The organism is Streptococcus sp. 27098_8_82 (genome assembly GCF_041431615.1).
Lineage (GTDB): Bacteria > Bacillota > Bacilli > Lactobacillales > Streptococcaceae > Streptococcus > Streptococcus sanguinis_K.
The window spans coordinates 1-57,671 of sequence record NZ_JAPVYB010000010.1; the positions used below are offsets into that span (position 1 = coordinate 1).

General features: G+C 43.9%; 61 protein-coding genes (1 of these 61 running past the window's edge). 53 read left to right on the top strand and 8 right to left on the bottom strand.

Going from position 1 to position 57,671, the window contains the following annotated elements:
- Positions 1–647: 647 nt before the first annotated feature.
- Complete coding sequence (locus tag O3627_RS10845) at positions 648–965, bottom strand: hypothetical protein (protein ID WP_002896811.1); 318 nt, start codon at positions 963–965, stop codon at positions 648–650.
- A gap of 157 nt (positions 966–1,122) precedes the next feature.
- Between O3627_RS10845 and O3627_RS10850 the strand changes: the two genes are divergently transcribed.
- The 10 genes from O3627_RS10850 (at position 1,123) to O3627_RS10895 (ending at position 10,323) form a co-directional block, all read left to right on the top strand.
- Entirely contained in the window at positions 1,123–1,827 is a 705-nt protein-coding gene (locus O3627_RS10850; protein ID WP_002928875.1) for a hypothetical protein, read from the top strand.
- Positions 1,828–1,832: 5 nt separating this feature from the next.
- On the top strand, positions 1,833–3,770 hold the full coding sequence (locus tag O3627_RS10855; protein WP_002896809.1) for a hypothetical protein: 1,938 nt from the start codon (positions 1,833–1,835) through the stop codon (positions 3,768–3,770).
- Between the two features lie 8 nt (positions 3,771–3,778).
- Positions 3,779–4,447: a hypothetical protein gene (locus tag O3627_RS10860; RefSeq protein ID WP_002896808.1), complete on the top strand. Its 669-nt coding sequence runs from the start codon at positions 3,779–3,781 to the stop codon at positions 4,445–4,447.
- Positions 4,448–4,514: 67 nt separating this feature from the next.
- Positions 4,515–4,850, top strand: a complete 336-nt coding sequence (locus O3627_RS10865; RefSeq protein WP_002896807.1) for a hypothetical protein — start codon at positions 4,515–4,517, stop codon at positions 4,848–4,850.
- 15 nt (positions 4,851–4,865) lie between these two features.
- Complete coding sequence (locus O3627_RS10870; RefSeq protein WP_002903554.1) at positions 4,866–6,305, top strand: CHAP domain-containing protein; 1,440 nt, start codon at positions 4,866–4,868, stop codon at positions 6,303–6,305.
- Between the two features lie 47 nt (positions 6,306–6,352).
- The gene (locus tag O3627_RS10875) at positions 6,353–6,931 is read left to right on the top strand and encodes a hypothetical protein (RefSeq protein WP_223311198.1); all 579 of its coding nucleotides are present in this window, start codon (positions 6,353–6,355) and stop codon (positions 6,929–6,931) included.
- Positions 6,932–7,028: 97 nt separating this feature from the next.
- Positions 7,029–7,454 carry a hypothetical protein gene (locus O3627_RS10880; RefSeq protein ID WP_125382183.1) on the top strand — a complete coding sequence of 142 codons (426 nt, stop codon included), beginning with the start codon at positions 7,029–7,031 and terminating at the stop codon, positions 7,452–7,454.
- Positions 7,455–7,623: 169 nt separating this feature from the next.
- Complete coding sequence (locus O3627_RS10885) at positions 7,624–8,643, top strand: LPXTG cell wall anchor domain-containing protein (protein WP_223311199.1); 1,020 nt, start codon at positions 7,624–7,626, stop codon at positions 8,641–8,643.
- A 147-nt stretch (positions 8,644–8,790) separates the two neighbouring features.
- Positions 8,791–9,825, top strand: coding sequence for a hypothetical protein (locus O3627_RS10890; RefSeq protein ID WP_033179095.1), 1,035 nt, complete (start codon positions 8,791–8,793; stop codon positions 9,823–9,825).
- A gap of 303 nt (positions 9,826–10,128) precedes the next feature.
- Positions 10,129–10,323 (top strand): hypothetical protein, encoded by a 195-nt coding sequence (locus O3627_RS10895; protein WP_011836349.1) that lies wholly within the window; start codon positions 10,129–10,131, stop codon positions 10,321–10,323.
- A gap of 144 nt (positions 10,324–10,467) precedes the next feature.
- On the opposite strand, the gene O3627_RS10900 is transcribed toward O3627_RS10895, so the two are convergent.
- Both O3627_RS10900 and O3627_RS10905 read right to left on the bottom strand, forming a co-directional pair.
- Positions 10,468–11,046: a hypothetical protein gene (locus O3627_RS10900; protein WP_002896795.1), complete on the bottom strand. Its 579-nt coding sequence runs from the start codon at positions 11,044–11,046 to the stop codon at positions 10,468–10,470.
- Between the two features lie 56 nt (positions 11,047–11,102).
- Entirely contained in the window at positions 11,103–11,294 is a 192-nt protein-coding gene (locus O3627_RS10905; RefSeq protein ID WP_002896794.1) for a helix-turn-helix domain-containing protein, read from the bottom strand.
- Positions 11,295–11,527: 233 nt separating this feature from the next.
- Between O3627_RS10905 and O3627_RS10910 the strand changes: the two genes are divergently transcribed.
- Together O3627_RS10910 and O3627_RS10915 are read left to right on the top strand one after the other, a co-directional pair.
- Positions 11,528–11,797, top strand: coding sequence for a helix-turn-helix domain-containing protein (locus O3627_RS10910; RefSeq protein WP_260468517.1), 270 nt, complete (start codon positions 11,528–11,530; stop codon positions 11,795–11,797).
- Positions 11,773–11,979 carry a hypothetical protein gene (locus O3627_RS10915; protein ID WP_260468516.1) on the top strand — a complete coding sequence of 69 codons (207 nt, stop codon included), beginning with the start codon at positions 11,773–11,775 and terminating at the stop codon, positions 11,977–11,979. Before O3627_RS10910 ends, O3627_RS10915 begins: the two co-directional genes overlap by 25 nt.
- A gap of 53 nt (positions 11,980–12,032) precedes the next feature.
- On the opposite strand, the gene O3627_RS10920 is transcribed toward O3627_RS10915, so the two are convergent.
- A complete protein-coding gene (locus O3627_RS10920) occupies positions 12,033–12,872 on the bottom strand; it encodes a putative RNA methyltransferase (RefSeq protein ID WP_125382182.1) in 840 nt (279 codons plus the stop codon).
- A 92-nt stretch (positions 12,873–12,964) separates the two neighbouring features.
- Positions 12,965–14,221, bottom strand: a complete 1,257-nt coding sequence (tyrS, locus tag O3627_RS10925; protein ID WP_125382194.1) for a tyrosine--tRNA ligase — start codon at positions 14,219–14,221, stop codon at positions 12,965–12,967.
- 154 nt (positions 14,222–14,375) lie between these two features.
- Here tyrS and pbp1b point away from each other — a divergent pair, with 154 nt between their 5' ends.
- The 33 genes from pbp1b to O3627_RS11090 all read left to right on the top strand — a co-directional run bounded on the left by pbp1b (position 14,376) and on the right by O3627_RS11090 (position 48,151).
- On the top strand, positions 14,376–16,790 hold the full coding sequence (pbp1b, locus tag O3627_RS10930; RefSeq protein ID WP_125382180.1) for a penicillin-binding protein PBP1B: 2,415 nt from the start codon (positions 14,376–14,378) through the stop codon (positions 16,788–16,790).
- Between the two features lie 394 nt (positions 16,791–17,184).
- Entirely contained in the window at positions 17,185–20,751 is a 3,567-nt protein-coding gene (rpoB, locus tag O3627_RS10935) for a DNA-directed RNA polymerase subunit beta (protein WP_002919872.1), read from the top strand.
- A 40-nt stretch (positions 20,752–20,791) separates the two neighbouring features.
- On the top strand, positions 20,792–24,439 hold the full coding sequence (gene rpoC / locus O3627_RS10940; RefSeq protein ID WP_371621429.1) for a DNA-directed RNA polymerase subunit beta': 3,648 nt from the start codon (positions 20,792–20,794) through the stop codon (positions 24,437–24,439).
- Between the two features lie 761 nt (positions 24,440–25,200).
- Positions 25,201–26,358, top strand: a complete 1,158-nt coding sequence (gene wecB / locus O3627_RS10945) for a non-hydrolyzing UDP-N-acetylglucosamine 2-epimerase (protein WP_002911057.1) — start codon at positions 25,201–25,203, stop codon at positions 26,356–26,358.
- Positions 26,351–27,139, top strand: a complete 789-nt coding sequence (locus tag O3627_RS10950; protein ID WP_002898651.1) for a hypothetical protein — start codon at positions 26,351–26,353, stop codon at positions 27,137–27,139. Before wecB ends, O3627_RS10950 begins: the two co-directional genes overlap by 8 nt.
- A gap of 11 nt (positions 27,140–27,150) precedes the next feature.
- The gene (locus tag O3627_RS10955; RefSeq protein ID WP_002896778.1) at positions 27,151–27,294 is read left to right on the top strand and encodes a hypothetical protein; all 144 of its coding nucleotides are present in this window, start codon (positions 27,151–27,153) and stop codon (positions 27,292–27,294) included.
- Positions 27,287–28,597 (top strand): glycosyltransferase, encoded by a 1,311-nt coding sequence (locus O3627_RS10960; protein ID WP_049547809.1) that lies wholly within the window; start codon positions 27,287–27,289, stop codon positions 28,595–28,597. The genes O3627_RS10955 and O3627_RS10960 overlap by 8 nt, the downstream gene beginning before the upstream one ends.
- An 8-nt stretch (positions 28,598–28,605) precedes the next feature.
- A complete protein-coding gene (locus O3627_RS10965; protein WP_049547810.1) occupies positions 28,606–29,712 on the top strand; it encodes a glycosyl hydrolase family 8 in 1,107 nt (368 codons plus the stop codon).
- A 169-nt stretch (positions 29,713–29,881) separates the two neighbouring features.
- Positions 29,882–30,943: a zinc-dependent alcohol dehydrogenase family protein gene (locus O3627_RS10970; RefSeq protein WP_002898647.1), complete on the top strand. Its 1,062-nt coding sequence runs from the start codon at positions 29,882–29,884 to the stop codon at positions 30,941–30,943.
- 138 nt (positions 30,944–31,081) lie between these two features.
- Positions 31,082–31,462, top strand: a complete 381-nt coding sequence (locus tag O3627_RS10975; protein WP_049547811.1) for a DUF1033 family protein — start codon at positions 31,082–31,084, stop codon at positions 31,460–31,462.
- Between the two features lie 129 nt (positions 31,463–31,591).
- Positions 31,592–32,533 carry a competence type IV pilus ATPase ComGA gene (gene comGA / locus O3627_RS10980; protein ID WP_049547812.1) on the top strand — a complete coding sequence of 314 codons (942 nt, stop codon included), beginning with the start codon at positions 31,592–31,594 and terminating at the stop codon, positions 32,531–32,533.
- A complete protein-coding gene (gene comGB, locus O3627_RS10985; protein WP_275043537.1) occupies positions 32,463–33,497 on the top strand; it encodes a competence type IV pilus assembly protein ComGB in 1,035 nt (344 codons plus the stop codon). The genes comGA and comGB overlap by 71 nt, the downstream gene beginning before the upstream one ends.
- Positions 33,497–33,814 carry a competence type IV pilus major pilin ComGC gene (gene comGC / locus O3627_RS10990; protein ID WP_002896769.1) on the top strand — a complete coding sequence of 106 codons (318 nt, stop codon included), beginning with the start codon at positions 33,497–33,499 and terminating at the stop codon, positions 33,812–33,814. Before comGB ends, comGC begins: the two co-directional genes overlap by 1 nt.
- Positions 33,774–34,208: a competence type IV pilus minor pilin ComGD gene (gene comGD / locus O3627_RS10995; RefSeq protein WP_049547813.1), complete on the top strand. Its 435-nt coding sequence runs from the start codon at positions 33,774–33,776 to the stop codon at positions 34,206–34,208. Before comGC ends, comGD begins: the two co-directional genes overlap by 41 nt.
- Before the next feature lie 25 nt (positions 34,209–34,233).
- Positions 34,234–34,467 (top strand): competence type IV pilus minor pilin ComGE, encoded by a 234-nt coding sequence (gene comGE / locus O3627_RS11000; RefSeq protein ID WP_049547859.1) that lies wholly within the window; start codon positions 34,234–34,236, stop codon positions 34,465–34,467.
- On the top strand, positions 34,451–34,888 hold the full coding sequence (comGF, locus tag O3627_RS11005) for a competence type IV pilus minor pilin ComGF (protein WP_002903570.1): 438 nt from the start codon (positions 34,451–34,453) through the stop codon (positions 34,886–34,888). The genes comGE and comGF overlap by 17 nt, the downstream gene beginning before the upstream one ends.
- Complete coding sequence (gene comGG, locus O3627_RS11010; RefSeq protein WP_049547814.1) at positions 34,869–35,261, top strand: competence type IV pilus minor pilin ComGG; 393 nt, start codon at positions 34,869–34,871, stop codon at positions 35,259–35,261. Before comGF ends, comGG begins: the two co-directional genes overlap by 20 nt.
- 81 nt (positions 35,262–35,342) lie before the next feature.
- The gene (locus O3627_RS11015; protein WP_371621430.1) at positions 35,343–36,308 is read left to right on the top strand and encodes a class I SAM-dependent methyltransferase; all 966 of its coding nucleotides are present in this window, start codon (positions 35,343–35,345) and stop codon (positions 36,306–36,308) included.
- A gap of 36 nt (positions 36,309–36,344) precedes the next feature.
- Positions 36,345–37,538 (top strand): acetate kinase, encoded by a 1,194-nt coding sequence (locus tag O3627_RS11020; RefSeq protein WP_049547816.1) that lies wholly within the window; start codon positions 36,345–36,347, stop codon positions 37,536–37,538.
- 143 nt (positions 37,539–37,681) lie between these two features.
- Entirely contained in the window at positions 37,682–38,431 is a 750-nt protein-coding gene (locus O3627_RS11025; protein ID WP_371621431.1) for a lysostaphin resistance A-like protein, read from the top strand.
- A 117-nt stretch (positions 38,432–38,548) separates the two neighbouring features.
- Positions 38,549–39,187 (top strand): type II CAAX prenyl endopeptidase Rce1 family protein, encoded by a 639-nt coding sequence (locus tag O3627_RS11030; protein WP_343092247.1) that lies wholly within the window; start codon positions 38,549–38,551, stop codon positions 39,185–39,187.
- A gap of 194 nt (positions 39,188–39,381) precedes the next feature.
- A complete protein-coding gene (gene folP, locus O3627_RS11035) occupies positions 39,382–40,335 on the top strand; it encodes a dihydropteroate synthase (protein ID WP_371621432.1) in 954 nt (317 codons plus the stop codon).
- A 1-nt stretch (position 40,336) separates the two neighbouring features.
- The gene (locus tag O3627_RS11040; RefSeq protein WP_371621433.1) at positions 40,337–41,731 is read left to right on the top strand and encodes a folylpolyglutamate synthase/dihydrofolate synthase family protein; all 1,395 of its coding nucleotides are present in this window, start codon (positions 40,337–40,339) and stop codon (positions 41,729–41,731) included.
- Complete coding sequence (gene folE / locus O3627_RS11045; protein ID WP_002903492.1) at positions 41,712–42,266, top strand: GTP cyclohydrolase I FolE; 555 nt, start codon at positions 41,712–41,714, stop codon at positions 42,264–42,266. Before O3627_RS11040 ends, folE begins: the two co-directional genes overlap by 20 nt.
- Positions 42,267–42,353: 87 nt before the next feature.
- The gene (folK, locus tag O3627_RS11050; protein ID WP_371621434.1) at positions 42,354–43,166 is read left to right on the top strand and encodes a 2-amino-4-hydroxy-6-hydroxymethyldihydropteridine diphosphokinase; all 813 of its coding nucleotides are present in this window, start codon (positions 42,354–42,356) and stop codon (positions 43,164–43,166) included.
- Positions 43,167–43,260: 94 nt separating this feature from the next.
- The gene (locus tag O3627_RS11055) at positions 43,261–43,968 is read left to right on the top strand and encodes an ABC transporter ATP-binding protein (RefSeq protein WP_125382165.1); all 708 of its coding nucleotides are present in this window, start codon (positions 43,261–43,263) and stop codon (positions 43,966–43,968) included.
- A 1-nt stretch (position 43,969) separates the two neighbouring features.
- Positions 43,970–44,758, top strand: coding sequence for a lantibiotic ABC transporter permease (locus O3627_RS11060; protein ID WP_125382163.1), 789 nt, complete (start codon positions 43,970–43,972; stop codon positions 44,756–44,758).
- Positions 44,758–45,480 (top strand): lantibiotic ABC transporter permease, encoded by a 723-nt coding sequence (locus O3627_RS11065; protein WP_125382162.1) that lies wholly within the window; start codon positions 44,758–44,760, stop codon positions 45,478–45,480. Before O3627_RS11060 ends, O3627_RS11065 begins: the two co-directional genes overlap by 1 nt.
- A gap of 12 nt (positions 45,481–45,492) precedes the next feature.
- Positions 45,493–46,191, top strand: coding sequence for a response regulator transcription factor (locus O3627_RS11070; protein WP_125382160.1), 699 nt, complete (start codon positions 45,493–45,495; stop codon positions 46,189–46,191).
- Positions 46,158–47,195: a HAMP domain-containing sensor histidine kinase gene (locus tag O3627_RS11075; RefSeq protein WP_125382159.1), complete on the top strand. Its 1,038-nt coding sequence runs from the start codon at positions 46,158–46,160 to the stop codon at positions 47,193–47,195. Before O3627_RS11070 ends, O3627_RS11075 begins: the two co-directional genes overlap by 34 nt.
- A 147-nt stretch (positions 47,196–47,342) precedes the next feature.
- Positions 47,343–47,546, top strand: coding sequence for a helix-turn-helix transcriptional regulator (locus O3627_RS11080; protein ID WP_002896748.1), 204 nt, complete (start codon positions 47,343–47,345; stop codon positions 47,544–47,546).
- Positions 47,543–47,707, top strand: coding sequence for a hypothetical protein (locus O3627_RS11085; RefSeq protein WP_185756102.1), 165 nt, complete (start codon positions 47,543–47,545; stop codon positions 47,705–47,707). The genes O3627_RS11080 and O3627_RS11085 overlap by 4 nt, the downstream gene beginning before the upstream one ends.
- A 9-nt stretch (positions 47,708–47,716) precedes the next feature.
- Positions 47,717–48,151: a hypothetical protein gene (locus tag O3627_RS11090; RefSeq protein WP_125382157.1), complete on the top strand. Its 435-nt coding sequence runs from the start codon at positions 47,717–47,719 to the stop codon at positions 48,149–48,151.
- A 53-nt stretch (positions 48,152–48,204) separates the two neighbouring features.
- On the opposite strand, the gene O3627_RS11095 is transcribed toward O3627_RS11090, so the two are convergent.
- The gene (locus O3627_RS11095; RefSeq protein ID WP_125382156.1) at positions 48,205–49,689 is read right to left on the bottom strand and encodes a DUF1846 domain-containing protein; all 1,485 of its coding nucleotides are present in this window, start codon (positions 49,687–49,689) and stop codon (positions 48,205–48,207) included.
- A 119-nt stretch (positions 49,690–49,808) separates the two neighbouring features.
- On the bottom strand, positions 49,809–50,873 hold the full coding sequence (gene pepA, locus O3627_RS11100) for a glutamyl aminopeptidase (RefSeq protein ID WP_111676713.1): 1,065 nt from the start codon (positions 50,871–50,873) through the stop codon (positions 49,809–49,811).
- Positions 50,874–51,043: 170 nt separating this feature from the next.
- Here pepA and O3627_RS11105 point away from each other — a divergent pair, with 170 nt between their 5' ends.
- From O3627_RS11105 to ytpR, 3 genes are read left to right on the top strand one after another with little or no spacing between them, the layout of a single operon-like run.
- Positions 51,044–51,331, top strand: coding sequence for a DUF4651 domain-containing protein (locus O3627_RS11105; protein ID WP_002903480.1), 288 nt, complete (start codon positions 51,044–51,046; stop codon positions 51,329–51,331).
- The gene (locus tag O3627_RS11110) at positions 51,328–51,663 is read left to right on the top strand and encodes a thioredoxin family protein (protein ID WP_002903478.1); all 336 of its coding nucleotides are present in this window, start codon (positions 51,328–51,330) and stop codon (positions 51,661–51,663) included. Before O3627_RS11105 ends, O3627_RS11110 begins: the two co-directional genes overlap by 4 nt.
- On the top strand, positions 51,660–52,286 hold the full coding sequence (gene ytpR / locus O3627_RS11115) for a YtpR family tRNA-binding protein (RefSeq protein ID WP_002903477.1): 627 nt from the start codon (positions 51,660–51,662) through the stop codon (positions 52,284–52,286). The genes O3627_RS11110 and ytpR overlap by 4 nt, the downstream gene beginning before the upstream one ends.
- A gap of 498 nt (positions 52,287–52,784) precedes the next feature.
- On the opposite strand, the gene O3627_RS11120 is transcribed toward ytpR, so the two are convergent.
- Positions 52,785–53,372, bottom strand: coding sequence for a hypothetical protein (locus tag O3627_RS11120; protein WP_002911087.1), 588 nt, complete (start codon positions 53,370–53,372; stop codon positions 52,785–52,787).
- 129 nt (positions 53,373–53,501) lie between these two features.
- Here O3627_RS11120 and O3627_RS11125 point away from each other — a divergent pair, with 129 nt between their 5' ends.
- The 5 genes from O3627_RS11125 to O3627_RS11145 all read left to right on the top strand — a co-directional run.
- The gene (locus O3627_RS11125; RefSeq protein WP_002896737.1) at positions 53,502–53,897 is read left to right on the top strand and encodes a single-stranded DNA-binding protein; all 396 of its coding nucleotides are present in this window, start codon (positions 53,502–53,504) and stop codon (positions 53,895–53,897) included.
- A gap of 280 nt (positions 53,898–54,177) precedes the next feature.
- Entirely contained in the window at positions 54,178–55,164 is a 987-nt protein-coding gene (locus O3627_RS11130) for a substrate-binding domain-containing protein (RefSeq protein WP_002903471.1), read from the top strand.
- Positions 55,164–56,477, top strand: coding sequence for a sensor histidine kinase (locus O3627_RS11135; protein ID WP_002907421.1), 1,314 nt, complete (start codon positions 55,164–55,166; stop codon positions 56,475–56,477). The genes O3627_RS11130 and O3627_RS11135 overlap by 1 nt, the downstream gene beginning before the upstream one ends.
- On the top strand, positions 56,470–57,153 hold the full coding sequence (locus O3627_RS11140; RefSeq protein ID WP_002896732.1) for a response regulator transcription factor: 684 nt from the start codon (positions 56,470–56,472) through the stop codon (positions 57,151–57,153). Before O3627_RS11135 ends, O3627_RS11140 begins: the two co-directional genes overlap by 8 nt.
- Positions 57,150–57,671 carry the start of an ABC transporter substrate-binding protein gene (locus O3627_RS11145; RefSeq protein ID WP_371621435.1) on the top strand. The gene runs 762 nt beyond the window's last position, so 522 of the gene's 1,284 nt are visible here — the first part of the coding sequence; the start codon lies at positions 57,150–57,152; its stop codon lies beyond the right edge, outside the window. The genes O3627_RS11140 and O3627_RS11145 overlap by 4 nt, the downstream gene beginning before the upstream one ends.

The window sequence follows — 57,671 nt, forward strand, 5'->3', positions numbered from 1 at the left end:
AACGAAAGGGGGGGAATGTAAATGATGGATCCTATTCGGGAAATCATTCTTCATGTTGTCAAGTCAGTTCTGTCATATATTTTTTATAAATGTATTGACTGCTGGTTTGATACTATCAGAAGTCGTAAGAACAGCGCGAAGAAACCGCGCCGGTTCCCGACACGCCGCAGAAAGAAATAGTTCTGCCGCCCCTGTGTTCAATATATAGAGAACGTAAAAAAGCCCTTATCTACTGCAATAGATAAGGGCTTTGGGGTAATAAGCAAATGCTTAGAACCTATTCGGAACTTAAGTATACCCTATTTTTCCAATTTTGTCAATGGGGATCAACTTAAAAAAAGCTCTTTTTCAGTGTTCTTTATCTTACTTTGAAAGTTTTTTGCTGGTTTGATACTATCAAAAGTCGTAAGAACAGCGCGAAGAAACCGCGCCGGTTCCCGACACGCCGCAGAAAGAAATAGTTCTGCCGCCCTTGTATTCAATGTATAGAGAACGTAAAAAGCCCTTATCTACTGCAGTAGATAAGGGCTTTGGGGGGTAATAAGCAAATGCTTAGACCCTAGTCAAGAGTCTTTATTATACCCTAACTTCTCTATTTTATCAACCTGTTTTTTATACCAAATACAGAAATTTTTGGGCTATTTGGATTATGTTCCCGCTAGAAAAGGCAGGAACTTTGATAACCAATTGAGCAAGATATAGCCGAACAGTAGTCCCGAGGTGATGAAACCTAGGAAAATCGCAAAGGTGTAGGAGGCTAGCTGAAAGCGAGGATTTTTTAAATCGTTCCAAGTGACTCCAAAACTTCCACCAAGACCGCCGCAGATGGATGTTAGTGTGAGAATGAGAATACGTTTAAGTTTGGAGTGAGCTAGACTAGAATAGCTGAAAGCGACAGGAATTTGCCAAAGCAGCCAGACTAGTAGGGTTAGAAAGGGATGTTGTTGGATAAAACTGGAAATCAATAAACTGCCTCTTAGGTTATATTTCTTCCTATTTTATCCCAAGAAAGGGCAAAAATCAATCTAAAACAAGGGCTTCTGCTTTATCATAAAGCCTTATGAGATTTTGATAAAGTATAATGTTTTTATAATACTTAAAATAGAGAAAAGGATAGGATTTATGGCTCTAAAAAAACCAAGTTCTTCCAAAAAAATGGGAAAAAAGAAAAAACAAGAAACAACCGGAAACGGTAATAGTCGGCTTGGGAAGATTGCGGAAAATCAATTTTCTTATGATACAAAGGAGTTTGAAAATCGCGATTTTCTTTCTACAGTCGAATTGCTGGACACTAAGGCAATCTTAAACAATGTCAAGGGACAGCCGATTGCTTTGGAAAATGGCTATTCAGGCTATCTGCAAATCATGGAAGTGAGAGGGAAAGATTTGAACTCTCTTTCGGACAATGAGCGGCAGAGAACCATTCAGAATTTCAGGAAATGGAACTCTGAAATCACCTTTGACTATATGTTTGAGTCTACAACCTTACCGACAGATACTTCCGAACAGATTATTGAGTCTAGACGGATTTTAAATGAAGTTCGGCGAGAAATGAGCAAGACTGGAATCAGCGAAAATCGAATGGAGCAGCTGAAGGATCGAGAAAGTATTCTCATGCAGAATATTCTGTCAGAAGAAGCTGTCGAGCAGGAGTTATACAATGCAGAATTTTTAATCTGGCTTTACGGAGACACTATTGAAGACTTGCATAGGCAGGTGCGTAAGGCCCAGACTAGCGGAAATGGGGATTTTGTTCCAGTTATTGTTTCGGCTAGCAAAAAAGAGCAGATTCTCAAGCAGTACAACAATCAAAATGAAAAGGTGTAGTAGAGATGTTTTTAAAGAAACGAAAAGTTAAAAAGTTGATAGCTAGAGGCTATGACTTGCCCTTTATCAGCCGGATTCAGCCTCAGGGGAATATTGACTTTAAATCCGATGACCGCTATTGGAAGTCAGGAGATGGTTATCATGCAACCTTGTTTGTAACGGGTTATCCGACTGGTGGCCTGAATGACTACTGGGGTACTGAACTGATGCAGGTTCAGGGAACCAGAGCCTTTATGCATGTCACTCACTTAGATAATAAGCTGGTGCAGGAAAAGGCCTCCAAGGCTGTCGAAGAAAAGAGTTCGCGGATTGATGAAAATCAAAAAGCAACTAAGAATCAGGCTGAACTGGATGAAGTGCAGGATTTGATGTTGCTAGAACAGGATATTCGCCACAATAACTCGGGCGTTAAGGGTATTTGGACCCGTATCTATGCTTCGGGGAATACTGAAAAAGAGCTGTTTGAAAAAATGTCTGAGATTAAAAATGGGGCGCCGAAATTTTCCATGACGTCCTTTATCGGCGAGCAGGACATTGAGTATCATTCACCTTTTGTTCCGCCTTTGCGTCAGAAGGATTTGCCCAATCACCGTCAACCCCAGCCGGTGCCGGTACGGGATTTGTCTGGTGGTTATTGGTTTAACCACACCAAGCTGGCAGATCCGCATGGGACTTACTTTGGCTACACGCCAACCAGCGGTGCAGTCAACCTAGATTTCCTACAGAATGATGATATTCGGACTCGGCCTTTTATGTTTGTAGCCGGTGCTCCTAAAATGTATCAAAAGAAGTTCGTCCTCAAACACACGGATTCCCTCTATGCCCGAGGACACAAGATTATCAATATTGACTTGGATGGAACTTTTCATGATTTGACAAAGTTTCAATATGGGAAAGTGCTTAGTATGTCTGGTGGGGCTAATAAAATCAATATCATGCAGGTTCTCCCAACCATGACCAAAGAAAATGGAGTTGAAGTCGATGAAATCGGCTCCTTCCGTCTACATGTGGCTAAGCTAAAAAGTATTGCTCAGGTGCTGAACCAGGAGATTACTTCTGACGATCTGTTGCGCTTAGAAGATTTGATTACAGATTTTTATGTATCTATTGGCTTATGGCAGCACAATGCAGAGAAAAATGCCGAAAAGATTCATATCACAACGATTGTTAATGATGAGCATCCTCGTCTGTCCCAGTTTTGTTCGTTTTTGGAACAGCGTTATCGGGCAGCAGGAAAGGCCGGAAATGATCATGATACGAGATCAGTAGGACGTATTTCCAAAACTTTCAGCTCTCTCAATAAAAACTACGGTCCAATCTTTGATGTCTACACCAACTTTGAAGACTTGTCAGAGGAGCAAGTGGTGACGATTGATCTGTCGGAGCTGACTAAGACACCTATGCTGCTTAATCTTCAGCTGACCCAGGTTTTGTCTCTGATTTCTTCTTATGTGGTTAATAACGGGAAAATTCAGCGGCAGAAGCGCAAGCAAAATCTGTCCCTGACTCATGATCAGTTGACTCACTATGTGATTAATATTTCTTCAGCACAGATGGTTTTGGATATCCGCTATTCTCAGTCAGTAACTTTCCTGGCTGATATGATTGAGGAAATGGGGACAAACTATGCAGGAGTTGTACTGGAAATGTCCTCCCTGCAGAATGTTTTAGTTGCCAGCGGAAATACAACCCTAGATATTTACGCATCATCCATCAGGCGGATTTTCTCCCTGATGCAGTATCGTGTCTTTGCTAATACAGATGAGACTACAGTCCACCTACTGGCGGACGCTCTGAGAGAGTCCATGACAGAGTCTGAGCTGGAAACTTTGCCTAACCTAGTTCAGGGACAGCTCTTTCTCAATATCGCTGGGCATGGGAATGTTGTCTTTAACCAAGAATTTTTAGGGAATGAACTAGAAAGATACGCCAGTGTAGATTAGGAGATGATATGCTTGTTTTACGGTTTAACAACTGGTTTTACTCAACCAAAACCTTAAAAACCTTCTTTTGGCTGCGTTGGATTGCAACAGTAGCTTTTGGTGCCGCTTTTTTGCTCGGCTTTGGTCTGAACTTAGCTTATTTGATGGCGCTATCTGGAGGTCGCTTGGTGACGATGACTTTTTCTGTCTCCTTAATTGTTGGAGCAGTTGTTCTTTGCTTTCTCCTTGCTCAGGGAAAGTATCAGGCCATTGTTCCAGTTTTGCTGCTGACCTTTCTTCCTTCTACGCTCTTGACAGAGTTTGGGGTGACCGCGGATTTATATTTGCTCTTGTTGCTGTTTATCTGTTATTTAGAGTCTGTTCATCGCCGGTTTGTGGTTAGTGTAATAGCTAAGCTGAGTAAGGAATTTTCTCCTATATATAGCAAACGTCTGAATAATAAGAAGCAATATCGGGCTTATCGTCATGCCTATATGGTGCTGGAACTGTTGAATCCTGATGATTTTCGGCTGACCAAGGAAGTGACTAAGACAGTATCAGACAAAGTCACAGGGTTGAATGAAAAAGAAATCACCAGAACCTTCAAAATCAAGGGTGTATGGGGCTCGACAACTATTACTGATGAGCTCTACACTAGTCCCCAAAAAGGCCGTTTTTCTGTCAGACGAAAAATTTAATGCGTAAAATCAATATAGAAAGGACTTCAGGCAGAAAGGGAACTTCCTCTGCCTGAGGAAAATGTAAATGGTAAAGTACAGACTTGTCCGGCCAGATGTAAAAAAAGCTGAAAGGCATGAGGAGAGGGAGGCAGAGTCTTCGCATTCTACAAAAAGACGTATCCGAGGCCCCATTTCTCTCTATAAGGATACCGTGGAATCCTATCGTGCCAAAAAGGAATCTGTCAGCAATTATTACCAAAACATGGTAGATGAGCAAAAAACCTACTATGATCATGGTGATGACTGGCAGATTCAGGAGCAGTACAAAAGAGACCGTGAATTTATCAAAAAGCTTTTAAAATACGGTCTGGTTGTAGCTGTCCTCGTCGTATTGTACTGGCTTTTACGAACTTTTTTTTGAAAGGTGTAGAGAAGTATGGTATCAGAAACAGCCAAGAAAGCAGCTAAGAAAGCAGTGAAGGGTGCGGTTAAAAAGGCTATCTTTTTAAAAGTCTTTCTTTGGATTGGAATTCCTGTTCTGCTTATCTTGCTGATCATGTTTCTATTGGCAGCTATCCTGATGGGAGGAGGAGCTGAAAGTAGCGGCGGATCCAGTGATTGTAATCCAAGTGGTCAAACCTCTCCCAATACAACAGAAGAGACAACATCGGCCAATAGCTCTATAGAAGAATTTGTCAAACAGCACGAGAAGGCTTATTTAGACTCCTGGAAAGTAGGTGGCTTTTTGCCGTCCGCCTCTATCGTACAGACCCAGATTGAGACCTCTTTTGACCAGAGCGTCCCATCTTTTGGTAAGGCTCATAATATGGGTGGGGTCAAATGGAATAAAAGGTCAGATTTTACTCAGACTATTTCTTTATATGGAAATAGCTCCGTAGCTGAGAGCGGACCAGGTACAAATGTTGGAGATGGGACTGGAGGAGAATATGCATTCTTCTCAACCTTTGATTCAGGTATTGTCGGCAAGGCAGAGTTTATGAAAAATCAGACTCTCTATAAGGGGGCTATTAACAATACAGACGGAATCAGTACGCTTAGTGCCATTGCAGATGGGGGTTGGGCAACAGATCCATCCTACAAGACTAAGTTGCACGATCTTTACAATAGCTTGGGCTCCAAGTTTAAGTGGCTGGATGAGAAGGCCATTTCTCAGTATGGATCCAGCCCTGTCGCGGCAACTTCTTCTGGCGGTGATTCTTCGGGCAGTGAAACGGATAGCGGTTCCCCTTCGTCCAGCAGACCCAAGAAAAAAGGTTGTAACGATGGCAGTTCGACTGGGACCAATGGTGATGCTGTTGATGGTTCAGGCAAGGTGCCAGAGGATATAACTGCCGCAATCTATACTCCAAGTACTCTTCCAGCTAGCTTAAATCCTTATCTTTTAGATCCAAGAGCTTTTGGTATGGAATATGGTGGCAGTGGAGCTAACTGGGAGCACCCTGATGAGTTCTATCTGGCTGGTCAGTGTGTTAATCTGACTATCAGCTTTGGGAATATTTTGTGGGGTCACAAGGGAGTTGTCATTGGGAACGGAATTGACCAAGCAGATGCCTGGGCAAGGATCTTTGGGAATTCTACAAAGAAAGCACCCAAAAAAGGAGCTATCTTTTCCTGTCTAAGTGACAGCGGGAATCCTGCAGGCCATACAGGGATTGTCTGTCATGTCTTTGAGGACGGCAGTATCCTGACCTGTGAGCAGAATAGTATGGTTAGTGGTACAAATGCAGGTAAACCTTTTACTTGGCACTACTGTGTGATTAGGCCGGCTGAGCAGGCAGAAAAACATTATGAGTTTGCTTATCCAGATGATAGAGAGCCTAATCTAGGCGGTAATAAAACGGGAGCGAGTAACTAGCTAGACGAAAAGAGGTAATGATGAATCCGAGAAAGAAAAGAAAATTAATGATCACCTTAATTTGCTTAGGTACGGTGCTCTTCATAGCCATGCTTGTAACGGTGTTTTTAAATAGGCAGGCTAGGAAGAAGGCAAGAGAAGCGGAGATTTCTCAGACGAGCTCTACAGATGGGTCTTCTGAAAGCTATTCATCTCAGTCGTACCGTGAACCAACACCTAACGAGAAAAATTATCAGCATGCGCGTGCAACCTTAGAGAGACCAGAGAGCGTGGTGACTGAAGAGAAAAAAAATAAAGTGGCTGAAGCTTTAAAGATAGCGATCGAGGATATCAAAAAGCATCCTGATACAGCAAATATCTCTGGGAATATGGATAATCGTTTAGCCTCTACTTCTAGCCCCATGGTTCTAACGTTTGCTATGGCAATTAATTTAGCTGGTTATAACATAGATGAAAGTAAAACGGAGGTTTTTAAGTCCTACAGTGATGATGTGCTTCAGTTCCTCTGTGTCATGACCAAGGAAGGGAAAGAAAATTCCTATTTTGTCGGTAACTACAATGACTATACCGGCCAGCTTCAGATTGCTTCCTACCATGGTGGCAATATCAGAGTTCGGGGAGACTGACTTTATTCATTACTACTGCTGTATATTCTCACTGCAACTGGTGAAATAAATCGGTTTAGGTTATACTAGAAGACAGAAAAGCAAAAGGAGAGGTTGTATGCATAGTCATTTAAATGCAATAGAATTGGACCATCTAATTGAGCAATGTCAAAGTGGCGAGCTGAATGCGGCGGATTTGGATCCTCTCCTGGTCTACGAGATGGAGCTCAGAATTAATGAACGCTTAGCAGAAGATCAGGAGCCTTTGATGTTTACTTTTCACGAAGTTGCCTATAACGGCTTTGTTCCGGAGGTCCACTCTGTTTGGGTTCGCGATCGTGATTATGTTAGGTTGTTTGGCTTTCTCTTTTTCACTGTGGCTTTGATTCTTTTATCGCTTTGGATTTTTTCTGGTGGAAGCTTATTCAGTGGTAAAAACTTTCAATCTATCCTAAACTTACTCTTCCTTTCTATTGTAACTTTTCTCATGCTTCTCTTAGTTTCCAACAAACCAGAGGATGATTTAGAAAAAGAAGACCAGTAAGTACTGCTAATTTTAGCGGTGCTTTTACAATTATTCGCATCTTATTTTATTGCTTGGTTCCAACGATCCAGAGTGAAAGTAGTTGCGAAAGGTCACAGAAAAATAGTAAAACTTTTTACGATAAACAGAAAAACGCTTACTCCTGAGCTATAATAGGAATAGCAAATAATTGAAAGGACATTCTGTTATGAAAAAGAATAAAATAATCCTTCTATCAGCCTCTGTTCTACTTGCAGCATCTATTGGTGTTAATCTTGTCTATGCTGATGATCCGAATCCAGTGACCCCACCGAGCGATGAACGCCCAGTTCAGCCGACTCCGCCTGTAGATAACAACGGCAATAATAACCAACCGACCCCACCACCTGCTGATAATAATGGCGGTAATGATAACGGTGGCAACAATGGCGGCAATAACAACGGCGGCGGTAATAATCAGCCAACCCCGCCAAGTGATGATGGGAATCCAGTTCAGCCGACTCCACCTGTAGATAACAACGGCAATAATAACCAACCAACCCCGCCACCTGCCGATAATAATGGTGGTAATGGTGGTAATAACAACGGCGGCGGTAATAATCAGCCGACCCCGCCAAGCGATGATGGGAATCCAGTTCAACCCACTCCACCGGTAGACAACAACGGCAATAATAACCAACCAACCCCGCCACCTGCTGATAATAATGGCGGTAATGATAACGGTGGCAACAATGGTGGTAATGGTGGTAATAACAACGGCAATAACAACCAACCGGCCCCACCGCCTGCTGATAACGGCGGCAACAATGGCGGCGGTAATAATCAGCCGACTCCACCGAGTGATGATGGGGGTCCTATCCAGCCGAACCGTCCTGGTCAGCCGAAACAACCAGATCCCAAGCCAGCGGTACCAGATCCATCTGACCAGCAACCTGCGCCAAAAGCTCCTTCCAAACCGAAAGCTAGCCAGAAGCCTGCTGATCAGGTAGCGAAAGGAAATGGAGCAGAGCCAAATGCTGCGGATCCAACCATTTCTGTGCAAGGTTCAGCGGAGAATTCGAACAATAAGGCGAAGGAGAACAAGCCTGTTGCTACTCCAGCTGCCCCAGTCCTTCCTGCCACTGGAACGAACCAAAGTTTTCTTGCTTTAATAGGTACTGTCATGCTATCGGTATTAGCCTTTGTTGGGTTCAAACGTAAAAAAAACTGAGTGATTTCTCAACATAACCTTCTAAGTTTAAAAGTCTGATTTGTATTCAGACTTTTTCTTTTTTCTCTCTTTATGATAAAGCTCTATAGGTAATATTTCCTGTATAATTTTAAGTAAGAAATATTATAAAAAGGAGGTGAAAAAGGATTGTCCAATATCCTAAGTAAACATAGAATCAAACAAACTGAAACCGGAAAGTATGTGGCCATTGTTCCGTCCTGTTTTAGTAAAGATTATTACCAAAGCTTTTATATGAGCCGACTCCACCCTAGCCGTTCCTTTCCTTTTCGCTTAAACGGTCTTTATGAAATTAGTTACCAGAATGAAGCGGATTTTCTTCTGGTAGGACGAGAACTGTCCCAACTGGAGAAAGACATTCTAGTCTTTATTGCTCGTTTTCGCAATGTCCAGAAACTTCATATCCAAAAAGAGATGGGAAGCAATGTCTCGGGGAAGCGTATTGAAAAGGCAGTTCAAAAACTATGCCAATATTTTTTGATTGAGACTTGGGAATTTCCGCGACAGGACAAGCCTGAAGTTAGTGCAGCTGCTTATTCTATCAGCCAAAATGGCTATCGCTTGCTGCGCTATTTTCAATTAATCGAGCAGCAGGAGTATTATAAGCAGGAAAATTTATTTGAAGATGATCTTTATCAGCCTCTTCGCTTTTGGAAAATCGTAGATACCTATCAGATTTTCAAATTATCAGCTCATTACAAAGGTTTCTTGCCTCAGAAAATGTTGGCTCCCCAGCCCTATACCATTAAACAGACCAAAAAGAAAACAAATTCGTTGGGAGAAGAGAAGAAGACCCAGACTGAAAGACAGATTTTTTTGCGTCAGGCTCTTTTGCAAGGAGAGTTGCTCTTTGAAAATCCTAGATTGCAATATGTCTTTGACCTCTACCCTCTCGTGACGGAAGCAGACTTGGAGGAACTTCTGCTGATTTTACAACATTGGTCTGTTTTAGAGGATCCCTATCGCTATTTGGTTCTGATTGTGGATTCTTGGGATCGTGTAGAGGAAGTTAGTCACAAATATGACTTATCTGCTTATGAAGCTAATATCCTATTTTTTGATTTGGACAGCGCGCAGCATGAGGATTTACAGAGCTCCCTCTATCAGTTTGATGCAGATAGCAGAAGTTATTCTCTTCTGCCCTTTAAATTACGCATCCAGTAAAGTGCTGGACAGCATTAGGCAATGACTTTTTAGAGCTATGTTGTAAGACTGGACTGAATAAATTTAACAAAAAAGTTTTTGGTTAAATTTATAGAATTTTTTAAGAATTGTGGTATACTCTTAAAGTAGAAAATTCCACCTTTTTTGACGACAATTCTTGCTCCTTAAAACTCTTACCGAGGTATGATTTGAGACTCAATAAGCGGTTTCGAATAAATGGACGCAAGAGGATAAATTGGTGTTCTGACAGGCAGAGTACAAGACCTAGACGAGATGATAGAAATAAAAGAGGAGTCAAAATGAATGAAGCAAAAACCCGATGATAAGAAATATTTAGTCATCCATGGAGAAAAACTAATACAGGAAATAGCTCAAGACTTCCCAGTTGTAATCCAAGAGTATGACGGGACCAAGGTTGGTTTGGTGAAAATTGATAATCCAGAACAGCTTCCAGAAAAACTAAAGGTATTATTTGAAGATGGTATTGAAATATTATAAAATCAGGCACTGAAATGAATCAGTGCCTGATTTTATATATCTAAAACGAAAGGAAATCGCGGGTAAGATAAGGCAATCAAGTCAGCTAAACTACAAAAAGGTCAGTCGAGCATAAAGCAGGACTGACACAGTCTTGTCAAAATCTTACTCGTAGACAAAAGTTAGGGGCTCTTGAGTTTTCATATCAATGTATTGCCCTTTGTAGTACATGACATTGGCTTTTCTCAGCCAAGAGGTAATCTTGTCACGGACATTGAACTCAATGCCCAACTCAGCTTCAACTTTTTTAATTTGCTTCTGTTGCATCTCTCTTGAGAAGAATCGGGCCAAGATATCTGTATCGATGAGATGCTCAGCAATGATGATAGCAGGATCCTTCAAGTAATTAATAAAATTTTGATAAGTCAAACTTTTTAAGAAGTCATTACATTTATCAATAAAGCGCTTGGTCATTAGGCCCTCTTCGAATTGAAGCAGAGGGAAGTAAAGAAGGCGATAGTAGGTTTCAAAGATTTCGTCAACTTCTTCTTCACTGAATTCTTTGGATAGGGACTTACTAATGGGACGCTGTCCACCATAGACATTGATGCCGATTTCTAGGCACATGTTATAGGGGCTATAGCCCAGCAACATGCAGTTGATAATTTCTTGATTTTGCTCATCTTTGCTCTGTTTCCTAAAGTATTTCAACTTATCTTCCAAAAATATAATCTTAATTTCCATGAAACGTTGCTCCTCTGTAAATCAGTTAACGGTCCTAAAATAAAGTTGATTTAAAATCAATCAATTTTCAAGAGCTCGTCTGTGTTTACGTTAAAAATTTTCGCAAGTTTGATTAGTTTATCGCCTCTGATGTTCAGTTGATTGCGCTCCATATGAGAAACGGTCATTTGAGAAACACCTAGTAATTTTGCTAGTTGAGCTTGTGTCATTTTATTATTGCGCGCCCGCAATTCTGCTATCGTTACCATAGAAGACTCCTCAAATTTTATGACTAAAATTATATACTCTTTTTTTTATTTTATCAATAGAATTGTTGATTTAAAATCAATTCTTTTAAAATATAGCTTTTTTAAATAAGCTATAAAGGCGGTTTCATGGGCTTTGTAGATATTATTACATTTTCTTTACATTTTCGCTGATTTATTCTCTCCTTGCTGGTATAATCTATTTGGAAAAGATAGGTTTTTTAGGAGACTAATCAATGGCAACGGTAGGGGAAAGAATAAAAAAGCTGCGGATTGCTCAAGGATTTACTCAAGCGCGCCTAGCAGAGATTTTACATGTTAGTAAGGCTGCAGTCTGCAAGTGGGAAAGCAATACTAATCTTCCTAAGGTTATGGAGCTCAAGAATATGAATAGTCTTTTTCATGTTTCAGCGGATTATCTTTTAGGACTTGCTAATCGTTCGGCGATAGAGCAGCTAAGCAGCGAAAAAAGCTTGAAGCTATGGCGGGCTATTTTCACCAATTAGAATCTCCAGAAAGGCAACAGGCCTGCATAGATTTTGTTATCAGTCAGTTCAATGAACAGGAAGCTGTAAAAATAGAGGCTGAAAAAATTCAGCGGGCCTTGGATGAGCCTGCTGAAGCGGTTCTTGATATGAATATTATTGTGGATTCCAGCTTAGATTTTCAGGGTATGGACAAAAGTTGACAGTAAATTATAGCGTTTGGGTCTAAAAATAGAGAATTCGGTAGAGATAGGAATTACACTCTTCTTTTAGCGAGGAGAATTTTGGCGGCGATAGTAACTTGATTGAGATTCGACCAGTCTATTTTGTTCTGATAGACATGAAAGAGTAAAGGAGTCATTTTGAGAATGGCTTCTTTTGTTTTAGGGGTTAAGGAGACGAGAGCTTGTGTATCCTTTTCATGGATAATCTGGAAGTTCTCCTCCAGATGTTGGATGACCTGCTGATTAGAATAATCTTTTTGACGGAGCTGGTCAGCTACTTTAGCTCGAATTTCTTTCAGATGGTTTTCTGTTGGGATGACTTTAATGATAAGCCCCTCTTTTTTCAATACTCGCTGAAATTCATGATAGTTAGCTGGTGAGAAGATGTCCAGTAAGACATCCATGCTTTGATCCTGAACGGGTAAGTGTGCCAAATCCCCGACGAACCATTTTACAGCCAGACTCTGATCACTTTTTGCAGCTAACTGGATGGAATCTTTGGATAAATCAAAAGCGTAAATTTCTTTGTTGGGGAATTTTTCCTGAATTTTTCGAGCATAGTAGCCCTCTCCGCAAGCGACGTCTAGAATGGTCTGTTCTTCAGGCAGGGTCTGCAGCAGATCCTGCAACTCATCTAGGATATGCTGATAAAAGCCGGATTCCAAGATGACTTGCCTATTTTGAAAGCTTGTTTTGTCATAGTCTTTAGCTTGTTTAGCTTGAGGAGCTAGATTGACATAACCGAATTTGGAGATGTCGTAGGAATGGCGATTAGGACACTTGAGGCTGTTTTCTTCCATAGCTAAGCTTTGCTGGCAGAGTGGGCAGGTCAGAGCCGGAGCTTGGGCAAATCGGGCAAGTTTTGGTTTCATAGGCGCTCTCTTTCTACTGTTTTTATAAAGTTCAAAGTCCTTTCCTTGGTAAGACATAGAAAAATCCGATTCAGGTAATCGGATTTTTATCTTTAGTAGGTCAGGACAAAGTATTTCTTCTTACCGCGGCGGATAACTGTCAGCTCGTCTTCCAGTTTATCTGAGTCGCTAAGGGCATAGTCTAAATCTTGGATGCGCTCACCATTGAGGTAGATAGCACCGTTTTGGACGTCCTCGCGAGCTTGACGTTTGGAGTTTACCACACCGGCTATCACAAGCAGTTCTACAATATTGAGGTTGTCTTCTGCTTGGACCTGATAGTTAGGCACACCGCGCAAACCTTGTTTGAGTTCCTTGATGGACAAATTTTTGATATTTCCAGCAAAGAGCTGCTCAGTGATATTGAGAGCTTCCTGATATGCTTCTTGACCGTGAACCAGACTGACCACTTCGCGAGCTAGGACTTTCTGCGCCAAGCGTTCGTGTGGTGCCGCTTCAAACTGCTGACGAATTTCTTCAATCTCATCCAAGGACAGGAAGGTGAAGATTTTCAGGAAGCGGATAGCGTCTGCGTCCATGACATTCATCCAGAATTGGTACATTTCGTAAGGAGAAGTCTTGTCGGGATTGAGCCAGACAGCATTGCCTTCCGACTTGCCGAATTTTTTGCCAGTAGCGTCGGTAATGAGCGGAACGGTCATCACATGACCAATCTTGTCGGCCTTGCGGCGCAGGAGCTCTGTACCAGCTGTCATATTGCCCCACTGGTCGGAACCACCGATTTGCAGGGTCACGCCGTGGTTTTGATTGAGGACGTAGAAGTCATATCCTTGCATGATCTGGTAGGCGAATTCTGTATAGGAAATCCCTGTCTCAATCCGGCTCTTTACGGAATCTTTACTCATCATGTAGTTGACAGTGAAGTATTTGCCGACATCACGCAGGAAGTCGATAAAGCTGATGCTGCTGAACCAGTCATAGTTATTGACCATCTCGGCCTTATTATCGCCCTTTTCAAAGTCCAGAAAACGAGAAAGCTGATCTTGGATAGATTTTACCCAGCCTTCTACGGTTTCCTTGGTTTGGAGGCTGCGTTCTGCATCCCTAAAGGATGGATCGCCAATCAATCCAGTTGCTCCTCCGACCAGAGCGTAGGGTTTGTGTCCGGCTAGTTGCAAGCGACGGCTGGTCAGAATGGCTACCAAGTGGCCAAGGTGCAGGCTGTCAGCGGTCGGATCGTATCCACTATAATAAGAGACTTGTCCTTCTTCTAAGGCCTTGCGTAAAGCTGCTTCATCAGTGGTTTGGAATACCAAGCCACGTTCTTTTAGCTCATCAAAAATGTGCATCATGTCTCTCCTATTCTAAAAGCCAAGAAATTGGCTTATCTATATTTTAAATTTATGTTACTCTATTGTATCATAAAGCTTTTAAATAGCAATGATTCCTTGAAATAAATCATAGATATTTGGTATAATGGGAAGATAACAAGGAGAATCGAACTTGGAACAATTAATAGAAAAATTAAAAGAGTTCTGGGGAAAAGCCCAGCAGTTTATCAAAAAAATACATCTTCCAGAATGGAGCAAGAAAATCGGCAGTGGCAACAATGGCTGGTCTATCAGTGATGTTTTTGCTGTTTTCTTACGGACTTTTAAACTTCTGATGAATATGGCTTTTGTGTTTATCTTCTTTGGTGCCGTCATCGGTGCTGGGATTGGGATAGGCTATGCAGCTAGTCTTTTCAGTAAGGTGGAAGTGCCCAAGCAGGAAGAGTTGGTCAAGCAGGTGAATAATATCTCTGGTATTTCTAAGCTTACCTATGCTGATGGTAGCTTGATTGCAGAAGTGGATAATGATTTGCTCCGCATCCCAGTTAAGAGTGACGCCATCTCTGAAAATGTAAAAAAAGCCGTTATCGCTACAGAGGATGAGAACTTTGAAACGCATAACGGAGTGGTGCCCAAGGCTGTGCTTCGGGCTACGCTCGGATCTGTTGTCGGAGTTGGATCTTCTAGCGGGGGTTCAACCATTACCCAGCAATTGATCAAACAGCAGGTGGTGGGCGATGCGCCGACCTTCAAGCGGAAAGCAGCGGAGATTGTTGATGCGCTGGCTTTGGAGCGCTACATGTCCAAGGATGATATTTTGACCACCTACTTGAACGTTTCGCCGTTCGGGCGCAACAATAAGGGGCAGAATATCGCTGGTGTGGAAGAAGCTGCTCAAGGAATTTTTGGTGTTTCTGCTAAGGATTTGACTGTGCCCCAGTCTGCTTTTATTGCCGGCTTGCCACAGAGTCCGATTGTTTATTCGCCTTATGCAGCGGATGGTAGTCTCAAGAGTGCAGGAGATATGGCTCTGGGCTTGGAACGTGCCAAGGATGTGCTCTATAATATGTATCGGACGGGCCGTCTAAGCGAGAAAGAGTACCAAGAGTACAAGGACTACGACTTGACCAAGGATTTCAAGCCTTCTGAAAGCTCGGAAAAATCTTCGCATGGCTACCTTTATTACACAGCTGTCGAAGAAGCCCAGCAGACCATGTACGAGTACTTGATTCAGCGGGACAATGTTTCCCAGCAAGAGCTGAAAAACAATGACACTGTCAAGGCCTACAAGGAATTGGCTGCTAAAGAACTGAGCGATGGCGGCTATACTGTCACCACCACGATTAACAAGAACATCCACACTGCTATGCAAAATGCAGTAGCCAATTATGGCGGCATCTTGGATGACGGAACTGGTGCAGTTGAAGTGGGAAATGTCCTCTTGGATAATAAAACCGGTGCTGTGATTGGCTTTGTAGGAGGCAGAGACTATGCTTCCAATCAGAACAATCACGCCTTTGATACGGAACGCTCACCGGGTTCGACCATTAAGCCGATTCTTGCTTATGGGATTGCTATTGACCAAGGTCTGATGGGCAGCGCCAGCGTTCTTTCTAACTATCCGACTAATTTTTCAAGCGGCGATCCAATCATGCACGTGGACAGCCGTGGTACAGCCATGATGGACCTGCAAGAAGCTCTCAATACTTCTTGGAATATCCCGGCTTATTGGACTTACCGCGGATTACGCGAAAAAGGTGTCAATGTCCGTGGCTATATGGAAAAAATGGGCTATTACATCGATGACTACAGCATTGAGAGTCTCCCAATGGGCGGGGGAATTGAAGTATCTGTAGCTCAGCACACCAATGGTTTCCAAACCTTGGCCAATAACGGAACCTACCAGAAAAAATACATGGTTGAAAAAATCACAGACCGAGATGGCAAGGTGATATACCAGCATAAGGCTAATCCTGTTCAGATTTACAGTCCAGCAGCTGCTACGATTATGCAGGAGCTCATGCGGGGAGTTATCAATTCTGGGGCTACTACGACCTATAAATCCAGAATCAGTCAGGTCAATGGAACCTTGGCTGGAGCCGATTGGATTGGTAAGACTGGAACGACCAACACCAACGGTGATATGTGGCTGATGCTTTCTACTCCAAAGATGACTTTGGGAGGCTGGATTGGTCATGATGATAATAGTTCTATGGCGGCGTTGACTGGTTATAACAATAACGCTTCCTACATGGCTTATATGGCAGATGCCATCTATCAGGCAGATCCAAATGCCTGGGGTGTTGGTGATAAGTTCACTCTTGATCCAAGTGTGATTAAGTCTGATGTACTCAAGTCCACAGGGGAAAAGCCAGGTACAGTAACGGTAAACGGCCGCTCTGTTAATCTCAGCGGTCCGACAGTGCCTAGCTATTGGGCTAAAAACGGTGCTCCGACCACGACCTATCGCTTTGGTATTGGGGCATCAGATGCGGATTATCAGAAGGCTTGGTCAGCTATACTGGGCGGTTCTACCTCTAATTCTAATTCCAGCTCCAATTCCAACAATAACCGGCAGGGAAACTAGCGCATCAAGAATAGTTTTAACTTTTCAGAAAGCGGATGAAATCCTTGCAATTTCTAGCTAAATAAGGTATAATGATAACAATAATTTGTCGTGTGCTTTATTTGAAATATTGTCCAAATAGAAGCTTACAGCAGTTAAATCAAACTTGAATAAGTCAGATTTAGCTGCTCTTTTTGTGCCTATTTTTAGGAAAAACGGATTATGTAATCATAATTTAATTTTTCTGAAAAATTAAACAAAAGGGGCTGATTGTGGCTGTTTTGCAGCATTGTAAATGACAGAGGATTTTCCTCTGAAAACATTTCACAGAACTCGCCCTCAAAGCGTTGAGAAAAAGATACGTCTTTTCTCGCTTTATCAAGGGCTTAGTATCTTATCATAAAGGAGTAAAAACTTGGCAGGACATGAAGTTCGATACGGTAAACACCGTACCCGTCGTAGTTTTTCAAGAATTAAGGAAGTTCTTGATTTACCAAATTTGATTGAAATCCAAACGGATTCGTTCCAAGATTTCTTGGATCATGGTCTGAAGGAAGTCTTTGAGGATGTGCTTCCTATTTCAAACTTTACCGACACCATGGAATTGGAATTTGTTGGCTATGAAATCCGTGAGCCTAAATATACGCTGGAAGAAGCACGTATCCACGATGCCAGCTACTCAGCGCCAATCTTTGTAACCTTCCGTCTGATTAACAAGGAAACTGGTGAAATCAAGACTCAGGAAGTCTTCTTTGGCGATTTCCCAATCATGACTGAAATGGGAACCTTCATCATCAATGGTGGTGAGCGGATTATCGTATCCCAGTTGGTGCGTTCTCCAGGGGTTTACTTTAACGATAAAGTTGACAAAAACGGAAAAGTTGGCTACGGTTCAACGGTTATTCCTAACCGCGGAGCTTGGTTAGAGTTGGAAACAGACTCAAAAGACATTGCCTACACTCGTATTGACCGGACACGGAAGATTCCTTTTACCACTCTGGTGCGTGCGCTTGGTTTCTCAGGAGATGATGAGATCTTGGACATCTTTGGTGACAGCGACTTGGTACGCAATACCATCGAAAAAGATATCCACAAGAACCCAATGGACTCCCGTACAGATGAAGCTCTGAAAGAAATCTATGAGCGTCTTCGTCCAGGAGAGCCTAAGACGGCTGAAAGTTCTCGTTCCCTTCTTGAAGCGCGTTTCTTTGATCCGCATCGTTATGACTTGGCAGCAGTTGGTCGTTACAAGATTAATAAGAAACTCAGCGTCAAGACACGCTTGCTGAACCAAACCATTGCAGAGCCATTGGTAGATGCTGAAACAGGAGAAATCTTGGTTGAAGCTGGTACAGTTATGACCCGTAGTGTGATTGACAGCATTGCAGAGCAGCTGGACAATGGTTTGAACAAAATCACTTATATTCCAAACGACTCAGCTGTCTTGACAGATCCTGTAGAATTGCAAAAGTTCAAGGTTGTGGCACCAACTGATCCAGACCGCGTTGTGACCATCATTGGTAATGCAAATCCGTCTGATAAGGTTCGGATTGTGACACCAGCTGACATTTTGGCTGAGATGAGCTACTTCCTCAACTTGGCTGAAGGCATTGGTCGCGTGGACGATATTGACCACTTGGGGAACCGTCGTATTCGTGCAGTTGGTGAGCTTTTGGCTAACCAAGTTCGTCTCGGACTTTCTCGGATGGAGCGTAATGTTCGTGAACGGATGTCTGTTCAGGATAATGAAGTTCTCACACCGCAACAAATCATTAACATCCGTCCAGTAACTGCAGCTATTAAAGAATTCTTTGGTTCTTCACAATTGTCACAGTTCATGGACCAACACAATCCACTGTCTGAGCTCTCTCACAAGCGCCGTCTTTCTGCCTTGGGACCTGGTGGTTTGACACGTGACCGTGCTGGTTATGAAGTGCGGGACGTGCACTATACTCACTACGGTCGTATGTGTCCGATTGAAACGCCTGAAGGACCAAACATTGGTTTGATCAATAACTTGTCTTCTTATGGACACCTTAACAAATACGGATTTATTCAAACACCTTACCGTAAGGTAGACCGTGAAGCTGGCGTAGTAACCAACGAAATCGTTTGGCTGACAGCTGATGAGGAAGATGAATTTATCGTAGCGCAGGCCAACTCTAAGCTTAATGAAAAAGGCGGCTTTGCAGAGCCTATCGTTATGGGACGCCACCAAGGTAATAACCAAGAATTCCCATCAGACCAAGTAGACTACATGGATGTATCGCCTAAGCAGGTAGTTGCCGTAGCGACAGCATGTATTCCTTTCTTGGAAAATGACGACTCCAACCGTGCCCTCATGGGTGCCAACATGCAACGTCAGGCTGTGCCTTTGATTGATCCAAAAGCACCTTACGTCGGTACTGGTATGGAATACCAAGCTGCCCACGACTCTGGTGCAGCGGTTATTGCTCAGCATGATGGTAAGGTTACCTATGCGGATGCAGACAAGGTTGAAGTCCGCCGTGAAGATGGTTCTCTTGATGTTTACCAAATTCAAAAATTCCGCCGTTCGAACTCAGGAACTGCTTACAACCAACGTACCTTGGTAAAAGTTGGCGATGTCGTTGAAAAAGGCGACTTTATCGCTGACGGACCTTCTATGGAAAATGGAGAAATGGCCCTGGGACAAAACCCAATCGTTGCCTACATGACATGGGAAGGTTACAACTTCGAGGATGCGGTTATCATGAGTGAGCGTCTGGTGAAAGACGATGTCTACACCTCAGTTCACTTGGAAGAATACGAATCAGAAACTCGCGACACCAAGCTTGGCCCTGAAGAAATTACCCGCGAAATTCCAAACGTAGGGGAAGATGCCCTGCGCAACTTGGACGAAATGGGTATTATCCGCATCGGGGCGGAAGTCAAAGAAGGCGATATTCTTGTAGGTAAAGTGACCCCTAAGGGTGAAAAAGACCTTTCTGCTGAGGAACGTCTCTTGCACGCTATCTTCGGAGACAAGTCTCGTGAAGTTCGTGATACCTCTCTGCGTGTGCCACACGGTGCCGATGGAGTGGTTCGTGACGTGAAGATCTTTACCCGTGCTAATGGTGATGAGTTGCAATCTGGTGTTAATATGCTGGTTCGCGTCTACATCGCTCAAAAACGTAAGATCAAAGTCGGAGATAAGATGGCTGGTCGTCACGGAAACAAGGGGGTTGTATCCCGTATCGTTCCTGTGGAAGACATGCCTTACTTGCCAGATGGAACACCAGTTGATATTATGTTGAACCCACTCGGGGTACCATCTCGTATGAATATTGGTCAGGTTATGGAGCTTCACCTTGGTATGGCAGCGCGTAACTTGGGTATCCATATTGCGACACCAGTCTTTGATGGAGCAAGCTCAGAAGACCTCTGGGATACAGTGCGCGAAGCTGGTATGGATAGTGATGCTAAAACCATTCTCTACGATGGACGTACCGGTGAGCCATTTGACAACCGTGTATCTGTCGGTGTCATGTACATGATCAAGCTCCACCACATGGTAGATGACAAACTCCATGCCCGCTCAGTGGGTCCTTACTCAATGGTTACCCAACAGCCGCTCGGAGGTAAAGCTCAGTTTGGTGGACAACGTTTTGGTGAGATGGAAGTTTGGGCCTTGGAAGCTTACGGTGCTTCTAACGTTCTGCAAGAAATCCTGACTTACAAGTCAGATGATGTCAACGGACGTTTGAAGGCTTATGAAGCTATTACTAAAGGGAAACCAATTCCAAAACCAGGTGTGCCAGAATCCTTCCGCGTTCTTGTCAAAGAATTGCAATCTCTTGGTCTGGATATGCGTGTTCTTGATGAAGATGACAATGAAGTAGAACTCCGTGACCTAGACGAAGGTGAAGATGATGATGTGATTCACGTTGACGATCTTGAAAAAGCGCGTGAAAAAGCAGCTCAAGAAGCGAAAGCAGCTTTTGAGGCTGAAGGAAAAGAATAAGAATACACACTGATTAGAAAATGAAGAAAGGTAAGAAATAGTGGTTGATGTAAATCGTTTTAAAAGTATGCAAATCACCCTAGCTTCTCCGAATAAGGTCCGTTCATGGTCTTATGGGGAAGTGAAGAAACCTGAAACAATCAATTACCGAACCCTGAAACCAGAACGCGAAGGCCTTTTTGACGAAGTGATCTTTGGTCCAACAAAGGACTGGGAATGCGCCTGTGGTAAGTACAAACGGATTCGTTACAAAGGAATCGTCTGTGACCGTTGTGGTGTTGAAGTAACCCGCGCTAAGGTTCGTCGTGAGCGTATGGGCCACATTGAATTGAAGGCTCCTGTTTCACATATTTGGTATTTTAAAGGAATTCCAAGCCGCATGGGGCTCACTTTGGATATGAGTCCACGTGCCCTGGAAGAAGTCATTTATTTTGCGGCTTATGTGGTGATTGATCCTAAGGACACACCGCTAGAGCACAAGTCCATCATGACGGAGCGTGAGTATCGTGAACGTTTACGTGAGTACGGTGCAGGCTCATTTGTAGCCAAAATGGGAGCAGAAGCTATTCAAGACCTCTTGAAACAAGTGGACTTGGAAGCTGAGATTGCTGTCCTCAAAGAAGAGTTGAAAACTGCTTCAGGTCAAAAACGAATCAAGGCTGTCCGTCGCTTGGATGTTTTGGACGCCTTCTACAAGTCTGGCAATAAGCCAGAATGGATGGTTCTTAATATCCTGCCGGTTATTCCGCCAGATTTGCGCCCGATGGTTCAGCTGGATGGTGGTCGTTTTGCGGCTTCTGACCTCAATGATCTCTATCGCCGTGTTATCAACCGGAACAACCGTTTGGCTCGTTTGCTTGAGTTGAATGCACCTGGTATCATCGTTCAAAATGAGAAGCGGATGCTTCAGGAAGCGGTTGATGCTTTGATTGATAACGGTCGTCGTGGCCGTCCAATCACTGGGCCAGGCAGCCGTCCGCTCAAGTCACTGAGCCACATGCTCAAAGGGAAACAAGGTCGTTTCCGTCAAAACTTGCTGGGTAAACGGGTTGACTTCTCAGGTCGTTCCGTTATCGCTGTTGGTCCTACGTTGAAAATGTATCAATGTGGTGTGCCGCGTGAAATGGCGATTGAGCTCTTTAAACCATTTGTGATGCGTGAGATTGTTGCGCGTGATATCGTGCAAAACGTAAAAGCTGCCAAACGCTTGGTAGAGCGTGGAGATGAGCGTATCTGGGATATTCTAGAAGAAGTCATTAAAGAACACCCAGTGCTTCTTAACCGTGCACCGACTCTTCACCGTTTGGGAATTCAGGCTTTTGAGCCAGTTCTGATTGATGGTAAAGCTCTTCGTTTGCATCCGCTGGTCTGTGAAGCCTACAATGCTGACTTTGACGGTGACCAAATGGCCATCCACGTACCATTGTCAGAGGAAGCCCAAGCTGAAGCTCGTATCCTCATGCTGGCTGCTGAGCACATCTTGAATCCGAAAGATGGTAAACCAGTTGTAACACCATCTCAGGATATGGTCTTGGGGAACTACTACCTAACCATGGAAGAGGCTGGCCGCGAAGGCGAAGGCATGATTTTCAAAGATATGGATGAAGCGGTCATGGCTCTCCGCAACGGCTATGTTCACTTGCATACTCGTGTTGGTATTGCAACGGACAGTCTTAATAAGCCTTGGACAGAAGACCAGAAGCATAAGATTTTGATTACAACTGTTGGTAAAATCCTCTTTAACGCGATTATGCCAGAGGAATTGCCTTACTTGCAAGAGCCGACTAATGCTAACTTGACAGAAGGTGTGCCAGCTAAGTACTTCTTGGAGTCAGGACAAGACATCAAGGAAGTCATTGAACAGCTTGAGATTAATGTTCCGTTTAAGAAGAAAAATCTGGGGAATATCATCGCAGAAATCTTCAAACGATTCCGTACGACAGAAACATCTGCTCTTCTTGACCGCTTGAAGAATCTGGGGTATCACCATTCTACCTTGGCTGGTCTGACAGTGGGTATCGCTGATATCCCAGTTGTCGAAGACAAGGCTGAGATTATTGAAGAATCCCACAAGCGTGTTGAACAAATTACTAAACAATTCCGTCGCGGTATGATTACTGATGACGAACGCTACAATGCAGTTACTGCTGAGTGGCGGGCAGCTCGTGAGAAATTGGAAAAACGTCTGGTTGCCAACCAGGATCCGAAGAACCCTATCGTTATGATGATGGACTCTGGAGCCCGGGGTAACATCTCTAACTTCTCTCAGTTGGCTGGTATGCGTGGTTTGATGGCTGCGCCAAATGGACGTATCATGGAATTGCCAATCTTGTCTAACTTCCGTGAAGGGTTGTCTGTTCTGGAAATGTTCTTCTCAACCCACGGTGCTCGTAAGGGTATGACCGATACGGCCCTTAAGACAGCCGACTCGGGTTACCTGACTCGTCGTCTGGTTGACGTTGCCCAAGATGTGATTATCCGTGAAGATGACTGTGGTACAGACCGAGGCTTGCTCATCACTTCTATCACAGAAGGCAAGGAAATGATCGAGTCTCTGGAAGAGCGTCTCAATGGTCGTTACACTAAGAAAACAGTAAAACATCCAGAAACTGGTGCTGTCATTATTGGTCCAAATGAATTGATCACCGAAGACAAGGCGCGTGAAATCGTTAATGCTGGTGTTGAAGAAGTGACAATCCGCTCCGTCTTCACATGTAACACCCGCCACGGTGTCTGCCGTCATTGTTACGGTATCAACTTGGCAACTGGTGATGCGGTTGAAGTCGGTGAAGCAGTCGGAACCATCGCTGCTCAATCTATCGGGGAACCTGGTACACAGCTGACCATGCGTACCTTCCACACGGGTGGTGTTGCCTCTAATACCGATATCACGCAAGGTCTCCCTCGTGTCCAAGAAATCTTTGAAGCCCGCAATCCGAAAGGGGAAGCGGTCATCACTGAAGTCAAGGGTGAAGTTACTGCTATGGAAGAAGATGCATCTACTCGTACCAAGAAGGTCTTTGTTAAAGGCCAAACTGGCGAAGGTGAATATGTGGTACCATTTACAGCTCGCATGAAGGTAGAAGTGGGTGACCAAGTTTCTCGTGGTGCTGCCTTGACTGAAGGTTCTATCCAGCCTAAGCACTTGCTGGCTGTCCGCGATGTCTTGTCTGTTGAAACTTACCTGCTTGCCGAAGTACAAAAAGTTTACCGCAGCCAAGGGGTAGAAATCGGCGACAAACACATTGAGGTAATGGTTCGCCAGATGATTCGCAAGGTGCGCGTCATGGATCCAGGTGACACAGATCTTCTTATGGGAACTCTTATGGATATCACCGACTTTACAGATGCTAACCGTGATGTGGTTATCTCAGGCGGTGTACCTGCGACAGCTCGTCCAGTCCTCATGGGAATCACCAAGGCTTCCCTTGAGACAAACAGCTTCTTGTCTGCAGCTTCCTTCCAGGAAACAACTCGTGTCCTGACAGATGCTGCTATCCGTGGTAAGAAAGACCATCTGCTCGGACTTAAGGAAAATGTTATCATCGGTAAGATTATCCCAGCTGGTACTGGTATGGCCCGCTACCGCAATCTGGAGCCTCAGGCTGTCAATGAAGTTGAAATTATCGACGAAGTGACAGAACTGCCAGGTGGATTTGAAACTGAAGAAAATATTGTTCTTGAATAAAGAACTTTCCCTCCCGATTTTCGGGAGGGATTTTTTGTTGCAGCCGATAATTTCTTGCTCCCTATTAAATATTATCCTATAATATACTTAGAAAGTTGTTGTTAAGTTCTCCTTTATGGATAAACAACTATAGAAGAAACAGTCAAGATTTCCTATTTCAGTTTTTCTATGATGCGAGACGCCATATTCATTTTTAATCAGGGAGGTAGCTGGTTTTTTGTAGTATGATAGCGCTAGGTTATACTATTTTAAAAATCCTAAAATAGTAGGAGGAGAGGTTTGAAATTTAAAAAAAGAGGAGGTTGGTTTTAATGGTGGTGGTCGAAGTTTGTAGAGAACGATAGCTGACATTTATCTAGCTAGCTCATTCATGAAGGGAGAATTTTGAAATATAAAGAATAGAAAACAATTAGATTACAAATAGAATAATATTTTATTACAATGAATAAAGATTAAAAAATATAGGTAAAAAACACAAAATTCTGCATAAAACAGGGCTTTGAGCCTATAAGTTCTTTCCTTTTTATTTATTTTTTTGAGAAAACCGAAAAATTTCAGTAATTTTAAGTTACAGTTAAGTTAAGAAAATTAAAATAATCTTAAATAAGTTACCAACATGTAAATCACTATTAAGAAAGTATAAAATAATAGTTCATGCTTTGATTATTGAAACGCTTGATGGTAAAATAACTAAGGTTACTTAAAACAAACATTTTTTAGTAAAAAGTTAATATAACAATGTTGATTTTTGGTGAGGAAAAATGAAGAAAATTAAGGTAATGGTTGTTTTTGGAACTCGTCCAGAAGCAATTAAGATGGCTCCACTGGTTATTGAACTGAAGAAGCAGGCAGACTTGTTTGAGACAACAACAGTTGTGACTGCTCAGCATCGTCAGATGCTGGATCAGGTACTTGAAACTTTTAAGATTAAGCCTGATTATGATTTGGATATTATGGGGAAGAATCAAACCCTGACAGATATTACTGTCAAGATCCTGCATAAGCTAGATGATATCTTAAAGGAAAACAAGCCAGATATTATGCTGGTGCACGGTGATACGACAACGACTTTTGCGGCTAGTCTTGCAGCGTTTTATAATCAAGTTCGTATCGGCCACGTAGAAGCTGGCTTGCGGACTTGGAATAAATACTCTCCTTTCCCAGAAGAGATGAATCGTCAGATGACCGACTCTTTGACCGACTTGTATTTTGCGCCAACGGATCAGAGTAAGGCTAACTTGCTCAAGGAAAACCATCCGGCAGAAACAGTTTTTGTGACAGGAAATACAGCTATTGACGCTCTCAAGCTGACCGTCCAGGCTGATTATCAGCACGAGGTGCTTGACCGTATTGATCCAGCTCGCAAGATGATTTTGGTGACCATGCATCGCCGGGAAAATCAAGGTGAGCCGATGAGAAGGGTCTTTCGAACTCTACGGCAGATTGTAGATGCCCATGATGATGTGGAAATTGTCTATCCCGTTCACTTGAGTCCAGCGGTTCAGGAAGCGGCTAGAGAAATTCTGAGTGACAATGAGAAAATTCATCTGATTGAGCCTTTGGATGTGTTGGATTTCCATAATATCGCAGCTAAAAGCTACTTTATCATGTCAGACTCAGGCGGAGTACAAGAGGAAGCACCTTCCTTAGGTAAGCCTGTACTGGTACTTCGTGATACAACAGAGAGACCAGAAGGAGTTGAAGCCGGCACCTTGAAGCTGGTCGGTACAGAAACTCAAGCAGTAGCAGAGGCAATGGAAGCCCTGCTGACAGATGAGTCACTCTATCAGGAAATGGCCCAAGCCAGCAATCCGTATGGTGACGGTAAGGCTTCTGAGCGGATTGCTCAAGCTATTGCCCACTATTTTAAGCAAACGGCTAGACCAGAAGAATTTAAGACAGGAGTAAAAAATGTTTAGGAAAAAAGGACTAGAAAAATCATTAGCAGTCTTTGTACTGGCAATTGGACTAATTCTTTTCTACAGTTGGAATTTTGCAGCTAACATATTTTATATCGGAATCGCGCTGATTTTATTAGGTATTTTTAGTGTCTTTGTCCTATCTGATCTCTTGGTGACATGGGCTATGATTCTGGGTGTGGTTATCGCAACTCTGATCTTGCTCTTTGATGTAACCTACCTACCGGACAATCAAGTTCTCTTCTTGCTTTATGTCTTCCCTGTCAGTGCTTGGCTGACCAGCCGAGTGAATTTCTATCTCCATCAGCGCTTGGGATTAGTGCAGGATGACAGTGAAGATGCTGCTGAGGCCTATGAAGAAATGGTTCAGAAAGTAAATCAGAAACAAGCTCCAGCCTTTCAGGCCTTGTTGGTCCATTGGGCGCACAATCATCATTTTTATCAAATTCACTCTCGGGAGTACAAGCGGATGCTCAAGAGAATTTTACGACTGCTTAACTGGGACTTCCAGAATGTAGAAACAGTTTACTATGTATCCAATGGTAACTTTCTCGTTCTGGTAGAAGATCTGGATCAAGAAGTCAAGGAATATTTCCAAGAGAAAGTGCGTGAAGATTTAACGATGATGCACTTTGAGAATAAGAAAACTGACCAAAAAATTCAGTTTCAGTCCGGCAGTTTAAAATTGAACGCTCAAAACATTGACAAATTCCATAATTTTGATGACGCTTTGAGCAATCTGGAGCGTCAGCTTGAAACCGACATTATCGTAGAATACTAGGAGGTAAACACATGTCTTTAACAGAAGTATTTTTTATCATCTCTATGGTGCTAAGTATCTTTTTTGCTATTAGCTTTTTGGTCCTCTTCATTTATTATCTGGTTATTTACAATCGGGTCAATAAAAATTTTAGGGCGGTGACTCGTCATGATTAGTCAACTTATTATGATTGTCACTCTGTTCTCCATCTGGATGTCTCTGGCTTGGGCTTTGGTTATTCTATGCTCTTCCGTGCATTTCTGGATGAAACGCAGTGACTTCAACGTGGATACCAGCCCATTGGAACATTATCCTATGGTTACAGTCGTTGTCCCAGCCCACAATGAAGATGTGGTTATCGCTCAGACGACCAAGGCCATTCTGGATTTGGATTATCCTCATGACCGAGTGGAAGTTCTGCTCTTTGCGGACAACTGCTCAGATGACACTTATCAAGAAATGCTGAAAGTTCAGGCTATGCCTGAGTACGCTGGACGCAATATTACAATTACAGACCGTACTGGTACGGGAGGTAAGGCAGGGGTGCTGAATGACGCCCTGAAGATGGCCAAGGGTGAATATATCTGTGTCTATGATGCGGATGCTATGCCAGAAAAGAATGCTCTTTACTTCCTAGTCAAGAAAGTTTTGGAAGATCCAGAACGCCACGTTGCTTCCTTTGGACGCAATAAGACCCGTAATGCCAACCAGAACTTCCTGACTCGCTGTATCAACCAAGAAATCGTTGTGACTCAGCGTGTTTACCACGTAGGTATGTGGCATCTCTTCAAGATTGGACGGATTCCAGGTACGAACTTCTTGATTAACACGGAGTTTGTTAAGAGTATTGGTGGTTGGAAAAACGGTGCCTTGACAGAGGACACGGAAATTTCCTTTAAGATTATGCAGAGCGGCAAGCTGATTGCCTTGGCTTATAACTCAGAGGCTTTCCAGCAAGAACCTGAGACCCTCAAGTCCTACTACTTGCAGCGTAAGCGCTGGGCTAAGGGAAATTACGAGGTGGTTATTGACAACTTCAAGCATCTCTTCAGCGGCGGTAACTGGCGCGTGAAACTGGAAGTGTTTAATTATTCTTGTATCTTCTTCTGGTTCAATCTGGCGATTGTCTTATCTGACTTGGTTTTCTTTGCCAATGTAGCGGCAATGATTACCCAGCTCTTTATCCCGGATGTGCGGATTCCTTTCGCTTTTGATGCTCAGAATATCTATATCGTCCAGCTGATGCTCTTTAACTGGCTTCTGATGATTTTGCTTTATCTTTTGCAGATCAATATCGCCCTGGCTTCTCAGTTTGGACAGGCGACTACCAAACAGATTTGGTTGGCTCTTGTGTCCTATTTGACTTACTCTCAGCTCTTTATCGTTGTTTCTTTAGATGCAGTAGGATCTGTTATCTTGGACAAGATTTTGAAGCGGAAAGAAACCAAGTGGGTTAAAACAAAACGATTTGCAGGTTAGGAGAAAGTGTGAAAAGAACAAGATTAAGATTTATTTGGTTTGTGACAATTCTGGCTGTCTTGGCTGGTATCCTATTGTACACCCGCATGGGCAGTACTCCTAATATCAAAAAGAAAATATACAGCCAATGGTCTAAAGAATATGTCGTAACCAAGGACAAATTGTCTTATATCAGGACGACAAACAGTAAGACTGAAGATGTTGTGCTGTCTGAGGCACAGGGTTATGGCATGGTGATTGCTGTGGATGCAGCTAAGCAAGGCGATGCCAGTTCGGCTGATTTTGAAAAGCTCTACCAATATTATCTAGCTCATCGTCTGAAAGATACCCAACTCATGTCTTGGAAACAGACGATTAAGGATGGTAAGAGCAACCATGAAGACGAAAACAATGCTACAGACGGCGATCTCTACATTGCCTATGCTTTGATTCAGGCTGCTAAGCAGTGGCCGGACAAGGCTAAAGAATACCAAGCTCAGGCTCAGGCTATTCTGAAAGATGTCTTGGCATATAACTATAATGAAAGCAACGGCGTTTTGACGGTTGGGAACTGGGCAAATGCAGAATCGAAATTTTATAATCTCATGCGGACTTCTGATACATTGCCGCAGCAGTTCCAAGCTTTCTATGAGTTGACAAAGGATAAGCAGTGGCTGACAATCCGAGATAACATGCTTAGCAAACTTGAAGCAATCAGCGCTGATAATAAGACTGGTTTGATACCAGACTTTATCTGGGTTGAAGGCGACAAAGTTCGGGCAGCTGATGCTGATACGGTTGAGTCTGCAAATGATGGCTATTATTCTTATAATGCTTGCCGACTTCCTTACAACTTGGCTCAAAGCAAGGATGAAAAAAGTCAAAAAATGCTGAAGAAGATGTTAAACTTCTTCCTCAGTCAAGAAAAGATCTATGCGGGCTACACTCTGAAAGGGAAGGCTCTCAATAGTAATCAGGCTGGCAGCTTTACTGCTCCAGTATTCTATGCGGCTAATAACAATATGGAATTCCGCAAATTGGTGCAGCAGAATAAATATCTCTTCATGCAAGGTTTGCCGTCAGATAATTACTATGACGCAGCTGTGACAACGATGATTGCTTTAGAAACTTTATAATGCAGAAACGAGCAAGATGCAAATTTTGCTTAAGATCATGCAGACAATAGGGTGGGACAAAACGGTTTTTGTCCCACTTTTTTGGAGAAAAACCTTGAGATATTTTTCACAAACTGTTAAAATAAAATGGAAAACATTCATCATAACATAACAATAGAAAGGATATCCTATGAAAGCCTATACTTATGTTAAACCGGGATTTGCCCAGTTTATAGATGTTGATAAACCTGTCGTACGTAAGCCAACAGACGCTATTGTCCGTATGGTAAAGACCACTATCTGCGGGACTGATCTTCATATTATTAAAGGAGACGTACCTGCCTGCAAGAGCGGTACTATTCTGGGACATGAAGGCATCGGTATTGTTGAAGAAGTTGGTGACAGTGTAACCAATTTCAAGAAGGGTGATAAGGTTCTGATTTCCTGTGTTTGTGCCTGTGGCAAGTGCTACTATTGCAAGAAAGGTATCTACGCCCATTGTGAAGATGAAGGCGGATGGATTTTCGGGCATTTGATTGACGGAACTCAAGCTGAGTATCTGCGTGTGCCCCATGCGGATAATACTCTCTATCACACACCATCTGATTTATCAGATGAAGCCTTAGTCATGCTGTCAGACATCCTGCCAACAGCTTATGAAATAGGAGTTTTAAAAGGTAAAGTAGAGCCTGGATGTACAGTAGCTATCGTTGGCTCTGGACCAATCGGTCTCGCATCTCTGCTGACAGCTCAGTTTTATTCTCCGTCAAAGATTATCATGGTTGACATCGATGAGAATCGTTTAGATACGGCCATGGCCTTTGGGGCAACAGATAAGGTAAATTCAGCGAATGCTGAAAAAGCTGTGCAGGCTATCTTTGACTTGACAGATGGACGTGGAGTTGATGTAGCCATTGAAGCAGTAGGGATTCCAGACAGTTTTGATCTTTGTCAGAAAGTCATTGCCGTTGATGGAACCATTGCTAACTGTGGAGTTCATGGCAAACCTGTAGAGTTTGAGTTAGATCGGCTCTGGATTCGAAATATCAATGTGACGACCGGGCTGGTATCTACCAATACTACTCCACAGCTGCTAAAGGCTCTGGAAAGTCATAAGATTGAGCCAGAAAAGCTAGTGACTCATTACTTTAAGTTGAGTGAAATTGAAGAAGCTTTCAAGGTTTTCGGCCAAGCTGCGAACCATCATGCCATTAAGGTTATTATAGAAAATGACCTCTCTCCAGTCCAATAAAATTCTTAAGTTGTCTTTTACCTATCCCTTTTAATCTTTGGTTAAAAGGGGTTTTTATATTGTTTTCTGATTTTGAGCAAAATAGTTTTGTTCGTCAAAGAATTCATATATAATATACGGTACAAAGAGAGGACGAGTATGTATTGTGTAATTGAGATGTACGGGGACTATGAACCGTGGTGGTTCCTGGATGGCTGGGAAGAGGATATCGTTGCAAAAAAGCAGTTCGATGATTATTATGAAGCCCTTAAGTATTATAAAAACCGCTGGCTGCAAATGGCAGACCAGTCACCTTTGTATAAGAGCCGCAGTGATTTAATGACAATTTTTTGGGATCCGGAGGATCAGCGCTGGTGCGAGGAGTGCGATGAGAATGTTCAGCAGTATCACTCGCTGTTTTTGCTGGAGAATGACTGCCAGATTCCTCAGAGCAAGTACCGTCCAGGCTATACTAAGCAGAACGGCCTTGAAAAGCACCGAGCTTGCTCAGTCAAACTAAAATCCGCTAAGCCTCTTTAAATCGACAGAATATATTTTGCAAATCAGATAATAGAGCAGCAGAAGAGACCTAACTTGTTAGAAGTTAAGTTTCTTCCGCTGTTTTTTCTTTTTCTGGATTTTTTGCGAATAGTAAGGTGAGGAGGATGTATGGTTCAAGAAATTGCAAAAGAAATGATTAGGCAGGCTCGGCAAGAGGGGGCGCAGGATATTTACCTCATTCCTAAGACTACTTGCTATGAGCTTTATATGAGAATCGGTGATGAACGCCGCTTTATAAAGACTTATGATTTTGAGATTTTGTCAGCTGTTATTAGCCACTTTAAGTTTGTCGCAGGTATGAATGTTGGAGAGAAGCGCCGCAGTCAGCTGGGGTCTTGCGATTATGACTTTGAGGAAGCCAAGGTTTCAATCCGGCTGTCGTCAGTGGGGGATTACCGTGGTTTTGAAAGTCTGGTCATCCGACTCCTGCATGATGAAGACAGGGAGCTGCGCTTCTGGTTTGAGCAATTGCCGGAGCTGCGAAAGAAAATTCAGGCTCGCGGCCTCTATCTATTCTCAGGACCAGTCGGCAGCGGCAAGACGACTTTAATGTACCATTTGGCTCAGCTCAAATTTTCTGGTCAGCAGGTTATGTCGATTGAAGATCCGGTTGAGATTAAGCAAGAGGCTATGCTGCAGCTGCAGCTGAACGAAACCATTGGCATGACTTATGACAGTCTAATTAAGCTGTCTCTGCGACATCGGCCGGATCTCTTGATTATCGGGGAAATCCGTGATCGAGAGACAGCTAGAGCAGTGGTTCGGGCAAGTTTGACCGGAGCTACGGTCTTTTCAACAATTCATGCCAAGAGTGTTCGCGGTGTCTATGAGCGGCTTTTGGAATTAGGCGTTAGTGAGGACGAGCTAAGAATGGTGCTTCAAGGTGTTTGTTACCAGCGTTTAATTGGGGGAGGAGGTGTCGTTGATTTTGTCAGTCAAAACTATCAAGAGCACGAAGCCGCAGTCTGGAATCAGCAGATTGATCAGCTTTTTGCAGAAGGACATATCAGTGCTGAGCAAAGGCAGACAGAAAAAATTGTCTACGCCTAAGCAGAAAAAGATTATTGAGCTCTTTCATAATCTCTTTAGCAGCGGTTTTCACTTAGCAGAGATTGTAGACTTTCTGAGACGAAGTGCCTTGCTGGAGGAAGTGTATGTCGCAGAAATGCGGGCAGGCTTGTCAGCTGGTCAGTCCTTTTCAGAGATTGTCAGTCGACTGGGATTTTCCGACAGCGTTGTAACCCAGCTTTCCTTATCTGAGCTGCATGGCAATCTGACACTTAGTTTGGGCAAAATTGAGGCCTATCTGGAAAATCTGTCCAAGGTTAAGAAAAAATTGATAGAGGTAGGGACCTATCCTCTCATGCTGCTGGGCTTTTTGGTCCTTATCATGCTGGGATTGCGCAACTATCTTCTGCCTCAATTAGACAGCCAGAATCTAGCTACTCAGCTGATTAATCACCTGCCTCAGATTTTTTTGTGGAGCAGCCTTGCTTGGGCCGCCTTGGTTTCAGTGGCTCTCTTTTATTATCGAAAGTCATCCAAGATTCGTTTTTTCAGCAAACTAGCAGCTCTGCCCTTTTTTGGACATTTGGTACAGGCTTACTTGACCGCTTATTATGCTCGTGAATGGGGAAATATGATTGGTCAGGGCTTGGAACTGAGTCAGATTTTTGCGATTATGCAGGATCAGCCTTCCCAGCTCTTTAAAGAAATTGGAGAAGATATGGCTGCTGCTTTGCAAGGCGGTCAAGGCTATGCGGACAAGGTGGCAAGCTATCCTTTCTTTAAGAAAGAATTGTCCTTGATGATTGAGTATGGTGAGGTCAAGTCAAAGTTGGGGAGTGAACTGGAAGTCTATGCTGAAAAGACTTGGGAGGAATTTTTCCTACGTATCAATCGAGCCATGAATTTCATTCAGCCCCTAGTATTTATTTTTGTTGCCTTAGTGATTGTTTTACTTTATGCGGCAATGCTCTTGCCCATTTATCAGAATATGGAGGTTCATTTGTAATGAAAAAACTTAATACCTTAAAAGTTCAAGCATTCACCCTTGTGGAAATGCTGATTGTCTTGCTGGTTATCAGCGTTCTCTTGCTGCTCTTTGTGCCTAATCTGACCAAGCAAAAAGATGCTGTTTCAGATACAGGAACTGCAGCGGTGGTCAAGGTAGTAGAAAGCCAGGCAGAGCTGTATGAACTGAAGAATACCAATGAAAAGGCTAGCCTGAGCAAGCTAGTCAGCGCAGGAAATATCAGCCAGAAACAGGCAGATTCTTATAAGGCTTACTATGGAAAACACAGTGGCGAAACTCAAGCGGTTGCCAATTAAGGCTTTTACGCTGCTGGAAAGTCTCCTCGTTCTTTTTGTTGTGAGTTTTCTCTTACTGGGCTTGTCTGGCTCGGTCAGGGCTGGTTTCAATCAGGTTCAAGAGCAACTCTTTTTTTTAGAGTTTGAGAGGCTCTACCAGGAGACGCAGAGGTTGAGCTTAGCCGGTCATGAGAAGCTTTCTCTCAAGATTTCAGGACGTCAGATTTCCAATGGCTATCAAGAGCTGGACTTTCCACAAACTTTGCAGGAACATGAGCAGCAGGTCATTCAGTTTGACCGATCCGGTGGGAATTCATCACTCAGCAAAATTACTTTTCAGACGGAGGACAGGACAGTTGTTTACCAGCTTTATATGGGCAACGGAAAGTTTAAAAAGACGACATCTTCAGGCTAGCATTCTGCTGGAAGCTCTGGTGGCCATGGCAGTTTTTGCGGCTATTGCCAGTCTGCTTTTGGGACAGCTTAGCCGGTCTCGTAAGGAGCAGCAGATCCTTCTGCAGCAGGAAGAGGTGCTTCGGGTAGCTCGTATGGCCCTTCAAACAGGACAAGAAGAGCTTCAGATCAACGGAGTTACTGTACGTCAGTTTAAGACAGATAAGCAGCTGCTAGTCTATCACGAAGGGGAGGTAGTCATCCGTGTCCAAAAACCTTAAAGTCAAGGCCTTTACTCTCTTGGAGGCCTTAGTAGCCTTGCTGGTTCTCAGTGGTGGAATACTGGTTTTTCAGGCCATGACCCAGCTCTTATCTTCAGAACTGCATCAGCAGGAGAATAATCAGCAGCAAGAGTGGCTTTTGTTTGCCGACCAACTGGAGACGGAGCTTTCGCGAAGTCAATTTGACAAGGTTGAAGACAATAAAATTTACATCAGACAGGATGGCAGGGACTTGGCCTTGGGTAAATCCAAGGGAGATGATTTCCGTAAAACAGATAAGAGCGGTCGCGGCTACCAGCCGATGATTTATGGTTTAGAAGCAGCTGACGTCCGTCAGGACGGTAAGCTTGTCCATCTTCATTTTCGCTTTGAAAAAGGCTTAGAGAGGGAGTTTGTCTATCGTGTGGAAGAAGAAAGTTGAGGCTGGTATTTTACTGTATGCGCTATTGATGGCTGCTGTCTTTAGCCTGCTCCTGCAGTTTTATCTCAACCGTCAAGTCAGCAGTCAGCGTTTGCAGCTTTTCAACAGGGAAAGGACGGAAGCCTATGCAATGGCAGTTCTGACAAAAGCTACAGCCAAGGATGATAGCGATGAGATGGAGTTTGAGCAGGGCAAGGCGGTCTACCGTAAGAAAGGGAAGGAACTGGAAATCAGCAGTCAGCTCAGCAGCGGGCATTCCTATTCCTTTACTTTTACCATTTCTAAGAAGGAGGAAGAGAAAGCTAAGGAAGACAAGAAAGCAACTGAGAAAATTGAGAAAGCGGTTTCGGACGAAGCTGGTAAGTCGGACTAATATAACTGTAAAATCTTTGTAATTTTATATATCTTGGAAAGGTTCCTTATTTTTGGTATGATAGGATGAACGGAGGATTCCATGAATTTTGAAAAGATAGAACAAGCTTATACTCTGATTCTCGAAAACGTCCAGAATATCCAAAACGCTCTGGCGACCAATTTTTATGATGCTCTGATTGAGCAGAACGGCATTTACCTAGATGGAGATACGGACTTACAAGAAGTTCTGACCAACGATGAAAAAATCCGCGCTCTGCATTTGAACAAGGAAGAGTGGCGGAGAGCTTATCAGTTTATCTTGATGAAGGCAGCCCAGACGGAGCCCATGCAGGTCAATCATCAATTCACACCTGACACAATTGGTTTTCTGTTTACTTTCCTGCTGGACCAGCTAGCTCACAGAGAGGAAGCTGATGTATTAGAAATCGGCAGTGGGACTGGGAATTTGGCTGAGACTATTCTCAACCATACTCAAAAGAAGATAGACTATCTGGGTCTGGAACTAGATGATTTATTAATCGACCTTTCTGCCAGCATTGCAGAGGTTATGAACTCTAAGGCTCACTTTGCTCAGGGGGATGCAGTTCGGCCTCAGGTTCTGAAAGAGAGTGATATCATTATCAGTGATTTACCGGTCGGTTATTATCCAGACGACAGTATTGCCTCTCGCTATGAAGTGGCTAGTCCGGATGAGCACACTTATGCCCACCATCTTCTAATGGAGCAGTCACTCAAATATCTGAAACCGGGAGGTTATGCCATATTTCTGGCACCCAATGACCTCTTGACCAGCGCTCAAGCTCCTCTGCTGAAAAAATGGCTCCTAGCCAAGGCTCAGTTTATCGCGATGATAACTTTGCCAGAGTCTATTTTCTCAAGCAGCAAGCATGCCAAAACCCTTTTTGTCTTGAGGAAGCAAGAAGCGAATAACATTCAGCCTTTTATCTATCCTCTGCGGGATTTGCAGGATCATGAAGAAATGTTTAAATTCCGTCAAAGTTTTCAAAACTGGTACAAAGATAGTGAAATTCAAACAAAATTTTGATATAATGATTTTGAAAACGCTTAAAGAGGTGAAGAAATGTCGAAAACAATTTCTATTAATGCAGGAAGTTCAAGCCTAAAATGGCAACTCTACTTGATGCCGGAAGAAAAGGTCTTGGCTAAGGGCTTGCTGGAACGGATTGGTCTCAAGGATTCTATTTCAACAGTGAAATTTGACGGTCGTTCAGAGAAGCAGGTTCTTGATATTGCAGATCATACGCAGGCCGTAAAAATTTTGCTGGATGATTTGAAACGTTTCAATATCATTGAATCTTATGATGAAATTACCGGTGTGGGCCATCGTGTTGTGGCTGGCGGTGAATACTTTAAGGATTCAGCCCTCGTTGATGAAGAAGTGATTCAAAAGGTAGAGGAGCTGTCTCTTCTAGCTCCATTGCATAATCCAGCCAACGCTGCAGGCATCCGTGCTTTTAGAGAAATTCTGCCAGACATCACCAGTGTGGTGGTCTTTGACACCTCTTTCCATACAACTATGCCGGAAAAAGCATATCGCTATCCGATTCCGACTAAATATTACACTGAAAACAAGGTTCGCAAGTACGGAGCTCACGGTACCAGCCATGAGTATGTAGCCAAGGAAGCTGCTAAAATTTTGGGACGTCCAATTGAAGAACTCAAACTTATTACTTGCCATATCGGTAACGGAGCTTCTATCACAGCAGTTGACAAGGGCGTTTCTGTAGATACCTCTATGGGATTCACACCACTTGGCGGTGTCATGATGGGAACGCGGACTGGGGATATCGACCCAGCCATCATTCCTTACCTGATGCAATACACAGATGACTTTAATACTCCGGAAGATATTAGCCGCGTTTTGAATCGTGAATCTGGCTTGCTTGGAGTTTCTGAGAAGTCAAGTGATATGCGTGATATTCATGAAGCAATGCGGGCAGGTGATGCCAAGGCTCAATTAGCTAATGACATTTTTGTGGACCGGATTCAAAAATACATTGGTCAGTATCTTGCTGTCTTGAATGGAGCTGATGCTATCATCTTTACCGCAGGAATTGGTGAAAATTCTGTGACCATTCGTGAACTGGTTATTAATGGTATTTCTTGGTTTGGCTGTAACGTAGATCTAGAAAAGAATGTGCGTGGTGCAGAAGGCGTGATTTCCAGTTCTGATGCCAAGGTCAAAGTCTTGGTTATCCCGACTGATGAAGAATTGGTCATTGCGCGTGACGTCGAACGTTTCAAAAATCAATAAATTAAGAAAATTCAAAAGCTCAGTTTGACTGGGCTTTTTGTATGTTTTAAGAACGGATTTTCTTGGTTGCTGACCTTGGAAAAACTGAGCGATTCGTTCTCATAATCACTATCAGTATTAGTTCCCAACCCGTGATATACAAGATGCTTGCAGCTAAGAATTGTCTATACAAAATAAGAAAATTGAGCTATACTAGGAAGGAAAAGGAGGAAGATATGAAAGCAATTCTAAAAAAATTAGAGTACATTCTACTGACTTTGTTTGTCTTATTTCTCAGCCAGATACCATTTATATTTATCCGACAGATGACTGCTTCTGAAAAGAATTTTTCAGCTGGACAGACTATCTTTGTGCTGGTTGTATATCTTTTGATTATCTTTTTTGTTCTGAGAATGGCTAAGCAAGAAGAACTACTGAGCCTTGACTTTAGCTTTTTTAAATGGTCTTCGTTTGGCTGGTTAGCTGTTTCTAATGTTGTCATGATTGGCGTCAACGTGCTGGGAGCAATTATCATGCTGCTGGAAGGTCAGGCCATTTCTACTGCTAATCAGGATGCCTTGAATGCTTTATTTCAGCATGTACCCAAGATTTTATTAGTGGTAGGTGCCGTGATTCAGGCTCCTATTTTGGAAGAGGTGGTCTTTCGTGGCTTGATTCCTCAGAAGATTTTTACCAAGCATTATGTTTTGGGATTGGTTGTAGGAGTCATTCTTTTCGGTCTTTTTCATGGTCCGACCAATATCGGCAGTTTTGTTATCTATGCAGGTATGGGTGCTGTTTTAGCTGCTGTTGCTTACATATTTAAGCGTTTGGAAATGTCTATTTTGGCACACATGCTGAGAAATGGAGTTGCAGTTCTCATTATGATACTGACAGGTTTGGTGAACAAGTAAGAAAGCAGAGAATATCTGCTTTTTTTGTCATTTGAGGCACAAATTAGGACATTTGAGGGGATTTCTCCCAGCTTGCTCTTACTTCTTCTATAATGATAAGAGAAGAATGGAGAGAATATGCTGAAATTAGAGAAAATTATTCAATTGTTATTACTGGCTATGTTGACTCAGACGGGATTGCTGCTCATGCTTCATCCAATGCCTCATCGCTTGGTCTTTAGTCATGCTAATCTGCTGTTTATGGTGGGCTTGCTGGGATTGCTTTTTTGTTGTGCCTTTTATTTTTCCAGAGAGCTGCAGGAAATCAAAGGTTCTCTGCGTCAGTCAAGCAACTATCGACACTTGCTTTTCTTGTATTTTTTGATGATTTTGGTCAATGCTGCGGGGGTTCTTCTGCTGTGTGGCAAGGAGGCGCAGTCAGGACAGGCGGTGGAGCAGATGCTGACGGAGAGTTTTCTGTCATCTTCTCTTTTGCTTCTGGGGATTGACATCGCTGTTTTATCCCCTGCAGCACCGAAATTTATTGACAGTGACGTCTCTCTTCGCTATCGGAAGAGCTGGGGGATTGCACTAGGTTTGCTCTGCTTTTCCCTTGCGAAAAATCCTCAGGAAACTCTGTGTTTTCTTTCCTATCTGCTTTTGGGACTAGTCTTTGCCCATCTCCTCAGGTCTTATTTTCAGCGTTTGGAGCTGTCTATGCTGGCCCATATTCTCCGAAATATGATTATTCTCAGCCTTTTACCCTTTTGCTTTTAGAAAGTGTTTTGTCAAATAGAAGAATTATGGTAAAATGGTAAATGAAACAAGGGACTAGATAAGGTTTTCTTGTGAAGTCGAGTGCAGTTCATAGGACTGGATGCTGCATCTGCTGAGAGCTTTGCGGTACACTAGATGAGTGTGCCTTTTTTGTTGAAGAGCAGGGCAGTCGATAGAAATGAGATGAAAGTCAAATGGTGAATCTAAAAGAAATTGCTCCAGATGGCCGAACGGGCCTCTGTGGCATTATCAATGCGACGCCGGATTCCTTTTCAGATGGTGGGCGCTACAACACGGTTGAGACGGCATTGGCTCAGGCTAGAAAGCTGATTGCTGAGGGAGCTCACATGCTGGATATTGGTGGTGAGTCTACTCGGCCAGGCAGTCATTTTGTGGCTATTCAAGAAGAGATAGAGCGAGTCGTGCCAGTCATTGAAGCTATTCGTCGGGAGAGTGATATTCTGATTTCTGTGGACACTTGGAAGTCGGAAGTGGCTGCAGCGGCTTTGGCTGCGGGTGCAGATATCATCAATGATATTACTGGTCTTTTGGGTGATGAAAAGATGGCAGAGACAGCTGCGAAATATGGTGCGCCGGTTATTGTCATGTTTAATCCAGTGATGGCTCGTCCTCAACATGCCAGCTCAAGGATTTTCCCAGAATTTGGCTTTGCCCCTGCTTTTAGCAAGGAAGAATTGTCTCTTTTTGCAGACTTGCCGATTGCAGAACTGATGTGGAAGTGTTTTGAGAAATCTTTGAAAGTGGCCGAAAACGCTGGCCTTTCGCGTGATAATATCATGCTGGATCCAGGGATTGGTTTCGGTTTGACCAAGCGGGAGAATCTTCTCATTTTGCAGGAGCTGGGTAGTCTCCATCAGGCTGGTTTCCCTATTTTTCTTGGGGTTTCTCGTAAGCGGTTTCTCGTTAGTATCTTAGAAGAAAACGACTTTGAGGTCAATCCTGAGACTCAGGAAGGCTTTGAAAACCGAGATACAGCTTCAGCCCATCTGACTAGCCTTGCGGCCAGCAGAGGTGTTGAAGTTGTCAGAGTGCACGAAGTGGCTAAGCACCGGATGGCTGCTGCCGTTGGCGATGCGATTCGTCTAGCACAGCAGACAGAAGATCTCAATCTAGGTCAGTATAAGTAAGATGAAAAAACAAGAATTACCTGATTTAAGCTGGCTGGAAGCCTATCGGACAGCCAGTCCCAATTTTGGCTTGGAGCGGATGGAGCGTTTGCTGGAGCTGCGGGGGAATCCGCATTTGCGGCTGCCAGTCATTCATATTGCGGGGACTAATGGCAAGGGTTCAACCATTGCCCATCTGCGCCAACTTTTGGAGGTGCGAGACCTGCGGGTTGGCACCTTCACCTCTCCCTACCTAGTCAGCTACAATGAGCAGATTGCCATTAATGGCAATGCGATTTCCGACCAAGACCTTCAGCGATTGTTGTCTCTTTACCAAGAGCTTTTGGCCCAGCATGCGACAGACTCTAGTTTGCAGGGTGTGACTGAGTTTGAGATTGTAACTGCTCTGGCTTATGATTATTTTGCCCAGCAGCAGGTGGATGTGGCTATTATCGAGGTCGGCATGGGTGGGCTTTTGGACAGTACCAATGTCTGTCAGCCCTTGCTGACTGCAATCACAACAGTCGATCTGGATCATGTGGCCTTGCTGGGCGACAGTCTAGAGGCTATTGCCCAGCAGAAAGCTGGCATTATCAAGCATGGAGTTCCCATTGTGACCGGTAGGTTGGAGCCAGAGGCTCAGGCAGTAGTCGAGCAAAAGGCTGCTGAAAAAGATGCTCCGCTCTTTTCTTGGTCTCAAGCTTATCAAGTGGAACCTCAAGAGTCAGAGGAGGGGGAGTGCTTTTCCTTTTCGAATGCCTATCGGGCCAAAGACTCGTATCAAACAGCTCTGTTGGGACTGCATCAGGCGGACAATGCTGGACTAGCTCTGCACTTGTGTGACCTATACTGCCAGCTGCAGTCGCTGCCCTTATTGACAAAAGAAGAGGTTGAGAGGGCTTTGCTTGCTGCCGAGTGGCCTGGGCGTTTGGAAAGGATATCGGATCAGCCGCTTATCTTTCTGGATGGAGCCCATAATCCCCATGCCCTGCGGTTGCTAGCTGCGACACTGGACCAGCATTATCCGACTTATAAGAAGCACATTTTATTTGCTTGTATCCAAACCAAGGCCTTGGATGATATGGTGGAGCTGCTGCAAAAGATTCCCAAAGCAGCTATAAGCTTGACAGCCTTTGCTGATCCGCGGAGTTTTTCTAAAGAGAGCATGCAAGCCTTGGCTGAGCAGCAAGGCCTGTCTTACAAAGAATGGCCGGATTATTTAGCAGATTATTTAGCAGTAGAGCATGAGTCAGATGAGCTTTTGCTGATTACGGGTTCTCTTTATTTTCTGGCTCAGGTTAGAAAATCAATCCTTGAGAATCGCGAGTTAGACTTTGCTGAGCGTCCTTCTCAGTCAAGTCAATTATCAAAAAATAAAAATGAACATAGGAGCATATATGGACACGAAGAAAATTGAAGCAGCTGTTGCCCAGATTATTGAGGCGGTTGGAGAAGACGGAAGCCGCGAAGGCTTGCAGGAGACGCCACAGCGCATTGCTAAAATGTACCAGGAAATCTTTGCTGGGCTGGGTGAGACTGCTGAGGAGCATCTGGCCAAGTCTTTTGAAATCATTGACAATAATATGGTAGTGGAGAAGGATATTTTCTTTCATTCCATGTGTGAGCACCACTTCCTGCCATTTTACGGAAAAGTTCACATCGCCTATGTGCCTAATGGTCGGGTAGCAGGCCTGTCCAAGCTGGCCCGGACGGTAGAGGTCTATGCCAAGAAACCGCAGATTCAAGAGCGATTGACCGTAGAGATTGCTGAGGCCTTGATGGACTATCTGGGTGCTCAAGGGGCCTTAGTCTGGGTGGAAGCTGAGCATATGTGTATGAATATGCGCGGAGTCAGAAAGCCTGGCACTGCAACGGTTACTACAGCGGCGCGTGGCATTTTAGCGACGGACAAGGACCTAAAAAATGAAGCTTACAAACTGATGGGACACTGATCATATCAGTGGTGAAGCATGTCAGGAAAGGCTAGATAGTTTTATCAAGAATGAAATGCAGAAACTTGAATCAGAAAGGATAAGAAAATGGATCAGCTACGCATTAAGGATTTGGAAGTGTATGCCTATCACGGTCTGTTTGGAGCGGAGAAGGAATTGGGCCAGCGTTTTGTGCTGGATCTTATTTTGGACTATGATATGACTTGGGCTGCCAAAACAGGTGACCTGACAGCTTCTATCCACTATGGAGAATTGGCTCAGGATTTGACCCACTGGTGTCAGGAAAGCAAGGAAGACTTGATTGAGACGCTGGCTTATAAGCTGATTAATCGGATTTTTCTGACTCATCCTTTGGTGCAAAAGGTCAGCTTTGAGGTCAAGAAGCCTTGGGCACCGGTTCCGCTGCCTTTAGAGACCTGCTCAGTCAAGCTAGTGCGTCAAAAGCGGAAAGCATTTATCGCTCTGGGGAGCAATCAAGGCAGCCCAGCTGCCAATCTGGATGCAGCTCTGGAAAAGATGGCAGAGCAAAATATAAGAATTTTGCAGGCATCAAGCCGTATCCAGACGGAGCCTTGGGGTGGGGTTGAGCAGGATCCGTTTCTCAATCAAGTTGTTGAAATTGAGACTTGGCTCAATCCTGAGGAATTAATGCAGACGCTCTTGGCTATCGAAGCGGATTTAGGGCGCGTGCGAGAGATCAAATGGGGACCGCGCGTGATTGATCTGGATATCCTTTACATAGGACAAGAAGAGATATACAGTCCAGATTTGATTGTTCCTCATCCTTATGTGGCTGAGAGGGCTTTTGTCTTGCAATCTCTGGTGGAAATCGCCCCACACTTTGTCGATCCCGTGCAGAAAAAAAGCACCCGCCAGCTCTGGGATGCGGTTGAAAAATGAGAAAAGAAACTTGTCGTAAGGCAAGTTTTTTCATTGTCTGAACTTTCTCTGAACTTGCCCCTATATACTGAAGAAAAATCAAAAGGAGTTCAGTATGGAACATATAGTGAAAATAGAAGGAGTCTGCAAAAAGCATGGCAGCAAGCAGATTTTAGAAGATATTTCTTTTACAGCTAGAAGCGGTCGGATTACAGCTTTTCTAGGCCCGAATGGTGCTGGTAAAAGTTCGACCTTGAGGATTCTCTTGGGATTGGATCGGGCGACGTCTGGGACTGCGACTTTTGATGGGCAAACCTATCAGTCAATGACCTATCCGCTCAGAACGGTAGGTGCAGCCTTTGACGGCATTGGCGGTCTGCCAAATCGAAAGGTCTATGACCACTTGAGAATTATTGCGGCGAGTAATGCTATTCCCAAGTCTCGGATCGATGAGGTTTTGGAGATGACTGGAATCGCTCATAAGAGAAAGGATCTCTTGTCAAGCCTGTCTCTGGGGGAAGGTCAGCGCTTGGGTTTGGCAGCAGCTTTGCTGGGTGATCCTCAGTTTCTTATATTAGATGAGCCGACCAATGGACTGGATCCAAGTGGGATCAAGTGGTTTAGAAAGTTCATCCGTCAGCAGGCTGATTTAGGGAAAACGGTACTTCTATCTTCTCATATCCTATCAGAGGTGCAAATGGTGACAGATGATGTAGTCTTGATTCATCATGGGCGAATTATTGAGCAGGGACAATTGGAAGAGGTGCTGCAAGATTCAGACAGTCTAGAAGAACTCTTCTTTGATTTGACAGAGGAGGTTTAAGATGAAAGAAATGATGTCCTTACTGCATTCAGAATGGTTGAAAATTAGCTCAACCAAGGCTTTCAAAGTGAGTATGGCCTTCATGCTGCTATTGGTGCCTGCCGTATCTTGGCTGGAGGGTCGACAGTATTTATCTGTCGGCTTGGATGCCACGCCTGAGACGGTTCCCGGTCTGGCAGAAGCCATTGACCCGCTGGAATATCTAGGCCTCAATGGGGCTTCTATGGCAGGCATGGTTTTGGTCATCTTAGCTGGAATTTTGGGAGCTATGGAATTTCAGTCTCATAGCTTGAGAACCAGTCTCTTGACCTGTAATAACCGCCTGAAGTTGCTTGTGGGGAAACTCATGACCTTTGCTTGCTTTTCTCTTGCCACTAGCTTTTTATCAATCTACTGTAGTTATATGGTCATGCACCTAGCTTTAGGAAAGGAAGGGCTTGATCCGATTCTGCTCAATCAGGCAGCTTGGAGTCTGATTTTGTGGAAAACCTTATCTCTAACCTTATTAGGAATCCTTTCATTTTTGTTAGGTTTATTGGCTCGGACCATGCTGGTTCCTCTTCTTTTTCTCGTGCCCCAAATCTATAATTTAGGAAACTACCTAGCTGCTCACACGAGTTGGGGGGCTTATTTGCCACAGCCAGCAGGAGAGTTGTTTGCTGCAACGCCAACTTCCCAATATGCCAACAATCCCTTGCAAGGACTGTTGATACTTGGTGCATGGTTACTAGTCATTGGCGGTATGACCTCTCTGCGCTTTTTGAAGACGGATTTAGGAGGGCGATACTGATGATAAAAGCTCTGCTTAAAAGTGAATGGATTAAGTTTCGTTCTTACTATCTCGCTCTTGGTGCAGCCTTGGTGGCTCTGGTAATCGTTCCATTTTTTCTGATGAATCTTGACTACAGTCAGACAGCAGTTGGCCAGACGAAGGCTCTGAGCGAGGCTTTGCATGCCCTCTATCTGGCGCAGCCTGTCATCGTCATCTTTACTTCGCTCTATTTTGCCCAAGAGTTTGTCAAGTCTGGGATGCGAACGAATTTTCTAACTGTATCAAATAGAAAGGCTTGGTTGGCTGGGAAATTCCTTTTTCTGTTCTTGCTGCTCTTGGTTCTCTATAGTGTCATTATAAGTAGCTGTTTCTTTGTTATGCTGGCTCGTTTTGACCTAGACTTTAGCTGGTCCTTACTGGGGAAATTCCTTTATTACAGCTTTTTTGGTCTTCTCAGCAATCTTTTTCTGGCTTTTTTAACTGCCGGCCTCGCTTTGCTCTTTCAATCTTGGGTTGTGCCGGTGTCGGTGCTCTTTCCTCTCTTGATTGGTCTCAGCCGTTTATTGGCAACGTTCATCAAGGAAGCAAAATACCTGCCCGACCTGGCTACGCTAAATCTTTTTGAGTATGAAGGGCTTCAGCATTCAATAGATTTATCAGGTCTGGGGATACAGCTGTTCTGGCTAGCTTTGGTTTGGAGCTCTGCTATATTCTTAACCTTGAAACGAGATGTTCGCTAGAGGTATGCTATAATGGAAATTATGAGACAGTATCGTATTTTGGTGGTTGATGACGACCGGAGCATTTTGAAGCTAGTGAAAAATGTCCTAGAGCTCGACGCTTATGATGTGACGACGCTTGATCGGATAGAAGAGCTAGAGCTGACGAATTTTGTCGGATATGACTTGATTCTACTGGATGTGATGATGGAGCCTGTTAATGGTTTTGAGCTGTGTTCCTATATTCGTCCTCATCTTTCGTGTCCAATCATCTTTCTGACGGCCAAGGAGTTGGAGGCGGACAAAGTGGAAGGGCTCTTTCGTGGAGCAGATGACTATATTGTCAAGCCTTTTGGGACCAAAGAATTGCTGGCGCGTGTCAGGGCTCATTTTCGGCGGGAGGAAAGACGGGAGGAGCGATATTCTGAAATTGCTTCTTGTCAATTTTATCCAGAGCGCTATGAAGTTGCCTGTTTTGGTAAAGTCTTGAAATTTTCAGAGCGAGAGTTTAAGTTGCTGCATTTACTAGCTAGCAATCCCAAGCAGACCTTTTCAGCTGAACGCCTGCATACCTTGCTTTACCCAGAAAGCTCAGAAACACAGCTTCGCTCCATCTCAGAATACGTATATCAGATTCGCCAAAAATGCAAACAAGAAGGGCTGCAAGCAATCGCAACAGTGAGAGGAGTAGGCTATAGATGGCAATTAGAACCCGAAATTTCAAAGGCCTAGTCTGGACAACCAGTTTAAAAATCGTCTTTTTCCATGTTTTGATTTTTGTGCTTATAGGCTATGAATTTACGCAAGGAAGTAATCACGTTCTTTTCACCTTGTTCTTTTGGGCAGGGAGCTTGCTGCTGATTACTTTTTATCATATTTTGAAATTGCTCCGAAAAATCGACAGGGAAATAAAAATGCTAAAGAGCGAGAAGCTTTTAGAAGAAAATCAAAGTCAGCTTTTTCGGATTGAGGAAATGCTAGAAGTCTACAGCGATTTACGGAGCAGCCACCAAGAAAATGCTCGTCTTCTAGAAAGAGAGCAGCAGCATAATCAGGAGTTGATTTTACAGCTATCAGCGACATCGCACGATTTGAAGACGCCCCTAACTGTGATTAAGGGGAATGCTGAGCTCTTGGAGTTGGCGCAGTTGGGCCAGCCACAGGCAGACTATGCTACTGAGATTTTGCAGGCTAGTCACAAGATGGAAGAGTATTGTGGCTCTTTGATTGATTACGCTAAGACCTTTCAGATTGATTCTAATCAGTTCAGTCAGCTTTCCTTAGGGGACTTTTTGGCTTATCTCCAGGACGATTGGGCACTGTTCAGCAAACAGGAAAGCTATCGTTTCTACCTCCAAGAAGATTGTGAGCTTAGTCTGATTTTGTCAATTCATTTGGACTATCTCAAGCGAGCTTTGCTCAATATTTTACTGAATGCGCTTGAACATGCTAATCAGGACCAAAAGGAAGTGAAGCTGACGGTATCAGTGCAGCAGGACCAGTTGGTTTTTGCTATCTGGAACAACGGCCCTGCATTTTCAGAGGAGATGCTGCTGGGAGCGGAACAGCTCTTTTATCAGAGTGACCAAAGCCGCAATTCAGCTAATCCCCATCATGGTATCGGCTTAGCCTTTTCTAAGCAGGTAGCTCTCTTGCACGGTGGTCATCTGACCCTGCTCAATCCAGACCAAGGAGGAGCCTGTGTCGAGTTGACTGTAGCTTTGGAAAGCAAATAACAAAGGAAGTTAATAAAGATACTAAAAGGACTGAAATATTTAAAGTTTCAGTCCTTTTTTGCCGCTTTATTCTTGACAAAATATGTAAAGGAAACTATACTATGTTTGAAAAATAAAGTTTGTTTTACATAGCAAAAGGAGGCAGCCTTGGAAAATCGAATTCAAGAATTACGAAAAAGAAAAAAGCTCAGCCAGGAAGAACTGGCTGAGAAGCTAGAGGTCACGAGACAAACAATTATTTCTTTGGAAAAGGGCCGCTACAATGCTTCGCTCCTTTTGGCTCATAAAATTGCATCCTTTTTCAATTTAAGGATTGAAGAAGTGTTTCTCTTTGAGGAGGATGAATCATGAAATGGACTTATATGCTCAAATGGGGACTAGGTTTCTTAATAGTCCTTGTCTTGATCTTTCTTCATTTGCAGTTCGATTTTATCCCTAAGGAAATCCTGCCTGTTGTGGGAATGATCTTGATTGTGCTGATCTTGAAAATTTTTCAAGCGTATGAAAAATAGGAGGCCGACATGGAAACATTAACTAAACAAGAATTTCGAAAAAAACTTCAAAAGAAAGTTATCGTGGGACGTATCTTAACCTTTATCATCTTGGTAGGATTGGCCTGGAGCCACTTTCATTCTCTGAATGATCAGCAGGAAGGAGTCATGGTCGGCATACTGCTGGGGCTTTCTTTGATGACTATTCGCTATAATCTTGCCCTAAGACGGGAGGAAAATTTTGAGAAGTTCTACATTCAGGTGACTGATGAGCGTAATCGCATGATTGACGAAAAGACTCGTACTTTGCTTTTTAATATCCTTTTGCTGCTGGCAGCGTGCTTGAGTGTTCTGTCCATGATTTTCCCAATCATCTTAAGTCTCAATCAGTTTCTGACCGTGACCATTATTCTGGTTTTGGGACTTTACTATCTCTTGCGTTTTCTCCTATCTAAGCGTTATTAACAAAAAAGCTGGCAGAGCCAGCTTCCTCAACAAGCTTTTAACAGAGCTTGTTTTTATTTTCTGTAAAGTCGATCATACTGGTAAACGGGGTCCATTGTAACATGGATGCCTAGTTTGCGCAGGACGTTTTTGTCTTCATCAGTCAGAGTGACGGTGGAGTGGGCCTCGCTGCCCTTGAGATTGCCGAGTTGTTGCATAGCATTTGCCGCATCTTGATTTTCCATGGCTGTGATTGCCAGAGCCATCAAGATTTCGTTTGAGTGGAGGCGAGGATTGCGGCTGCCCAGATGATTGATTTTCAGGCCTTGGATTGGCTTGACATACTCAGGTTCAATCAGCTTGGTCTCTTTGGCAATATCGGCTAATTTCTTAATAGCATTAATCAATACAGCTGCTGTAGGACCAAAGAGTTCAGAGGTTTTACCAGTTACGATTTCACCGTTTGGTAATTCCAAGGCCAGAGCAGGCTCGCCAGTGCTTTCAGCCTTATCGCGCGCAACAACTGTTACTTTACGGTCCAGTGGTGTGATGCCTAGGTCATTCATCAAGAGTTCGATTTTCTTGACAGCAGATTCAGAAACGCGCTCCGCCTTGAAGTCCAGAATCGTCTGGTAGTAGCGACGGATGATTTCCTGCTGAGATGCCTCGATAGCTGCATCATTATCTACAATGGCAAAGCCGACCATGTTGACACCCATATCCGTTGGAGAAGCATAGGGTGATTTTCCAAGGATGCGCTCTAGCATACGTTTGAGGACTGGGAAAATTTCAATATCACGGTTATAGTTGACTGTAGTCTTGCCATAGGTTTGCAGGTGGAATGGATCAATCATGTTGACATCGTCGAGGTCTGCCGTCGCTGCCTCATATGCTAAATTGACCGGATGGTGCAGGGGCAGATTCCAAACGGGGAAGGTTTCAAACTTGGCGTAGCCTGATTTGATGCCATTGATTTGGTCATGATACATGTTGGACAAGCAAGTGGCCAATTTACCAGAACCAGGACCAGGTGCGGTCACTACGACTAGATTACGGCTAGTTTGGATGTAGTCGTTTTTCCCCATACCTTCAGGTGAGATGATATGGTCCATATCGGTCGGATAGCCCTTGATTGGGTAGTGGATGTAGGAGGCGATGCCATTCTTTTCCAGCTGGCTGCGGAAGAGGTCCGCCGCCGGCTGACCGGAATACTGGGTGATGACCACTGAGCCTACATAAATATCCAGCTCGTTAAAGGTATCAATTAGTCGCAGCACTTCCTGGTCATAGGAAATACCCAAATCCCCACGCGCCTTAGAGTGCTCAATGTTGTTGGCATTGATAGCAATGACAATCTCTACTTGGTCTTTGAGCTCTTTGAGCAGTCTGATTTTATTGTCTGGCTCATAGCCTGGCAGGACGCGGGCAGCATGGAAGTCTTCCAGCATTTTACCGCCGAATTCCATGTAAAGTTTGCCCTCAAATTGATTAATGCGCTCCAAGATATGGTCGCGCTGCAGGTTTAAGTATTTGTCAGAATCAAAAGCAATTTTTTTCATGTATATTTTCACCTCTGCTAAGCATTATAACAAAATTTTCTTCAAATTGGAAAGTTGAAAGGGAAAGTATCAGACAAAAGAGATAGCAGCCCGAATGAAGAACGGGCTGCTTTTTGAAATTAATAGTTGGTAATCGTGTCCACCGTTGAGCGATCCAGCTTTTTGACCAGAGCTTGCAGGAAGGCTTGGGCTTGCAGGAAATCGTCCATGGCATAAAGAGTTTGGTGGGAATGGATGTAGCGGGCGCAGACACCAATGGTAGTAGATGGTACGCCGCCGCTTTGGAGATGGGCAGCACCAGCATCCGTTCCGCCCTTACCGCAGTAGTATTGATACTTGATACCTGCTTCCTCAGCAGTTGTCAAGAGGAAGTCCTTCATAGCTGGCAGCATGAGATGACCAGGGTCAAAGAAGCGAATTAGCGTTCCGTCGCCGATGGCCCCTTGACCACCGTAGATGTCACCCGCTGGGGAGCAATCCACAGCCAGAAAGACTTCAGGGGCAAATTTTGTCGTTGAAGCATGGGCTCCACGCAGGCCAACCTCTTCTTGAACATTGGCGCCGACATAGAGTTGGCTGCCTAGTGGTTGACCAGACAAGGCTTGAGCCAATTCGCTGACCATTAGGACGCCGTAGCGATTGTCCCAGGCTTTGGAGATGATATTTTTACCGTTAGCTGTTAGAATAGCAGAGCTGTCTGGCACGATCGTGTCTCCTGGACGGATGCCGTAGCTTTCAGCTTCCGCCTTATCCACAAAGCCACCGTCAAAGACAATATCTGCAATCTGTGGCATAACTGGTCCGCCAGATCCGCGCGTCAGATGAGGAGGGACAGAGCCTGAGATAAGAGGGATTTCCCGACCTTCACGGGTAAAGAGTTTGAAGCGTTGGCTGCTAACGACCAGTGGGTTCCAGCCGCCGATTTCCACTACGCGGAAGGTTCCGTCAGCTTTGATCTCGCTGACCATGAAGCCAACCTCGTCCATGTGGGCCGCTACCAATACACGGGGAGCATTTTCAGCTTCTGCATGGCGAACCCCAAAGATACCGCCCAGACCGTCGGTGACGACCTCATCGACATGCGGAGTGATTTTTTCCCGCAGGTAGCTGCGAACAGGTGCCTCGTGACCTGAAATAGCAGAAAGCTCTGTTACTTCCTTGATTTTTGAAAATAATGTTGTCATAAACTTACCTTCTTTCTGCTCCCTATTTTATCACTTTTTGCGGTAAATGAGTAGGAAAATCTTATAGCTTGCCTGAATCAAGAGGACTGCCCGCTTAGGAATCCAGCTTCTCCCAGGAAAATCTGGAATATTGTTTGTCGCCTCTGCTCTTTTGTGTTAAAATATTCTACATGAAAGCTAAAAAAATCATTTTAACCACAACCGCCCTTTTGGGGGCTGGAGCGCTGGCTTTTGGGGCAGCCAAAGTCGTACAGGAGCAGAAACGACTGCGTAATCGTGAGGAAATCGTCGAGCTTGTGCGAGATTTCTTTTCCAGTCAGGGTACTATTTCCTGCCTTTATGTCAAGCTATACGAGTCCACAGATGACCGCTTGGTTGGTGGTCTGGTCCTAGAGGATGACCGTCATTTTGCCTTTGTCTATGAAAATGGTCAGCTAAGCTACGAGGAAGAAGCATGATTATCCCTACAAATTTAGAGGGATTGGCTTCTTATGTCAATGATGGGGAGAAGACTGTCTTCTTTTTCACGGCTGAATGGTGCGGAGATTGCCGATTTATCCAACCTTTTTTGCCAGAGATAGAAGGGGAAAATCCTGACTATCGCTTTATCCAAGTGGACCGTGATGCCTATTTGGATCTGGCCAAAGAGTGGGACATTTACGGGATTCCCAGCTTAGTAGTGTTGGAAAAGGGACAGGAGATTGGCCGTCTGGTCAATCGTGACCGCAAGACCAAGAGCCAAATCAATGAATTTTTAGCTAGTATAAGAGAAAAAGGGAGCGTAAAATGATTTTTACCTATAATAAAGAATATGTCGGCGACGTGTTGATGATTATTGCTGCGGACAATCAAGGAGCTAAACTGGCAGCTGAGCGCAAGGGACGGGTAGCGCGTGTTTACCGCGAAGACAATGGCCAGACTGTTGCTTGGAATATTTTTGAGCAGTCAGACCTTTTTGAAATTGCAGAGCGCGGACAGGTCTTTTTGACAGATGAGCAAGTGGTCATTCTCAATCAGGAGCTAAGCAAGGAAGGATTCCCAGCGGACTTGGTCAATGACAGCCAGCCGAAGTTTGTGGTTGGAGAAATCGTTGATATGGTAGCTCATCCAGATAGTGATCACCTGAATATTTGCCAAGTGCAGGTAGCTGCTGATAAGACCGTTCAAATCGTGGCCGGTGCTCCTAATGCCAAAGTCGGCCTCAAAACGATTGTGGCTCTGCCGGGTGCTATGATGCCGAAAGGGAATTTGATTTTCCCGGGAGAACTTCGAGGCGAAAAGAGTTTTGGGATGATGTGCAGCCCACGGGAACTTCAGTTACCTAATGCGCCTCAAAAACGCGGCATCATTGAATTAGCCGATAGTGAACTAGTTGGAACCGCCTTTGATCCAGCCAAACATTGGCAGGGATAAGGGAGAGGATTCAACATCATAAAAAGCTCAGAAATGGGCGGGGTATCCTAATAACATCCGAAATATAAAATAGGGCGAAACGATTTGTGTAGTCGTTTCGCTCTTTTTTTATAGTAATAAATTTAGCGTTATAAATCTATCTCATGCTAATGCTAGAGAAAATAAATGATTAACAGATGAAAAATCAATCTAACACAATGATGAGTATAATGAATTTGCTTCTTACTCATTTTTCTGTCATAGAAAAAACTTACTGAGATCAAAATTAAAAGTATGGATATTAAAGTTTTCAGTAAAAAATTGAAGAAAAATAAATTCAGAAGGGTTAGGAAAAATAAAAATAAACTTACGATTAATGAGATTTTGGAGCTGCCAATCTTCTTTTTATAAGCAAAATAGGTTGAAAATAATAAGAGAATGGAGTAAACAAAAGCTATATAGTTCATTAGATATCCTCCGTAATCTAAAGTGATTTGTCTTAACAATCACAACACTGTCTCAAAAGAAGACACAGTCGCTATTACTTTGCGAGTCGGTTGATGATTGAGGAGTGGCTGTGGGAATCTGGCTCGGAGTGCTGTATTTGTATTGGTAGATAAGGCTGTTTAGGCTGTGGTCTTCCAATGCTTTGAGGCGCTTTCTCTTGAAAACAATGCCGATGAGCTGGCTGTCAGGATAGGCATAAATTTTGTGGTGGGGATGGTTAAAGGCTGCAAAGTCATGGAAACCGTCCTCCATCCAAAGACTAATCTCGGATTCTTCACTGTCTCGGCTGTAGCGAGCATGACTAATCTGCTGCATAGGAATGCAGTAGGTGGCAGCTGATAAGAGTCCGCTATAATAGTAGGTTACATTTTCGTGGTCAAAGGAGAGGATAGTCGCATGAATGGTTAGCCTGCGAATAGCAAAGATAAGGAGCAGTAAGAAGAAAGCAGCAACCAGCAGACTAAGGACAAAGAAACTAGTGTCTTTGTAGGGGTTGGAGCTAGTTAGGTAGTCTACGGCAGCCCAGGCAGAAAAACCTCCGAACCACAGAGAAATCAGGATAAAAATAAGATTTTTCACAGGGGAATGTTTAATGGCCATCGGAGCCTCCATTATACAAATCTAATAGGAAGGGGACAAAAAGCTGCAACTTTCCTTTTTATCTATACTATACCACATTTTTTTCACTTTTTGCCTCCTTTTACGAATGATAAGTTAGGAGGATATAAAATGTATAATAAAGTAATTGTAATCGGCCGGCTGACGGCTACGCCTGAACTGCACAAGACTGCGAATGAAAAATCTGTGGCCCGCGCAACGGTCGCGGTTAATCGTCGTTATAAATCTCAGAGTGGTGAGCGTGAAGCGGATTTTGTAAATGTCGTTGTCTGGGGTCGTCTAGCTGAGACTTTAGCCAGCTATGCAAGTAAGGGCAGCTTGATTTCTCTGGATGGTGAGCTACGGACTCGTCGCTATGAAAAGGAGGGGGCGACACATTATGTGACAGAGGTGCTCTGTCATAGCTTCCAGCTGCTGGAAAGTCGGGCCCAGCGCGCTCTGCGTGAAAATAATAGCGGAGCTGATTTAGCAGATTTGGTGTTGGAAGAAGAGGAACTTCCCTTTTAAGCAAGAAGCAAAGACTGGGAAATGACCTTGCTCTAAAAAATCAACATTCAGTTTTGCAGGATACAAGATCTGTTTGACTGAAAGTCTATTTCTATCAAGCTTTTAAAAGTTTAATTATGATTGTCGAGGTGGGACCAAGAATCAAAAATCATGGATTTTTTAGATTCTGTCTCGCCTCTTTTATTATAGCCATTTCTGGAAAGATTTTGCTTTTTGGTAGCTTTGTAATATAATAATCCTATATGTTTCATAAAGGCGCTTACGGCATAGGGGGTGAAAAATGGTATCAACTAAGGTCAAAAAACGGATACAGCATTATCAGAAGAAGGCTCTCTGGCCGCTTTTCATTCTGCTTATCTTGGTTTTGCTTTTTGTTTATTTCAAGGGCGTTCTGCCAGATGAGAAGCAGGTCAAGATTGGGGTGACCTACATGACCATGAACAATGACTTTTACAAGACCTTAAATGCGGAGCTGGAGAAGAAAACCAACCAGCAGGGCAGCAGGCTCTACGTTCGGGATCCTGAGCTGGATGAGGGCAAGCAGAGCCAGCAGATTGACTTTTTTGTCCGAGAAAAGGTTGATGTCATTGTCATCAATCCGGTGAAAAGCAATAGTCCAAGTATCATTTCCTCTCTTCAAAAGGCCAAGAAAGCTGGTATTAAAATCATCGTAGTAGATGCGCCTATCAGTCAGGATGTAAAAGTGGATACGACTATTGTGTCTGATAACTACCAAGCAGGCGTCCTGATTGCCCAGGACATGATGAAGCGTCTGCCTTCTGCCAATATTCTCCTTCTAGAGCACCGCAATGCCGTCTCTGCCATGGACCGGATTCAGGGATTTATTGATACGATTGAAAAACAGCCTAGCTACAAGATTATTTCCCAGAAAGAAACACTAGGCCAGACTGAGGAAACCATGCCGCAGGTCAAAGGGGCTCTGGATGAAGGTTTAGACTTTAATGTAGTTATGGCGCTCAATGATCGAGCAGCCATCGGGGCCTTGGCTGCTATTAAAAATCAAGGTCTTGATAAGAAAATCTCAATCTATGGCGTGGATGGTTCACCAGATATCAAAAACTTTCTGGCTACGACTAGCGACATAGAGGGGACCGTGGCCCAATCGCCCATTCAGATGGGACGCAAGGTGGCGCAGGTAATTGAGCTGATGCAAGAGGGGAAATCCTACGACAGCCAATACCTGATTCCAGTTCATCTGGTTAATAGGGATAATATCAGTCAATACACAGTTACAGGGTGGCAATAATGAGACCTCAAAAAAGTATATTTTACAGCAAAATAGCCTTGATGGTCATCAATCTGGTTGCCATTGTCTATAATGCGTCCATCTATCTCTTTGCGACCAACTATGTAGCAGCTAAGGGCTTCAGTCACTCGCTTTTGGAGCGTTTGGATGCCATTCCGGGCTCTCCCAGCTTGATTTTCTGGGTATCAATTAGTCTGTATGCCTGTCTGCTTTTGGTCATGTACTATCGCGAGCGCCACCCCAATCAGCTGTCCGTCTATGACAAGGCGACCATTATTGAAATCCTGCTCATGCTGGTCATCTTTTCCGTATTACACTCGTCCTACAATGGCTTGATTCTCTTGGTGTTTGCGGATATTTTCTATGGCTCTAAGGAGTTCAATTCTTCCAAGGACAAGAAGTACTGGTTTTCTTTCATTATTTTGAGCTTTGGCATGCTGCTCTTGTCCAACTATGACCTCATGTCGCTCTTTATCAAGCTGCCTTCTCTAGATACCTATATTCGTTTTTACCCAGAGTCCGTCCGGTTGTTACTGCTTTTTGGCAAGAACTTTCTCTACTCCCTCAATATAGTTGTCTTTATGATTTCCTTGCTCTTCTATATCTTGTCGGCTATTACAGAGCGTCATCGGATTGAGGAAGAGCTGCGCATGGCTTCTCAGGCCAATCGCGAGTTGAACTCTTATCTGGCCTTGTCCGAAAAAATAGCAGAAGATCGAGAGCGGAAGCGGATTGCAAGAGAGATTCACGATACATTGGGCCATGCCCTAACGGGAATTTCGGCGGGTATTGATGCGGTCAAGGTCTTGGTTGATATTGATACCAATCGGGCTAAGGAGCAGCTCAATAATGTTTCAGTCGTCGTTCGAGACGGTATCCGTGATGTCCGAGGCTCGCTCAATAAGATGCGACCAGGAGCTCTGGAAAATAACACTTTGAAGGAAGCTCTGATTAAGATTATACGTGAGTATGAAGCCATCTCCAATTTGGAGATTCATCTCCGCTACGAATGGGATAATATTGACTTGGATATTGCCAAGGAAGACATTGTCTTCCGGGTGATTCAGGAGTCTATTACCAACTCTGTCCGCCATGGGCATGCCAAGACTATCTGGATTGAGCTACTGGAGGAAGAGTCCTATGTAATGACCATTCAGGATGATGGTGTTGGCTTTGATGAACTCCACTATGGCTATGGCCTCAAGCAGATGCAGGAGCGTCTAATGATTATTGGCGGAAGCGTCCGATTTGAAAATCGGGACGGTTTCTACACGCATATCGAAATCCCAAAAATAGGAGGAAGACATGATTAAGGTTTTAATAGCAGACGATCAGGCCTTGATTCGCGAGTCTCTGCAAATCATCCTGTCAGCCCACGCAGATATTGAGGTGGTCGGGACGGTCGGAGACGGCAAGGAAGTGCTGGAAAAGCTTCATCGGGTACGCCCAGATGTGATTCTGATGGATATTCGCATGCCAGTCATGGACGGTGTTCTCTGTACTAAGGCTGTCAAAGAGCAGTATCCGGATGTTAAGATTATCATTCTGACGACCTTTGATGACGATGAATTTATCTTCTCCGCTCTCAAATACGGTGCGTCTGGTTACATTCTCAAAGGGGTTTCGACAGAAGAACTTCACGAAGCCATTCAGACAGTCTATCGGGGCGGAGCTATGATCAATCCTAATATTGCCACCAAGGTCTTCAAAATCTTTTCACAGATGGCCCAGTCCAATTTTGCTATTACAGTGACGGAGGAAAATATAGAGGACATGAGCCGGACGGAGTGGAAGATTATTCAGCAGATTGGCTTCGGGATTTCGAATAAAGAAATTGCTGCCAAGCTCTTTCTATCAGAAGGGACAGTCCGAAATTACCTGTCAGGTATCTTAGCCAAGCTCAACTTGCGCGACCGAACCCAGCTGGCTATCTGGGCTGTGCAGACTGGAGTCACCCAGAGAGATTTTAGTAAGGAAAGCGACAAATGAAGTGGAGACTGAGACATTTGGCCCTGCTGGTTGTCCTGATTATATCTGTTGCTTTGGCTTTTGTCTTTTGGGCCTCAGCTCAGGAAAAAGTCCTGCGTATCGGCGTCTATGCTGGCTCCAGCTGGGATGTACCTAACAGCCGCGAAAACAGGGCCTTGGACAGCCTGATTAAAAAATTTGAAAAGACGCATCCTCATGTCAAGGTCGTCTATGAAAGCGGGATTCCCAAGGATGATTATGCTGACTGGCTGGCAGAGCAAGTCTTGAAAGGCGAGCAGCCGGATCTCTTTATGGTACCGGAAAACGACTTTAGCATGTTGGCTTCGACTGGCGCGCTTAAATCCTTGGATACCCTCCTAACAGATGATGAACGAAGGGCCTTTTATCCGGTGGCTTATGAAGCCGGGCAATATCAGGGAGTCAGCTATGCTCTTCCAGTTGAGAGCAATCCCATCATGATGTGTGTCAATAAAGACCTGCTTGAAAAAGAAGGGATTAGCATTCCTGAGTCAGGTTGG

Bases quoted from the DNA above. Each gene is read 5' to 3' on its own strand.
- O3627_RS10850 (WP_002928875.1), top strand. From the start codon at position 1,123: ATGGCTCTAAAAAAACCAAGTTCTTCCAAAAAAATGGGAAAAAAGAAA.
- O3627_RS10855 (WP_002896809.1), top strand. From the start codon at position 1,833: ATGTTTTTAAAGAAACGAAAAGTTAAAAAGTTGATAGCTAGAGGCTAT.
- O3627_RS10860 (WP_002896808.1), top strand. From the start codon at position 3,779: ATGCTTGTTTTACGGTTTAACAACTGGTTTTACTCAACCAAAACCTTA.
- O3627_RS10865 (WP_002896807.1), top strand. From the start codon at position 4,515: ATGGTAAAGTACAGACTTGTCCGGCCAGATGTAAAAAAAGCTGAAAGG.
- O3627_RS10870 (WP_002903554.1), top strand. From the start codon at position 4,866: ATGGTATCAGAAACAGCCAAGAAAGCAGCTAAGAAAGCAGTGAAGGGT.
- O3627_RS10875 (WP_223311198.1), top strand. From the start codon at position 6,353: ATGATCACCTTAATTTGCTTAGGTACGGTGCTCTTCATAGCCATGCTT.
- O3627_RS10880 (WP_125382183.1), top strand. From the start codon at position 7,029: ATGCATAGTCATTTAAATGCAATAGAATTGGACCATCTAATTGAGCAA.
- O3627_RS10895 (WP_011836349.1), top strand. From the start codon at position 10,129: ATGAAGCAAAAACCCGATGATAAGAAATATTTAGTCATCCATGGAGAA.
- O3627_RS10900 (WP_002896795.1), bottom strand. From the start codon at position 11,046: ATGGAAATTAAGATTATATTTTTGGAAGATAAGTTGAAATACTTTAGG.
- O3627_RS10905 (WP_002896794.1), bottom strand. From the start codon at position 11,294: ATGGTAACGATAGCAGAATTGCGGGCGCGCAATAATAAAATGACACAA.
- O3627_RS10910 (WP_260468517.1), top strand. From the start codon at position 11,528: ATGGCAACGGTAGGGGAAAGAATAAAAAAGCTGCGGATTGCTCAAGGA.
- O3627_RS10915 (WP_260468516.1), top strand. From the start codon at position 11,773: ATGGCGGGCTATTTTCACCAATTAGAATCTCCAGAAAGGCAACAGGCC.
- O3627_RS10920 (WP_125382182.1), bottom strand. From the start codon at position 12,872: ATGAAACCAAAACTTGCCCGATTTGCCCAAGCTCCGGCTCTGACCTGC.
- tyrS (WP_125382194.1), bottom strand. From the start codon at position 14,221: ATGCACATTTTTGATGAGCTAAAAGAACGTGGCTTGGTATTCCAAACC.
- wecB (WP_002911057.1), top strand. From the start codon at position 25,201: ATGAAGAAAATTAAGGTAATGGTTGTTTTTGGAACTCGTCCAGAAGCA.
- O3627_RS10950 (WP_002898651.1), top strand. From the start codon at position 26,351: ATGTTTAGGAAAAAAGGACTAGAAAAATCATTAGCAGTCTTTGTACTG.
- O3627_RS10955 (WP_002896778.1), top strand. From the start codon at position 27,151: ATGTCTTTAACAGAAGTATTTTTTATCATCTCTATGGTGCTAAGTATC.
- O3627_RS10960 (WP_049547809.1), top strand. From the start codon at position 27,287: ATGATTAGTCAACTTATTATGATTGTCACTCTGTTCTCCATCTGGATG.
- O3627_RS10970 (WP_002898647.1), top strand. From the start codon at position 29,882: ATGAAAGCCTATACTTATGTTAAACCGGGATTTGCCCAGTTTATAGAT.
- O3627_RS10975 (WP_049547811.1), top strand. From the start codon at position 31,082: ATGTATTGTGTAATTGAGATGTACGGGGACTATGAACCGTGGTGGTTC.
- comGA (WP_049547812.1), top strand. From the start codon at position 31,592: ATGGTTCAAGAAATTGCAAAAGAAATGATTAGGCAGGCTCGGCAAGAG.
- comGC (WP_002896769.1), top strand. From the start codon at position 33,497: ATGAAAAAACTTAATACCTTAAAAGTTCAAGCATTCACCCTTGTGGAA.
- comGD (WP_049547813.1), top strand. From the start codon at position 33,774: ATGGAAAACACAGTGGCGAAACTCAAGCGGTTGCCAATTAAGGCTTTT.
- comGE (WP_049547859.1), top strand. From the start codon at position 34,234: ATGGCAGTTTTTGCGGCTATTGCCAGTCTGCTTTTGGGACAGCTTAGC.
- O3627_RS11015 (WP_371621430.1), top strand. From the start codon at position 35,343: ATGAATTTTGAAAAGATAGAACAAGCTTATACTCTGATTCTCGAAAAC.
- O3627_RS11020 (WP_049547816.1), top strand. From the start codon at position 36,345: ATGTCGAAAACAATTTCTATTAATGCAGGAAGTTCAAGCCTAAAATGG.
- O3627_RS11025 (WP_371621431.1), top strand. From the start codon at position 37,682: ATGCTTGCAGCTAAGAATTGTCTATACAAAATAAGAAAATTGAGCTAT.
- O3627_RS11030 (WP_343092247.1), top strand. From the start codon at position 38,549: ATGCTGAAATTAGAGAAAATTATTCAATTGTTATTACTGGCTATGTTG.
- folP (WP_371621432.1), top strand. From the start codon at position 39,382: ATGGTGAATCTAAAAGAAATTGCTCCAGATGGCCGAACGGGCCTCTGT.
- O3627_RS11040 (WP_371621433.1), top strand. From the start codon at position 40,337: ATGAAAAAACAAGAATTACCTGATTTAAGCTGGCTGGAAGCCTATCGG.
- folE (WP_002903492.1), top strand. From the start codon at position 41,712: ATGGACACGAAGAAAATTGAAGCAGCTGTTGCCCAGATTATTGAGGCG.
- folK (WP_371621434.1), top strand. From the start codon at position 42,354: ATGGATCAGCTACGCATTAAGGATTTGGAAGTGTATGCCTATCACGGT.
- O3627_RS11055 (WP_125382165.1), top strand. From the start codon at position 43,261: ATGGAACATATAGTGAAAATAGAAGGAGTCTGCAAAAAGCATGGCAGC.
- O3627_RS11060 (WP_125382163.1), top strand. From the start codon at position 43,970: ATGAAAGAAATGATGTCCTTACTGCATTCAGAATGGTTGAAAATTAGC.
- O3627_RS11065 (WP_125382162.1), top strand. From the start codon at position 44,758: ATGATAAAAGCTCTGCTTAAAAGTGAATGGATTAAGTTTCGTTCTTAC.
- O3627_RS11070 (WP_125382160.1), top strand. From the start codon at position 45,493: ATGGAAATTATGAGACAGTATCGTATTTTGGTGGTTGATGACGACCGG.
- O3627_RS11075 (WP_125382159.1), top strand. From the start codon at position 46,158: ATGGCAATTAGAACCCGAAATTTCAAAGGCCTAGTCTGGACAACCAGT.
- O3627_RS11085 (WP_185756102.1), top strand. From the start codon at position 47,543: ATGAAATGGACTTATATGCTCAAATGGGGACTAGGTTTCTTAATAGTC.
- O3627_RS11090 (WP_125382157.1), top strand. From the start codon at position 47,717: ATGGAAACATTAACTAAACAAGAATTTCGAAAAAAACTTCAAAAGAAA.
- O3627_RS11095 (WP_125382156.1), bottom strand. From the start codon at position 49,689: ATGAAAAAAATTGCTTTTGATTCTGACAAATACTTAAACCTGCAGCGC.
- pepA (WP_111676713.1), bottom strand. From the start codon at position 50,873: ATGACAACATTATTTTCAAAAATCAAGGAAGTAACAGAGCTTTCTGCT.
- O3627_RS11105 (WP_002903480.1), top strand. From the start codon at position 51,044: ATGAAAGCTAAAAAAATCATTTTAACCACAACCGCCCTTTTGGGGGCT.
- O3627_RS11110 (WP_002903478.1), top strand. From the start codon at position 51,328: ATGATTATCCCTACAAATTTAGAGGGATTGGCTTCTTATGTCAATGAT.
- ytpR (WP_002903477.1), top strand. From the start codon at position 51,660: ATGATTTTTACCTATAATAAAGAATATGTCGGCGACGTGTTGATGATT.
- O3627_RS11120 (WP_002911087.1), bottom strand. From the start codon at position 53,372: ATGGCCATTAAACATTCCCCTGTGAAAAATCTTATTTTTATCCTGATT.
- O3627_RS11125 (WP_002896737.1), top strand. From the start codon at position 53,502: ATGTATAATAAAGTAATTGTAATCGGCCGGCTGACGGCTACGCCTGAA.
- O3627_RS11130 (WP_002903471.1), top strand. From the start codon at position 54,178: ATGGTATCAACTAAGGTCAAAAAACGGATACAGCATTATCAGAAGAAG.
- O3627_RS11135 (WP_002907421.1), top strand. From the start codon at position 55,164: ATGAGACCTCAAAAAAGTATATTTTACAGCAAAATAGCCTTGATGGTC.
- O3627_RS11140 (WP_002896732.1), top strand. From the start codon at position 56,470: ATGATTAAGGTTTTAATAGCAGACGATCAGGCCTTGATTCGCGAGTCT.